Annotated in this window: 51 protein-coding genes; 24 read left to right on the top strand and 27 right to left on the bottom strand. The window is 75.4% G+C overall.

The annotated features are described in order from the left end of the window. Nucleotides 1-218 precede the first annotated feature (218 nt). The 3 genes from GYH36_RS09315 to GYH36_RS09305 form a co-directional block, all read right to left on the bottom strand. On the bottom strand, nucleotides 219-1,616 hold the full coding sequence (locus GYH36_RS09315; protein WP_162289710.1) for an extracellular solute-binding protein: 1,398 nt from the start codon (nucleotides 1,614-1,616) through the stop codon (nucleotides 219-221). Between the two features lie 88 nt (nucleotides 1,617-1,704). Further along, nucleotides 1,705-3,477 (bottom strand): glycoside hydrolase family 13 protein, encoded by a 1,773-nt coding sequence (locus GYH36_RS09310; protein WP_162289709.1) that lies wholly within the window; start codon nucleotides 3,475-3,477, stop codon nucleotides 1,705-1,707. Nucleotides 3,478-3,800: 323 nt separating this feature from the next. Continuing rightward, nucleotides 3,801-4,832 (bottom strand): LacI family DNA-binding transcriptional regulator, encoded by a 1,032-nt coding sequence (locus GYH36_RS09305; RefSeq protein ID WP_024839434.1) that lies wholly within the window; start codon nucleotides 4,830-4,832, stop codon nucleotides 3,801-3,803. Between the two features lie 108 nt (nucleotides 4,833-4,940). Between GYH36_RS09305 and GYH36_RS09300 the strand changes: the two genes are divergently transcribed. The 4 genes from GYH36_RS09300 to GYH36_RS09285 are packed head-to-tail and all read left to right on the top strand — an operon-like array spanning nucleotide 4,941 to nucleotide 10,204. Beyond that, entirely contained in the window at nucleotides 4,941-6,713 is a 1,773-nt protein-coding gene (locus GYH36_RS09300; protein WP_312028575.1) for a beta-N-acetylhexosaminidase, read from the top strand. Next, the gene (locus GYH36_RS09295; protein ID WP_162289708.1) at nucleotides 6,710-8,404 is read left to right on the top strand and encodes an N-acyl-D-amino-acid deacylase family protein; all 1,695 of its coding nucleotides are present in this window, start codon (nucleotides 6,710-6,712) and stop codon (nucleotides 8,402-8,404) included. Before GYH36_RS09300 ends, GYH36_RS09295 begins: the two co-directional genes overlap by 4 nt. Then, on the top strand, nucleotides 8,401-9,756 hold the full coding sequence (locus tag GYH36_RS09290) for an alanine racemase (protein WP_115943036.1): 1,356 nt from the start codon (nucleotides 8,401-8,403) through the stop codon (nucleotides 9,754-9,756). Before GYH36_RS09295 ends, GYH36_RS09290 begins: the two co-directional genes overlap by 4 nt. 40 nt (nucleotides 9,757-9,796) lie before the next feature. Beyond that, nucleotides 9,797-10,204 (top strand): RidA family protein, encoded by a 408-nt coding sequence (locus tag GYH36_RS09285; protein ID WP_162289707.1) that lies wholly within the window; start codon nucleotides 9,797-9,799, stop codon nucleotides 10,202-10,204. Between the two features lie 105 nt (nucleotides 10,205-10,309). Here GYH36_RS09285 and GYH36_RS09280 read toward each other — a convergent pair whose 3' ends face one another. The 3 genes from GYH36_RS09280 to GYH36_RS09270 all read right to left on the bottom strand — a co-directional run bounded on the left by GYH36_RS09280 (nucleotide 10,310) and on the right by GYH36_RS09270 (nucleotide 12,922). Beyond that, nucleotides 10,310-11,512, bottom strand: a complete 1,203-nt coding sequence (locus tag GYH36_RS09280; RefSeq protein WP_162289706.1) for a glycerate kinase — start codon at nucleotides 11,510-11,512, stop codon at nucleotides 10,310-10,312. A 79-nt stretch (nucleotides 11,513-11,591) separates the two neighbouring features. Further along, complete coding sequence (locus GYH36_RS09275) at nucleotides 11,592-12,104, bottom strand: MarR family winged helix-turn-helix transcriptional regulator (protein WP_162289705.1); 513 nt, start codon at nucleotides 12,102-12,104, stop codon at nucleotides 11,592-11,594. A 56-nt stretch (nucleotides 12,105-12,160) separates the two neighbouring features. Further along, a complete protein-coding gene (locus GYH36_RS09270) occupies nucleotides 12,161-12,922 on the bottom strand; it encodes an isoprenyl transferase (RefSeq protein WP_162289704.1) in 762 nt (253 codons plus the stop codon). A gap of 360 nt (nucleotides 12,923-13,282) precedes the next feature. Here GYH36_RS09270 and trhA point away from each other — a divergent pair, with 360 nt between their 5' ends. After that, the gene (trhA, locus tag GYH36_RS09265; protein WP_203231726.1) at nucleotides 13,283-13,972 is read left to right on the top strand and encodes a PAQR family membrane homeostasis protein TrhA; all 690 of its coding nucleotides are present in this window, start codon (nucleotides 13,283-13,285) and stop codon (nucleotides 13,970-13,972) included. 271 nt (nucleotides 13,973-14,243) lie between these two features. Here trhA and GYH36_RS09260 read toward each other — a convergent pair whose 3' ends face one another. Genes GYH36_RS09260 through mca form a run of 3 tightly spaced genes read right to left on the bottom strand, consistent with a single transcriptional unit; the run spans nucleotide 14,244 to nucleotide 16,329 of the window. After that, nucleotides 14,244-15,050, bottom strand: a complete 807-nt coding sequence (locus GYH36_RS09260; RefSeq protein WP_312028574.1) for a carbon-nitrogen hydrolase family protein — start codon at nucleotides 15,048-15,050, stop codon at nucleotides 14,244-14,246. Nucleotides 15,051-15,052: 2 nt separating this feature from the next. Then, entirely contained in the window at nucleotides 15,053-15,451 is a 399-nt protein-coding gene (locus tag GYH36_RS09255) for a hypothetical protein (RefSeq protein ID WP_115943041.1), read from the bottom strand. Then, nucleotides 15,448-16,329 (bottom strand): mycothiol conjugate amidase Mca, encoded by an 882-nt coding sequence (mca, locus tag GYH36_RS09250; protein WP_115943745.1) that lies wholly within the window; start codon nucleotides 16,327-16,329, stop codon nucleotides 15,448-15,450. The genes GYH36_RS09255 and mca overlap by 4 nt, the downstream gene beginning before the upstream one ends. A gap of 258 nt (nucleotides 16,330-16,587) precedes the next feature. Between mca and GYH36_RS09245 the strand changes: the two genes are divergently transcribed. Then, nucleotides 16,588-17,022 carry a DUF4307 domain-containing protein gene (locus GYH36_RS09245; protein ID WP_155099822.1) on the top strand — a complete coding sequence of 145 codons (435 nt, stop codon included), beginning with the start codon at nucleotides 16,588-16,590 and terminating at the stop codon, nucleotides 17,020-17,022. Nucleotides 17,023-17,329: 307 nt separating this feature from the next. Continuing rightward, the gene (greA, locus tag GYH36_RS09240; RefSeq protein ID WP_024839446.1) at nucleotides 17,330-17,812 is read left to right on the top strand and encodes a transcription elongation factor GreA; all 483 of its coding nucleotides are present in this window, start codon (nucleotides 17,330-17,332) and stop codon (nucleotides 17,810-17,812) included. A gap of 77 nt (nucleotides 17,813-17,889) precedes the next feature. Here greA and ilvA read toward each other — a convergent pair whose 3' ends face one another. The 3 genes from ilvA to GYH36_RS09225 all read right to left on the bottom strand — a co-directional run bounded on the left by ilvA (nucleotide 17,890) and on the right by GYH36_RS09225 (nucleotide 21,775). Then, nucleotides 17,890-19,155 carry a threonine ammonia-lyase gene (gene ilvA, locus GYH36_RS09235; RefSeq protein ID WP_162289703.1) on the bottom strand — a complete coding sequence of 422 codons (1,266 nt, stop codon included), beginning with the start codon at nucleotides 19,153-19,155 and terminating at the stop codon, nucleotides 17,890-17,892. Further along, nucleotides 19,152-20,453, bottom strand: coding sequence for an AI-2E family transporter (locus GYH36_RS09230; protein WP_376739818.1), 1,302 nt, complete (start codon nucleotides 20,451-20,453; stop codon nucleotides 19,152-19,154). Before GYH36_RS09230 ends, ilvA begins: the two co-directional genes overlap by 4 nt. Before the next feature lie 80 nt (nucleotides 20,454-20,533). Continuing rightward, nucleotides 20,534-21,775 carry a cystathionine gamma-synthase gene (locus GYH36_RS09225; protein WP_162289702.1) on the bottom strand — a complete coding sequence of 414 codons (1,242 nt, stop codon included), beginning with the start codon at nucleotides 21,773-21,775 and terminating at the stop codon, nucleotides 20,534-20,536. A 188-nt stretch (nucleotides 21,776-21,963) separates the two neighbouring features. Between GYH36_RS09225 and GYH36_RS09220 the strand changes: the two genes are divergently transcribed. Continuing rightward, nucleotides 21,964-22,758, top strand: a complete 795-nt coding sequence (locus GYH36_RS09220) for an SDR family NAD(P)-dependent oxidoreductase (protein WP_162289701.1) — start codon at nucleotides 21,964-21,966, stop codon at nucleotides 22,756-22,758. A gap of 125 nt (nucleotides 22,759-22,883) precedes the next feature. Continuing rightward, complete coding sequence (gene msrA, locus GYH36_RS09215) at nucleotides 22,884-23,558, top strand: peptide-methionine (S)-S-oxide reductase MsrA (protein ID WP_034603345.1); 675 nt, start codon at nucleotides 22,884-22,886, stop codon at nucleotides 23,556-23,558. Nucleotides 23,559-23,616: 58 nt separating this feature from the next. Here the strand turns inward: msrA and GYH36_RS09210 are convergent, their stop codons facing one another. Continuing rightward, the gene (locus tag GYH36_RS09210; protein WP_203231723.1) at nucleotides 23,617-24,852 is read right to left on the bottom strand and encodes an acyltransferase family protein; all 1,236 of its coding nucleotides are present in this window, start codon (nucleotides 24,850-24,852) and stop codon (nucleotides 23,617-23,619) included. A gap of 26 nt (nucleotides 24,853-24,878) precedes the next feature. On the opposite strand from GYH36_RS09210, the gene GYH36_RS09205 reads away from it, so the two are divergent. Beyond that, nucleotides 24,879-25,730, top strand: coding sequence for a CPBP family glutamic-type intramembrane protease (locus GYH36_RS09205; protein ID WP_376739817.1), 852 nt, complete (start codon nucleotides 24,879-24,881; stop codon nucleotides 25,728-25,730). Nucleotides 25,731-25,732: 2 nt separating this feature from the next. On the opposite strand, the gene GYH36_RS09200 is transcribed toward GYH36_RS09205, so the two are convergent. The 5 genes from GYH36_RS09200 to GYH36_RS09180 form a co-directional block, all read right to left on the bottom strand. Continuing rightward, complete coding sequence (locus GYH36_RS09200) at nucleotides 25,733-26,554, bottom strand: phosphatase PAP2 family protein (RefSeq protein WP_162289699.1); 822 nt, start codon at nucleotides 26,552-26,554, stop codon at nucleotides 25,733-25,735. Between the two features lie 109 nt (nucleotides 26,555-26,663). Continuing rightward, entirely contained in the window at nucleotides 26,664-27,320 is a 657-nt protein-coding gene (locus GYH36_RS09195; RefSeq protein ID WP_024839455.1) for an SRPBCC family protein, read from the bottom strand. After that, the gene (locus GYH36_RS09190) at nucleotides 27,317-27,709 is read right to left on the bottom strand and encodes an ArsR/SmtB family transcription factor (RefSeq protein ID WP_024839456.1); all 393 of its coding nucleotides are present in this window, start codon (nucleotides 27,707-27,709) and stop codon (nucleotides 27,317-27,319) included. Before GYH36_RS09190 ends, GYH36_RS09195 begins: the two co-directional genes overlap by 4 nt. A gap of 39 nt (nucleotides 27,710-27,748) precedes the next feature. After that, nucleotides 27,749-28,330, bottom strand: coding sequence for a hypothetical protein (locus GYH36_RS09185; RefSeq protein ID WP_162289698.1), 582 nt, complete (start codon nucleotides 28,328-28,330; stop codon nucleotides 27,749-27,751). Next, nucleotides 28,327-29,199 carry a LysR substrate-binding domain-containing protein gene (locus GYH36_RS09180; protein WP_162289697.1) on the bottom strand — a complete coding sequence of 291 codons (873 nt, stop codon included), beginning with the start codon at nucleotides 29,197-29,199 and terminating at the stop codon, nucleotides 28,327-28,329. Before GYH36_RS09180 ends, GYH36_RS09185 begins: the two co-directional genes overlap by 4 nt. Nucleotides 29,200-29,275: 76 nt before the next feature. Here GYH36_RS09180 and GYH36_RS09175 point away from each other — a divergent pair, with 76 nt between their 5' ends. After that, nucleotides 29,276-29,656 carry a DUF5997 family protein gene (locus GYH36_RS09175; RefSeq protein ID WP_024839459.1) on the top strand — a complete coding sequence of 127 codons (381 nt, stop codon included), beginning with the start codon at nucleotides 29,276-29,278 and terminating at the stop codon, nucleotides 29,654-29,656. A 44-nt stretch (nucleotides 29,657-29,700) separates the two neighbouring features. On the opposite strand, the gene GYH36_RS09170 is transcribed toward GYH36_RS09175, so the two are convergent. Both GYH36_RS09170 and GYH36_RS09165 read right to left on the bottom strand, forming a co-directional pair. Continuing rightward, nucleotides 29,701-30,096 (bottom strand): Rdx family protein, encoded by a 396-nt coding sequence (locus GYH36_RS09170; RefSeq protein ID WP_024839460.1) that lies wholly within the window; start codon nucleotides 30,094-30,096, stop codon nucleotides 29,701-29,703. A 32-nt stretch (nucleotides 30,097-30,128) separates the two neighbouring features. After that, nucleotides 30,129-31,523 (bottom strand): DUF2252 domain-containing protein, encoded by a 1,395-nt coding sequence (locus tag GYH36_RS09165; RefSeq protein ID WP_162289696.1) that lies wholly within the window; start codon nucleotides 31,521-31,523, stop codon nucleotides 30,129-30,131. Between the two features lie 124 nt (nucleotides 31,524-31,647). On the opposite strand from GYH36_RS09165, the gene GYH36_RS09160 reads away from it, so the two are divergent. After that, nucleotides 31,648-32,877, top strand: coding sequence for a class I SAM-dependent methyltransferase (locus GYH36_RS09160; RefSeq protein ID WP_312028573.1), 1,230 nt, complete (start codon nucleotides 31,648-31,650; stop codon nucleotides 32,875-32,877). A gap of 69 nt (nucleotides 32,878-32,946) precedes the next feature. Here the strand turns inward: GYH36_RS09160 and GYH36_RS09155 are convergent, their stop codons facing one another. Beyond that, nucleotides 32,947-33,357 carry an FKBP-type peptidyl-prolyl cis-trans isomerase gene (locus GYH36_RS09155; protein WP_024839463.1) on the bottom strand — a complete coding sequence of 137 codons (411 nt, stop codon included), beginning with the start codon at nucleotides 33,355-33,357 and terminating at the stop codon, nucleotides 32,947-32,949. A gap of 138 nt (nucleotides 33,358-33,495) precedes the next feature. On the opposite strand from GYH36_RS09155, the gene GYH36_RS09150 reads away from it, so the two are divergent. The 3 genes from GYH36_RS09150 to GYH36_RS09140 are packed head-to-tail and all read left to right on the top strand — an operon-like array spanning nucleotide 33,496 to nucleotide 35,671. Beyond that, on the top strand, nucleotides 33,496-34,380 hold the full coding sequence (locus tag GYH36_RS09150) for an alpha/beta fold hydrolase (protein ID WP_162289694.1): 885 nt from the start codon (nucleotides 33,496-33,498) through the stop codon (nucleotides 34,378-34,380). After that, the gene (locus GYH36_RS09145; RefSeq protein ID WP_115943055.1) at nucleotides 34,373-34,963 is read left to right on the top strand and encodes a TetR/AcrR family transcriptional regulator; all 591 of its coding nucleotides are present in this window, start codon (nucleotides 34,373-34,375) and stop codon (nucleotides 34,961-34,963) included. The genes GYH36_RS09150 and GYH36_RS09145 overlap by 8 nt, the downstream gene beginning before the upstream one ends. Nucleotides 34,964-34,984: 21 nt before the next feature. After that, the gene (locus GYH36_RS09140; RefSeq protein ID WP_155099831.1) at nucleotides 34,985-35,671 is read left to right on the top strand and encodes a hypothetical protein; all 687 of its coding nucleotides are present in this window, start codon (nucleotides 34,985-34,987) and stop codon (nucleotides 35,669-35,671) included. A gap of 117 nt (nucleotides 35,672-35,788) precedes the next feature. Here the strand turns inward: GYH36_RS09140 and GYH36_RS09135 are convergent, their stop codons facing one another. Beyond that, complete coding sequence (locus GYH36_RS09135; RefSeq protein ID WP_155099832.1) at nucleotides 35,789-37,198, bottom strand: cystathionine beta-synthase; 1,410 nt, start codon at nucleotides 37,196-37,198, stop codon at nucleotides 35,789-35,791. 135 nt (nucleotides 37,199-37,333) lie between these two features. On the opposite strand from GYH36_RS09135, the gene GYH36_RS09130 reads away from it, so the two are divergent. Then, nucleotides 37,334-38,062, top strand: coding sequence for a DUF5701 family protein (locus GYH36_RS09130; protein ID WP_024839468.1), 729 nt, complete (start codon nucleotides 37,334-37,336; stop codon nucleotides 38,060-38,062). A gap of 98 nt (nucleotides 38,063-38,160) precedes the next feature. On the opposite strand, the gene GYH36_RS09125 is transcribed toward GYH36_RS09130, so the two are convergent. Both GYH36_RS09125 and GYH36_RS09120 read right to left on the bottom strand, forming a co-directional pair. Beyond that, nucleotides 38,161-38,628: a hypothetical protein gene (locus tag GYH36_RS09125; protein WP_024839469.1), complete on the bottom strand. Its 468-nt coding sequence runs from the start codon at nucleotides 38,626-38,628 to the stop codon at nucleotides 38,161-38,163. A 53-nt stretch (nucleotides 38,629-38,681) separates the two neighbouring features. After that, nucleotides 38,682-39,566: a Bax inhibitor-1/YccA family protein gene (locus GYH36_RS09120; RefSeq protein ID WP_024839470.1), complete on the bottom strand. Its 885-nt coding sequence runs from the start codon at nucleotides 39,564-39,566 to the stop codon at nucleotides 38,682-38,684. A 376-nt stretch (nucleotides 39,567-39,942) separates the two neighbouring features. Here GYH36_RS09120 and GYH36_RS09115 point away from each other — a divergent pair, with 376 nt between their 5' ends. Genes GYH36_RS09115 through GYH36_RS09100 form a run of 4 tightly spaced genes read left to right on the top strand, consistent with a single transcriptional unit; the run spans nucleotide 39,943 to nucleotide 43,983 of the window. Beyond that, the gene (locus GYH36_RS09115) at nucleotides 39,943-40,929 is read left to right on the top strand and encodes an ABC transporter ATP-binding protein (protein WP_024839471.1); all 987 of its coding nucleotides are present in this window, start codon (nucleotides 39,943-39,945) and stop codon (nucleotides 40,927-40,929) included. After that, the gene (locus GYH36_RS09110) at nucleotides 40,926-41,798 is read left to right on the top strand and encodes an ABC transporter permease subunit (protein ID WP_115943058.1); all 873 of its coding nucleotides are present in this window, start codon (nucleotides 40,926-40,928) and stop codon (nucleotides 41,796-41,798) included. The genes GYH36_RS09115 and GYH36_RS09110 overlap by 4 nt, the downstream gene beginning before the upstream one ends. Beyond that, nucleotides 41,795-43,285 (top strand): sensor histidine kinase, encoded by a 1,491-nt coding sequence (locus GYH36_RS20045; RefSeq protein WP_115943059.1) that lies wholly within the window; start codon nucleotides 41,795-41,797, stop codon nucleotides 43,283-43,285. Before GYH36_RS09110 ends, GYH36_RS20045 begins: the two co-directional genes overlap by 4 nt. Further along, on the top strand, nucleotides 43,282-43,983 hold the full coding sequence (locus GYH36_RS09100; protein WP_034603348.1) for a response regulator: 702 nt from the start codon (nucleotides 43,282-43,284) through the stop codon (nucleotides 43,981-43,983). The genes GYH36_RS20045 and GYH36_RS09100 overlap by 4 nt, the downstream gene beginning before the upstream one ends. Nucleotides 43,984-44,066: 83 nt before the next feature. Here the strand turns inward: GYH36_RS09100 and GYH36_RS09095 are convergent, their stop codons facing one another. Together GYH36_RS09095 and GYH36_RS09090 are read right to left on the bottom strand one after the other, a co-directional pair. Beyond that, nucleotides 44,067-47,195 (bottom strand): efflux RND transporter permease subunit, encoded by a 3,129-nt coding sequence (locus GYH36_RS09095; protein ID WP_162289693.1) that lies wholly within the window; start codon nucleotides 47,193-47,195, stop codon nucleotides 44,067-44,069. 117 nt (nucleotides 47,196-47,312) lie between these two features. Then, nucleotides 47,313-48,545, bottom strand: coding sequence for an MFS transporter (locus GYH36_RS09090; RefSeq protein ID WP_162289692.1), 1,233 nt, complete (start codon nucleotides 48,543-48,545; stop codon nucleotides 47,313-47,315). Nucleotides 48,546-48,632: 87 nt separating this feature from the next. Here GYH36_RS09090 and GYH36_RS09085 point away from each other — a divergent pair, with 87 nt between their 5' ends. Beyond that, nucleotides 48,633-49,184: a MarR family winged helix-turn-helix transcriptional regulator gene (locus GYH36_RS09085; RefSeq protein ID WP_081772191.1), complete on the top strand. Its 552-nt coding sequence runs from the start codon at nucleotides 48,633-48,635 to the stop codon at nucleotides 49,182-49,184. Here GYH36_RS09085 and GYH36_RS09080 read toward each other — a convergent pair. After that, nucleotides 49,157-50,065 (bottom strand): oxygenase MpaB family protein, encoded by a 909-nt coding sequence (locus GYH36_RS09080; RefSeq protein ID WP_312028572.1) that lies wholly within the window; start codon nucleotides 50,063-50,065, stop codon nucleotides 49,157-49,159. The two genes, GYH36_RS09085 and GYH36_RS09080, sit on opposite strands and share 28 nt — an antisense overlap. Nucleotides 50,066-50,177: 112 nt before the next feature. Between GYH36_RS09080 and GYH36_RS09075 the strand changes: the two genes are divergently transcribed. From GYH36_RS09075 to GYH36_RS09065, 3 genes are all read left to right on the top strand, one after another. Then, the gene (locus GYH36_RS09075; protein WP_115943065.1) at nucleotides 50,178-50,795 is read left to right on the top strand and encodes an ArsR/SmtB family transcription factor; all 618 of its coding nucleotides are present in this window, start codon (nucleotides 50,178-50,180) and stop codon (nucleotides 50,793-50,795) included. Continuing rightward, nucleotides 50,792-51,052 carry a hypothetical protein gene (locus tag GYH36_RS09070; RefSeq protein ID WP_115943066.1) on the top strand — a complete coding sequence of 87 codons (261 nt, stop codon included), beginning with the start codon at nucleotides 50,792-50,794 and terminating at the stop codon, nucleotides 51,050-51,052. The genes GYH36_RS09075 and GYH36_RS09070 overlap by 4 nt, the downstream gene beginning before the upstream one ends. 228 nt (nucleotides 51,053-51,280) lie before the next feature. Next, nucleotides 51,281-54,293, top strand: a 3,013-nt coding sequence (locus GYH36_RS09065) for an Ig-like domain-containing protein (protein ID WP_312028571.1), incomplete at its 3' end; no start/stop codon positions are given.

The raw sequence follows: 54,293 nt of genomic DNA, 5'->3' as shown, positions 1-54,293 counted from the left end.
AGGACGCGCTTGCCGCGCAGGTCGCCCAGGGAGTCGATGGTCTTCATGCGGTCTCCTACGGTTCGGTCGCCGTCGTGGGGGGGGGGGGGGGGGGGGGGCGGGGGGCCCCCCGGGGGGGCGGCGGGGGCGCGGGGGGCGGCCCACCCGCGCGGGGGGGGGCGCCGGGGCGGCCCGGCGGGGGGCGCGCCGGGCCGGCCCGGGCTGCGGACCCGGCGGTGTCAGCCCTGGTCGAGCAGGGCCTGCGCCTCGGTGTTCGCCTGCTCCAGCAGCGCGTCCACGTCGGCGTTCTCGTCCGTGAGGACGGCCTGGACGACCGGGTCGAGCAGCGCGTAGATCTCCTGCGTCTTCTGCGACGGCTCACCCACGAGCGGCAGGTCGAACATCGTGTCCGTGTAGCTCGTCATCTGGTCGAGCGGCACGTTGATGTAGTCCGCGATCCACTCCTGGTTCTGCTCGTACTGCTCCTGGGAGAACATCGGCAGGACCGGGGTGCCCACGGGCTGGTCGTTCGCGACGAGGACCTCGGCGTCGGCGACGGCGCGCTTCTCGTCGACGAGCTTGCCGAGGTAGAAGAAGTCGATCCACTTGATCGCGGCCTCCTTCTTCGCCTCGTCCACGGTCGCCGGCATCGCGGCGAGCGTGCCGCCGGTGAGGACGCCCGCGTCGTCGCCCTCGAGCGGGAGCGCCGCGAGGCCGTAGGTGGACGGGTCGAGCGCGTTCGTCTGCACGAGCGACGTGAACACGTCGGAGCCCGACGTGTACATCGCGACCTGCCCGGCGGCGAAGGCCTGGTTCATCGTTCCCCAGTCGAGGAGGAAGTTGCTCCCGAGGGAGCCGTCCTCCCAGCGCATGGCCTGCAGCCACTCGAGCGCGGCCTTCGTGCCGTCGTTCGTGAGGGTCGACGTGGCCGTGCCGTCGTCCGCGACCTCCTGCGTGCGGCCGCCGCGCGCGAACGTGTTCACCGTGAGCTGCCAGCCGCCCGTGTTGTTCTGCGACATCTGCATGTAGCCCGCGACGCCGGGGTTCGCGTCCGCGATCTTCTTCGCGTACTCGCGGACCTCGTCCCACGTGGTCGGCGGCTGGTCGGGGTCGAGGCCGGCCGACTCGAACAGCGCCCGGTTGTAGTGCAGGCCCACGCCGTAGACGTTCTTGGCGGGGATCGCGTAGACGTGGCCGTCGGCGCCCGTGCCGGCCTCGAGGATGGCCGGGTTGAAGCGGTCGGCGTACGGCAGGGTGCGGAACTGCTCGTCGAGGTCCGCGAGCTGGCCGTTCTCCACGAGCGTCTTCGCGTCGGTGAACGGGATCTCGAAGACGTCGGGCAGCGTGCCGCCCGCGAGCTGGGGCGCGAACGTCGTCGCCTTCCACTCGTACTCCTCGGGCACGACGTCGATGTCCGGGTTCGCGGCCTCGAACTCCTCGACCTGGGCGTTGAAGGCGTCGATCGCCTCCTGCTCCGAGCCCGGGAGCAGGGACACCACCGAGAGGGTGACCTTCCCGTCGTCCGAGCCGCTGCTCTCGTCGTCGCTGCCCGAGCCGCCGCTCGAGCACGCGGCGAGCGTGCTGATCGCGAGGGCCCCCGCGAGGGTGAGGCCGATCGCCTGACGTGTGGACTTCATCGTCACTCCTGGGTTCCGGTGGTGCTGGGTGCTGGGTGGGGTGGGTGCGGGTCGCCGGCCCGCCCGGTGAGGCGCGCCGGTGTGGCGGTCAGGGGCGCGACGGGGTCGCGCGGAGCCAGACCGCGGTGTCGGTGGTCAGGGGCGCCGGTGGCTGCGGCGCGCCAGGACCGCCCGAGGCGTCGGCGGGGAGGTCGCTGCGCACGAGGACCACGGCGTCCGCCGGCAGCGGGACGTCCTCGACCCCGAGGTTGACGACGCACGTGACCGCGTCACGCCCGTCGCCCCGGGTGAAGGCGAGCACGTCGTCGCCGAGCGCGACGCCGTCGAGGGCGTCGAGCCAGCGGAACGCGCCGCCGTGCAGCGCGGGCTCGGCGCGCCGCGTCGCGAGGACGCGACGGTAGAGCGCGAGCATCGAGGCGTCGTCGTCCCACTGGGCCTCGACCGACACCTCTCCCCAGCCGGGCGGCTGGGGCAGCCAGGGCTCCGCCCCGCCGTCGGGCCCGAACCCGTGGCTCGTGCCGCCGCGCGTCCACGGCAGGGGCACGCGGCAGCCGTCGCGGCCGGGGTCGACGCCGCCGGAGCGGGCGTGCATGGGGTCCTGGATCGCGTCGGGCGGGAGGTCCTCGACCTCCGGGAGCCCGAGCTCGTCGCCCTGGTAGACGTAGAGCGACCCGGGCAGGGCGGCGGAGAGCAGCGCGGCGGCGCGGGCGCGGCGGCGACCCAGGTCGAGGTCGGTCGGCGTGCCGGCGCGCTTGGCCGCGAACGAGAACGAGCTGTCCTCGCGGCCGTAGCGGGTCACCGGACGCGTGACGTCGTGGTTCGACAGCACCCACGTCGCCGGCGCGGCGACGGGCGCGTGCGCGTCGAGCGTCGTCTGGACCGACTCTCGCAGGGCCTTCGCGTCCCAGGGGCGCGCCATGAAGTCGAAGTTGAACGCGGTGTGCATCTCGTCGGGGCGCAGGTACTGCGCGAACCGCGCGCGGTCGGCGAGCCACACCTCGCCCACGAGGACGCGGGGCTCCTCGTACGAGTCGGCGACGGCGCGCCAGCCGCGGTAGATGTCGTGCAGCTCGTCGCGGTCGACGTGCGGGTGCTCGCCCGGCCCCGGGTGCGCGGGCACCTCGGGCAGCGCGGGGTCCTTGACGAGCTGGGCCGCCGAGTCGATGCGGATGCCCGCGGCGCCGCGGTCGAACCAGAACCGCAGGATGTCCTCGTGCTCGCGGCGCACGTCGGGGTGGTTCCAGTTGAGGTCCGGCTGCTCCGGCGCGAACACGTGCAGGTACCACTCGCCGGGCGTGCCGTCGGGGTTCGTCGTGCGCGTCCACGTGCTGCCCTGGAACTCCGAGACCCAGCGCGTCGGGATCTGCGACCCGTCCTCGCCCTTGCCCGGGTGGAACCAGAAGCGCTCGCGCTCGGGCGACCCCGGCCCGGCGGCGAGCGCGGCCCGGAACCACGAGTGCTCGGACGACACGTGGTTCGGGACGACGTCGACGATCGTGCGGATGCCGAGCGCGCGGGCCTCCGCGATGAGCGCCTCCGCCTCGGCGAGCGTGCCGAACTGCGGGTCGATCGCGCGGTAGTCCGCGACGTCGTAGCCGCCGTCGGCGAGCGGGGACACGTACCACGGGGTGAACCAGATCGCGTCGACGCCGAGGTCGCGCAGGTACGGCAGGCGCCGGCGCACGCCGGCGAGGTCGCCCGTGCCGTCGCCGTTCCCGTCGGCGAAGCTGCGCACGTACACCTGGTAGATCACGGCGCTGCGCCACCAGTCGGTCGACGCCGCCCGCTCCGGTCCCGCCGGACCGGCGGTCGCCTCGGGGGTGGGTGCGCCGTCGGCGACTCGGGGGTGGTCGTTGCTCACCGTGTCCTCTTCCGTGAGTTCGGGAGCGAGGGCGTGCGGGGCACGTCTCGCCTGCTGCTGCACCGTGTGCGGTGCCGACCGGGGCGGGCCCCGGGGACGGCCGTCGTGCAGCGGGGTGTCGACCGCGCCGTCGAGACGACTGTAACTAGACGACAGGAAGCGCGCAAGAACCCGACAAGGCCGTTATCGAAACGCTATCTCTCGACGTCGAGAGAGTTGCGTCGCCGTGGGTCGGGCCGTCGTCGCCCCGGCGCACGACGACGAAGCCCCGGCCGGCGCGCGACGGCGCCGGGCCGGGGCCCGGGAGAAGAGGGGTGCGGGTGCTACGACCCGACGGCCTCGCGACCGGCGCCGCGGGCCGCGGCGGTCGACCCCCGCACGACGAGCTCCGGCTCGAACAGGAGCTCGTCGCGCGAGACGTCGGCGCCCGCGATCATGCTCGCGAGCAGGTCCACCGCCGCCCGGCCCATGGGCTCGATCGGCTGGCGCACGGTCGTCAGCGCCGGGTCCGTGGAGTTCATGAGGTTCGAGTCGTCGTAACCGACGACGGACACGTCCGCCGGGACGTCCAGGCCGGCCCGTCGCACGGCTCGGATCGCGCCCAGGGCGAGCGGGTCGCTCGCGCACACGATCGCGGTCGCGCCGGCCTCGAGGAGCCGGTTCGCGGCGGCCTGGCCGCTCTCGAGCGAGTACTGGCTGTGCACGACGAGCGCCGGGTCGAGCGCGTGCCCCTGCCGCTCGGCGAACGCCTGCGCCGCCGCGAGCTTGCGCTCCGACGGCACGTGGTCGGCCGGGCCGAGCAGGAGGCCGACCCTCTCGTGGCCGAGCGAGAGCACGTGGCCCAGCGCCTGGTTCATCGCGACGAGGTCGTCGCACGAGACGCGCGGGAAGTCGAGGTCCTCGATGGACGCGTTCATGAGCACGACGGGCAGACCGAGCTTCTCGAGCCGGTGGAAGTGCGCGTGGTCCGCCTGCCGCTCCGCGTAGAAGCCGCCCGCGAAGATCACGCCGGACACGTGCTGCCCGAGGAGCAGGTCGATGTACTCGGCCTCGGTGACGCCCCCGGCGGTACGCGTGCACAGCACGGGCGTGAAGCCCTGCTGCGCGAGCGCACCCCCGATGACCTCGGCGAACGCCGGGAAGATGGGGTTGACGAGCTCGGGGAGCACGAGGCCCACGAGGCGGCCGCGCTCGCCGCGCAGCTTGGTCGGCCGCTCGTATCCCAGGACGTCGAGCGCGGTGAGCACGGCGTCGCGCGTGGCCTGCGAGACCCCGGGCTTGCCGTTGAGCACGCGGCTCACGGTGGCCTCGCTGACACCGACCTTGGTGGCGACCTCCGCCAGACGTCTCGACATGCTGCCGACTATACGCGCGGTTGCAAGCCGCTTGCGTGATTCGAAGCCGTCCGACGAATCCTTGCGTCGGCGCTCCCCGACGTCGGGAGATGCGGCTAGGCTCGTTCGGTGTCCTTCCAAAAGGTGACCGCGTCGTCCCCCGAGCCCGCGACGGACCCCTTCGGGCTCGTCCCCGCCCCCGTGTCGGTGTCGCCGGGCGACGGCGTCGTCGCCCTCCCCGACGGGACCCGGGTCGCCACGGACCCCGCGCTGCGCCCGGCCGCACGGCGCTGGCGGCGCGCGACGGAGGACGCGTTCGGCCTCGACCTCGTGCCCGTGCGCGCCGACGCCTCGGACGCCGCGGACCGACCCGCCGTGACGTTCGCGCTCGACGCGGCACTCCCGGCGTCGGGCTACCGGCTCACGATCGACGACGCGGGCGTCCGCGTCGCCGCTGCCGACCTCGACGGCGCGCACGCCGCCGCGCACACGCTGCGCCAGCTCGCCGGCCCGGCCGCGTTCCGCCGCGCCCCCGGGCGACGGGCGCCCGGTACGACGACGCCCCCGCTGGTCCTCCCCCACGTCACCGTCACGGACCACCCGCGGTTCGCGTGGCGCGGCGTGCTGCTCGACGTCGCCCGCCACTTCCTCCCGCTCGCGGACGTGCTGCGGTTCGTCGACCTCGCCGCGGCCCACCGGCTCAACGTGCTCCAGCTCCACCTCACGGACGACCAGGGGTGGCGCGTCGAGATCGAGCGGTACCCGCGCCTCACGGAGGTCGGGGCGTGGCGGCACGAGTCGGGGGTCGGCACGTGGCGGGCCGGCGTCTTCGACGGCCGCCCGCACGGCGGCTACTACACGCAGGACGACCTGCGCGAGGTCGTCGCGTACGCGCGCGAGCGCGGCGTGACGGTCGTGCCGGAGATCGACGTGCCCGGCCATGTCGAGGCCGCGGTCGCGGCGTACCCGGAGCTCGGCACGCGCAAGCGGCCGCACGAGGTCCGCACCACGTGGGGCGTGAGCACGGAGGTGCTCGACCCGTCCGAGGAGTCCCTGGAGTTCTTCCGGAACGTGCTCGACGAGGTGCTGGAGGTCTTCGACGCGCCGTTCGTCGCGATCGGCGGCGACGAGGTGCCGACCACCCTGTGGCGCGAGAACCCGGCGATCGTCGAGCGCGCGCAGGCGCTCGGGCTCGACGACGTGGGCGGCCTGCACGGCTGGTTCCTCGCGCGCCTCGCGGAGCACGTCGCGTCCCGCGGCCGACGCGCCGTCGTCTGGGACGAGGCGTTCGGGCCCGCGCTCCCGCGCGACGCCGTCGTCACGTCGTGGCGCGGCTGGGCCGTGGGGGCCGACGCGCTCGCCGCGGGTCACGACGTCGTCATGGCCCCCGAGCAGGTCGTCTACCTCGACCACCGCGGCGGCGACGCCCCGGACGAGCCCGTGCCGGTCGGCTTCCTCACGACGCTCGAGGACGTGTACGCGTTCGAGCCGCTCCCGGCCGCGGTCGCGCCCTCCGGCGACGACGGCACGACGCCGGGGCGCCTCCTCGGCGGCCAGGCCGAGCTGTGGTCCGAGCACCTCGACTCCGCGCGCCGCGTCGACTACGCCGCGTTCCCGCGCCTCGCCGCGTTCGCCGAGGTCGTGTGGTCGCCCGAGGCCGACCGCTCCCCCGGGTCGCCCGCGTCGCGCGCGTTCCGCGAGCGCCTTGAGACCCACCACCTGCCGCGCCTCGACGCGGCCGGCGTGGAGTACCGCCCGCTCGACGGGCCGCACCCGTGGCAGACCCGCCCGGGCGTCGCGGGCTGGCCGCGCGACCGCGAGGCCGAGCTCGCCGCGGGCGGCCTGCGCGGAGTCGGCGGCTGGGTCGAGGGCCGCGACGAGGACGCGGGGGGCCCGGCGTGAGCACGCTCGTGATCCGCGGCGCCCGGCTCGTCGAGCCCGACGGCGCGGCCTCCCCGCCCGTCGACGTCACGGTCCGCGCGGGGCGGGTCGAGAGCGTCGCGCCCGCCGCGGCGGGCGCGCCCGACGCCGCCGCGGCGCTGGACGCGGGCGGGCGCCTCCTGCTGCCGGGGTTCGTCGACGCGCACGTGCACGGCGAGGCCGCGGTGCTCGACGAGGACGTGCAGCTCGCGATGCTGCGCCAGGGCGTGACGAGCGTCGTCGTGGGCCAGGACGGCGTCTCGTGGGCGCCGTCGCCCCGACCGGGCGAGTCGACCGCGGGGGGCGCGGGCACGGAGCTGGGCGGGAGCCTGCACGACGCGGCAGCCTGGGCGTCGGGCTACTTCGCCGCGATCAACGGCGAGCACCCCACGTTCCGCGGCGGACCGGTCGCCGACCTGCTCGCGACGTACGACGGCACGACGCGCGTCAACGTGGGCTACCTCGCCCCGCACGGCACGATCCGCTACGCGGTCCTCGGCCCGGCGGCGCGCTCGGCGGCGCGCGGCGAGGTCGACCGCATGGTGGCCCTGCTCGCCGGCGCGCTCGACGACGGCGCGCTCGGCATGTCGACGGGCCTCGAGTACGTCCCGGCGGCCTACGCCGACGAGGCGGAGCTCGTCGCGCTGACGAGCGTGCTCACCGCGCGCGGGCTCCCGCACGTGTCCCACATGCGCGGGTACGAGGACAGGGCGGGTCCGGCGTTCGCCGAGCTCGTGCGCGTCGCGCGCGCGTCCGGGGCCGCGACGCACGTGTCGCACTACCACGGGCCGGCGGCCGAGCTCCTGGGCTACGTCGACGACGCCCGCGACCAGGGCCTCGACGTCACGTTCGACTCCTACCCGTACCTGCGCGGGTGCTCGATCCTGTCGATGGTCTCGCTGCCGACGTGGCTCCCCGTGGCGGACGTCGACGCGACGGTGCGCGCGCTGCGCGACCCCGCGGTGCTCGACCGCCTCCACCGCGAGCACTTCCCGGCCCTGGCCGACCTGTGGCCGCGCGTGACGATGGCGGCGGTGCCCACCGGGCCGGCCGCCGGCGCGCCCGCGGACGAGCCCGCCGCGGACCTCGCGTGGACCGAGGGCGTGGCGCTGCCCGACGTCGCGGCGCGCCTCGGCCTGTCCCCCGCCGACGCGGCGGTGCACCTGCTCGTCGCGACGCGTCTGCGCGCGTCGTGCGTGTTCGCGCAGCCGCCCACCAACTCCCCGCTGTCGGTGCGCGCCCTCCTGCGCCACCCGGCGCACGTGGGCGGATCGGACGCGATCTACGCGCCCGTCGGGGGCGGCGGCCGCCCCCACCCGCGCGGCTGGGGGGCGTTCGCGCGCTTCCTCGCCGAGCACGTGCGTAGGCTCGGGGACTGGACGTGGCACGACGCGGTCACGCACCTGTCCACCCGGCCCGCGCAGCGCTTCGCGCTCGCCGGGCGCGGCGTCGTCGCCCCGGGCGCGGTCGCGGACCTCGCGCTCGTCGACCCGGACGGCGTGCGCGACGAGGCGACGTACGAGGACCCGCGCCGCCCGGCGTCGGGCGTCGACGACGTGCTCGTCGCGGGCGTGCCCGTCCTGCGCGACGGCCGCCTGACCGACGCGCTCCCGGGCCGCCCGCTGCGCCCGGCCCGACCCGCCCCGACCACCGACACCCGGAGGACCGCATGACCGGCTCCACGACCGGACCAGCCCAGCCCGACCGCCCGTGGGCGGGTGACGTCGTCGGGCCCCGGACGAAGGGACTGCGGCTCGCGGGCCTCGCGACCGTCGCGGACGTCGTCGCGGGCACGCCGCGCGTGACCGACGACCCGTTCTCCTGGCCGCTGCTCACGCTCGACGACGCGACGCTCGACCACAACGTCGGCGTCGTGGCGCGCGTGTGCGCCGAGCGGGGCGTCGAGCACGCGCCGCACGTGAAGACGACGATGTCGCGCGCGCTCTACGCGCGCCAGGCCGCCGCGGGCGCGTGGGGGGCGACCGTCGCGACGCCCGCGCAGCTGCGCACGGTGCGCGACTGGGGCGTGCCACGCGTCCTGCTCGCCAACGAGCTGCTCGACCCGCGCGAGATCGCGTGGCTGCGCGACGACCTCGCGCGCGTCGCGGCCGGCGCCGAGGACGAGGTCTGGCTGTGCGTCGACTCGACGCACGGTGTCGATCTGCTGGTGCGTGGGCTCGCGGGCGCGGACGACGCGACCCGCGCGCGCGTCGGCGTGCTCGTCGAGCTCGGCGTGCCGGGCGGGCGCACCGGCGTGCGGAGCACCGCGGCGGCGCTCGACCTCGCGCGCGCGGTCCGGGCCGCCGGGCTCCGGCTGCTCGGCGTCACGGGGTACGAGGGGTCGGTCGCGGGCGGCACGAGCGACGACGAGCTCGCCGCTGTCGCCGCGTGGTGCGACGACCTGCGGGACCTCGGCACGGCGTTCGCCCGGGAGGGCCTCGCGGGCGTCGACGAGCCGCTCGTGCTCTCGGCGGGCGGCAGCTCGTTCCTCGACGTCGTGCTCGCCGCGCTCCCCGGGCCGGTCCCGGGCCCCGACGGGCGTGAGGTCGCGACGCGCGTCGTCGTGCGCTCGGGCGCGTACGTGACGCACGACCACGGGTTCTACGGGCGCACCGACCCGTGGAGCCGCATCCCCGGCGCCGAGCCGCTGCGCGGCGCCGCGACCGTGTGGGGCCAGGTCCTCTCCGTGCCCGAGCCGGGTCTCGCGATCTGCGGCGTCGGGCGCCGCGACGTGTCGTTCGACATCGACCTGCCCGTCGCGCTGTGGCTGCGCTCGCAGTCCGACGACGGCTGGCTCGCCCCGCGCGAGCTCGCCGGGACGCGCGTCACCGCGCTCAACGACCAGCACCTCTACCTCGCGCTCGCCGCGGGCGAGGCGACCACGGGCCCGGCGACGGCCCAGGTGCGGCCCGGCGACGTCGTCGGGTTCGGCATCTCCCACCCGTGCACGACGTTCGACCGGTGGCGCGTGGCCGCCGTCGTGCGCGGCGACGAGGTCGTGGACCTCGCGACGATCGACCTGTGACCACCCCGACCCGACCCGGCACATCCCGAGAGGACACCGCATGACCAGCGAGAAGACCGCGATCTCGACCCCCGACGCCCCGGCGCCCGCGCACACGTTCCACCAGGGGGTGCGCAAGGGCCCGTTCGTCCAGGTCTCCGGCCAGGGCCCGGTGGACCCGGCGACGAACGAGTACCTCCACCCGGGGGACGTCGCGGCGCAGACCACGCGCACGCTCGAGAACGTCAAGGCCATCGTCGAGGCCGCGGGCGCGACGTTCGACGACGTCGTCATGCTGCGCGTCTACCTCACCAAGCGCGAGGACTTCCCGGTCATGAACGACGCGTACGGCGCGTTCGTCGCGCAGCACACCACGAAGGGCGTCCTGCCGAGCCGCACCACCGTGTTCACGGGTCTGCCGCGCGGGGAGATGCTCGTCGAGATCGACGCGTTCGCGATCACGGACTGACCCGGCCACGCCCGCGCAAGGCCCGGTCCCCGCGTGCGGGCCGGGCCCTGCGTCGTCGACGGCCGTGGCCGACCGCGGTGCCGCCGTCGAGGGTGTGGCCGCGGGTCAGCGCCGCGACGCGACGTGCAGGCTCGTGACCGTCGCGGCGAGGTCGGTGAGCCGCGACGCCGTGCGGTCGAGCAGCTCGTCGAGCTCGATCGGCCCGGGCGCGATGCTGAACGCCGCTGCGATCCCGGCGTCGCGCGCCTGGTGCGCGGGCAGGAGCACGCGCCCCGCGAGCACGACGACCGGCGGCCGGTGCGGCGCCTCGGCGGCGAGCGCGCCCATCGCGTCCGCGACCTTCCCGTTGACCGACTGCGAGTCGAACGACCCCTCGCCCGTGACGACCAGGTCGGCGCGGGAGATCTCCTGCGGCAGCCCGATCGCCTCCGCGACGAGGCGTGCGCCCGGCTCGAGCTCGGCGCCGAGGACCCCGACCATCGCCGCGGGCACCCCGCCCGCCGCACCGGCGCCCGCGAGCTCCGACACGTCGAAGCCCGCCTCCTCGACGAGCACGCCCGCCCAGCGCCGCAGCGCCGCGTCGAGGAACGCCACGTCGGCCTCCTGGGCGCCCTTCTGCGGGCCGAACACGTGCGCCGCGCCACGCTCGCCGTGCAGCGGGTTGGTCACGTCGACCGCGAGCCGCCACCGCACCTCGCGCGCCCGCGGGTGCAGGCCCGCGAGGTCGAGGCGCGCGACCCGCGCGAGCCCCTCTCCGCCGTCGGGCACCTGCTCGCCCTGCTCGTCGAGGAGCCGCGCGCCGAGCCCCGTAAGGATGCCTGCGCCGCCGTCGGTCGACGCCGACCCGCCGAGGCACACGACCACCTCGTCCACCCCGGCGTCGAGCACGGCCGCGGCCGCCGCGCCCGTGCCGCGCGTGTGGGCGTGCAGCGGCTGCAGCGCGACGTCGCTCACCTGCGGCAGTCCGCTCGCCTCCGCGAGCTCCACGACCCCGAGCCGGCCGTCGCGCGAGACGCCGTAGCGCGCCGTGCGGGGGCGGCCGATCGCGTCGACCGTCTCGACCTCGCGCGCGGGGACGCCCCAGACGGCGAGGAGCGCGTCGAGGGTGCCCTCGCCGCCGTCGGCCATGGGCAGCTCGACGACCTGGGCGTCGGGGACGACGCTGCGCACGCCCGCGGCGACGGCGTGCGCGACGTCGGCGGCACTCAGGCTGCCCTTGAAGGAGTCGGGCGCGACGACGACGCGCAGCGGGCCGTCGGGGCGACGCGGGACGACGGGGGTCGGGTGGGTGCTCGGCGTTGAGGACACGCTCGCATCCTAGGCAGCGGGGTCCGTCCCGGTCAGCGGAGGAACGGACGGACCGGACGTGTTCCCCGCCACACAGCGCTCACGCGCCCGAGGCGTCGCCACCGTCGTCGGACGCCGCGGGGGGCGCCACGTCGGGGATGGACGCCTGCGCCGCGCGCAGGCGTTCGAGCAGGTCCTGGAGGGTCGCGAGCTCGTCGTCGTCGAGCGCCCCGCCCACGTAGGTCGCGATCGCGCGCGCGTGCGCGCGTCCGACCGAGCGCTGCACCTGCGCGCCGGCCGGGGTGAGCCGCACGACGGTGCCGCGCGCGTCGTCGGGCGCGGACCGGCGCTCGACGAGCCCGCGCGACGCGAGCCGGTCGACCATGCGGCTCAGCGACGGCTGGCTGAGCAGGATGAGCTCGTTGAGGTCGCGCAGGCGCATCCCCTCGTCGGGGCCCTTGGTGAGCGAGAAGAGCACGTCGTACTCGCGCAGCGTCACGCCGTCCCACACCGGGTCGGACTGCAGCCGCCGCATGATCGTGACCTGCGCGCGGAACAGCGACTCCCAGGTCTGGACGGCCCGGCGGGCGCCGCCGTGGCCCTGCTCCCCCATGTGCGCCTCCGAGCGGTCGATGCGTTCGCATCGACCTTACCGGCGCGTGCCGGGTGTCAGCGCCCGAGGCGGCGCTCGCGCTGGGAGTACGAGCGCAGCGCGCGCAGGTAGTCGACCCGGCGGAAGTCGGGCCAATACGCCTCGCAGAAGTAGAACTCCGAGTGCGCGCTCTGCCAGAGCAGGAAGCCCCCGAGCCGCTGCTCCCCGGACGTGCGGATGACGAGCTCCGGGTCCGGCTGGCCCTTGGTGTACAGGTGCTCCTCGATGTGCTCGACGTCGAGGTTCTCCGCGAGGTCCTCCAGGCGCGCGCCCGCGTCGGCCTGCTCGCGCAGGTACGACCGCACGGCGTCGGCGATCTCGTGCCGCCCGCCGTAGCCGATCGCGACGTTGACCTGGAGACCGTCGACCGCGGCCGTGCGTTGCTGCGCGTCTCGCAACGCGCCCGCGAGCCGCTCGGGGAGCAGGTCCTGGCGTCCCATGACGCGCAGCCGCCAGCGGCCCGAGTCGGCGAGGTCGCGGACCGCGTCCTCGATGATGTCGAGCAGCGCGGAGAGCTCCTCCTGCGAGCGGGAGAGGTTGTCCGTCGAGAGCATCCACAGCGTCACGACCTCGACGCCGAGGTCCTCGCTCCAGCCGAGGAACTCCGCGATCTTGTCCGCGCCCCGGCGGTGGCCGGTCGCCGTGGACTCCCCGAACGAGCGCGCCCACCGGCGGTTGCCGTCGAGGATGACCCCCACGTGGCGAGGGACGGCCTCGTGCGAGAGGGTCGCGGCGAGGCGACGCTCGTAGAGTCCGTAGACGGGGCGGGGCAGACGCACGACGGTTCCTCGGGCATGGGCGGACGGGTGTGTCGCCCGGCGGGCTGGTCCCTGGTCGGGACGCGCGGGCCGAACGGGCACACGCTACCGCCCGGTCGGGCCTCGACCGCAGGCCGCCGAGCGCCGCGCACGCCCCTGCCCAGGATCTTCACACGGTGCGGAGGTCACCGGTCGCGAACCTACGATGCCGTAACTTACGATGGCGTAGGTTCGAGTGCGCGACGCCGTCGCGCATCGTGACCCGCCCCGCCGCCCGCCGGCCCGTCACGAGGAGACGCCGTGGACCGACCGACCGACCCCGACCGCACGCCGCGTCCGACCGACGACGGCGAGCGGTCACGCGTGCCGGGCGCCCAGGCGCTGGGAGGCGTCCGCGAGAGCGTGGGCGACGCGGTCGAGAAGGTCGCCGAGGCCGTCAAGCCGCGTCTGCGCGGTTGGATCCACGCCGGGACGTTCCCGTTCGCCCTCGTCGCGAGCATCGTGCTCGTCGTGGTCGCCCCGCCCGTGGCCGGCAAGGTCGCGTGCGCCGTGTTCGGGCTCAGCGCGTGCCTGCTGTTCGGCACGAGCGCCGTCTACCACCGGGGCACGTGGTCGCCCCGCGTCGCGGGCATCCTGCGGCGGGCCGACCACTCGAACATCTTCCTCATCATCGCGGGCACCTACACCCCCCTCGCGGTGCTCCTCCTCCCCCAGCGCACCGCGACGATCCTGCTGTGCATCGTGTGGGGCGGCGCCGTGCTCGGGCTGCTCGCCCGCATCCTGTGGCTCGACGCCCCGCGCTGGGTGTACGTCCCGATCTACGTCGCGCTCGGCTGGGTCGCCGTGGGATACATGCCGCAGTTCTGGACGACGACGAACGGCCCCGCCGTCGTCTGGCTCGTCGCCGTGGGCGGCCTCGCCTACACGCTCGGCGCCGTCGTCTACGGCATCAAGCGCCCGAACCCGAGCCCCCGCTGGTTCGGCTTCCACGAGATCTTCCACGTGCTCACCGTCATCGGCTTCACGTGCCACTTCGCCGCCATCATGATCGCGGCCGTCGCCGCTCGCTGACCCCGCCCGAGGCGAGCCGCACGCCGACCCACCCGACCGGCGCGCGCCCGACGACCCCGGCGCGCCGCACGCGGAAGCCCCACGGCCTCGACCGGCGCGCGCCACGGATCCGGGGCGAGCCGTACGACGCGGGGCGGTGCCGGACGAGGGGCGGCGGCGGGTCGTGGTGGGTCTGGCGGGAGCCCGCGAGGGACGAGCGGGCGGATGGTAGACCCGCCGCCGCCCCTCGGGAGGCACCGCCCGGGGGAGGCACCGCCCGGAGCAGTGCGCCTCAGCCCCGCGGCACCACCGCGTAGCGCCGGTTCGCGAGCGACGGGTTCCGCTCCCGCACGCTCGCCAACGCCCCCGGGTCGAGGTCCGCGCTGCGCAGCTCCGCCCGCTCGCCGAGCTCCAGCCCCACCTGCCCGTCGGGCCCGACGAGCAGCGAGCGTCCGATGACGCCCTTGCCGGCCTGGCCCACGGCGAGCACGACGGCGGTGTTCTCGATGGCACGGGCCCGGGCGAGGGTGCGCCACTGGTCCGCCTTGAGGTCGCCCGCGGCCCAGGCGGCGGGAACGACGAGCACGTCGGCGCCCGCGTCGACGAGGCGCCGCGCGCTCTCGGGGAAGCGCAGGTCGTAGCAGGTCATGACCCCGCACGTGAGGTCGCCGACGCGCAGGACGAGCGGGGGTGCGGCGGGGTCGCCGGCGTCGAGCAGGTCGGACTCGCGGTGCCCGAAGGCGTCGTAGAGGTGGACCTTGCGGTAGGTGCCGACGATCTCGCCGTGCGCGTCGGCGGCGACGACGACGTTGACGGCGCGCCCGGGCGCGCTGCCGGGCACGAGGGTGCCGGCGATCGCGGCGACGCGGTGCTCGCGCGCGAGGCGGCGCAGCGTGGTGACGAACGGCCCGTCGAGCGGCTCGGCGTGCTCGGCGCCGGTGCCGCGGGGCTCGAAGGCGGCGGCGTACTCGGGCAGCACGAGCAGGTCGGCGTCGACGCGCGCCGCCTCGCGGAACGCGGCCGCGACGGTCACGAGGTTGGCGGCGTGGTCGGCCGAGACCTCGATCTGGCCGATCGTGACGCGCGCGCCGGCGCCCACGCTCAGTCCCGCCCGCCGGGTCCTGCGCCGGGCGCCCCGTCGCCGGGCGCGCCGTCACGGGCTGCACCGTCGCCGGCGTCCGGCGCCGAGCCGGTCGCGTCGTCGGTCCCGCTCTCGTCGAGCGGGCCGTCGGCGCCGATCCCTTGCACCTCGGCGTTGTGCCGCATGCGGCGGAGCTGGCGGGAGAGACCGAAGAACAGGCCGACGGCGGCCAGCGCGACGGCGAAGATCGCGAGGAAGCCGACGAGTCCCGGGGAGACGTCGGTGGGCTCGAGGTCCTCGCGCAGCGGGTCGTCGGACGGGCTCGGCGTGGCCGTCTCGGCGACGACGTCGGCGGCCCAGCCCGGGCCGCCGGCCCCGGTGAGCGTCAGGGTGTCCGGGAGGGACGTCGTCGGGCTCACCGGGCGGCCTCCTCGGCGGCGACGAGCTCGCGGACGCCGGCGAACAGGTCGTCCTCCGGCAGGTCGGTGGGGACGCGCGACTCGGCGAGCTCGAACTCCTCGTAGGGCCACACGTCGACCTCGAGGTCGCGCGGGATGGCGAAGAAGAAGCCCTCGGGGTCGATCTGGGAGGCGTGCGCGATGAGCGCGGCGTCGCGCTGCGCGTAGTACCGGGCGACGTGGACGCGCGTGGTGACCTCGCGCTCGGGGATCTCGCGCGCGGACCGGGACTCGACCCAGTCGCCGAACGGGGACTCCAGGCCGGCGCCCTGCATCGCCTCGTGGAGCGTGCGGATGCGGTTCATCGAGAAGTCGTGGTTGTAGTAGAGCTTGAGCGGCGACCAGGGTGCCGCGCCGCCCTCGCGCCGGTAGCGGTCAGGTTCGCCCGCGGCGTGGAACGCCTCGAACGCGACGCGGTGGCACATCACGTGGTCGGGGTGCGGGTACCCGCCCGTGGGGTCGTACGTCGTCATGACGTGCGGGCGGAACTCGCGCACGAGCTCGACGAGCGGCGCGGCGGCCTCCTCGAGGGGCACGAGGCCGAACGAGCCCTCGGGGAGCGGGGGCAGCGGGTCGCCCTCCGGGAGCCCCGAGTCGACGAACCCGAGCCAGTGCTGCCGGACGCCGAGCGCGCGGGCCGCGGCCGCCATCTCGACGCGCCGCAGGGCGCGCATGCCCTCGATGCCCTCGGGCCCCTCGCCGAAGCCGGGGTTGAGGATGTCGCCGCGCTCGCCGCCGGTGCACGTCGCGACGAGCACGTCGACGCCCTCGGCCGCGTAGCGCGCGGTGGTCGCGGCGCCCTTGCTCGACTCGTCGTCGGGATGGGCGTGCACGGCCAGGAGGCGGAGCCTCTCCGGCTGCTCGCGATGGGTGGTCGATCCGGCCGCGGGTTCGGCCACTGGTCCTCCCGGGTGCGTCGTGCGTCTCCTCGCACGGCCGCGGACGTCGTGGGTGCACGACGAGCGCCGGGGCTCTGCGAAGATGGGTCGAGGACATGATCCCCCACCGCGCCCACACCTGACGAACCGCCGGTCACCGCCGGCACGCCGCCGGGCCAGCGACCGGGCGCGGCGGCACCGACCACGGGACCCGCAGCCATGACGAACGAGACCACCGCCCCGCAGCCGAGCCCGGGCGCGCCCCTGCGACCGCCGGCGGGCCGGTACGGGCCCGAGCCGACGGAGCGGCGCCGACGCCTCGCGGTCGTCGGCATCGTCCTCGTGGCGGTCGTGGGCCTCGCCGTGACCTTCGTCATCGGGCTGCGGTACGCGAACGAGCCGGTCCGCTACAAGGACTTCGGGTTCACCGTCGTGGGCCCGGAGCGCGTGGACGTGACGTTCGAGGTCTACATGGACCCGGGCACGACGGCGACGTGCACGCTGGACGCGCTCGCGGAGAGCTACGCGCAGGTCGGGACGGTCGACGTGACGGTCGGGCCGGTCGAGTCCGCCCAGTCCCGCTACACCGTGAGCGTCGCGACGTCCGAGCTCGCGACGACGGGCGTGGTGCAGTCGTGCCGCGTCGTGCCCTGACCGGGCCCACGACCGGTCCGGCGCGCCCGCGCCGACCTGCGCCGGCGCCGTCGGTACCTCGTGCTTTGCTATCCTGAGGGATTCCCGCACCCACCGCGTGGAGCCCGTGGCAGGTGCCCGTGACAGGCACACGTCCACCGGGCACCCACGGAGGACCGGCGGGAGACCAGTCCTACGCGCTGCCACCCGGTCAGCGTCACCGACCCGGGCAGGCAGGCGCACCGCGAACGCACGCGCCCCGGCTGCCCGCACCCGTACGGCCGTGCGACCGACCCGGCCGTCGACCATGGAAAGGAAGGAGCGAACCGTGACCGACACCACCGTCACCTGGCTGACCCAGGAGGCGCACGACAGGCTGCAGGCCGAGCTCGCCCACCTGTCCGGCGAGGGCCGCACGCAGATCGCGGAGCGCATCGCCGCTGCCCGTGACGAGGGCGACCTCAAGGAGAACGGCGGCTACCACGCCGCGCGCGAGGAGCAGGCCAAGAACGAGGCCCGCATCCGTGAGCTCACCGAGAAGCTGCGCAACGTGCGGATCGGCACGCCGCCGGACGACGGCAAGGTCGAGCCCGGCATGGTCGTCACCGCCGTCGTCGCGGGTGACGAGATGACGTTCCTGCTCGGCTCGCGCGAGATCGCCGGCACGACCGACCTCGACGTGTACTCGCCGACGTCGCCGCTCGGTGCCGCGATCGACGGCAAGACCGTGGGCGACGAGACGAGCTACACCGCCCCCAACGGCAACGAGATCGCCGTGAGGATCACGGCCGCGAAGCCCTTCGAGGGCTGACGCACCTCGCCCGCACGGACGCTCCGACGGCCCGGCCCTCCCCCGGAGGTGCCGGGCCGCGGCGCGTCCGGGCCCGGTCAGACCCGGGGCGTGCCGCCGTCGCTCCGCTCGACGCGGTAGCCCTCGGAGCGCAGGTGCGCGACGAGCTCGTCGCAGTGCTCGGGGCCCTTCGTCTCGACCTGCATGCGCACCCACGCCTCGCCGATCGCGAGGCCGACGTCGGTGCGGTCGTGGTCGATGTGCATGATGTTGCCGCGCTTGGCCGCGACGGCCTCGAGCATGCGCGCGAGGGCGCCGGGGCGGTCGTCGAGCAGCACCTGGAGCTGGATGTACCGGCCCGCGGCGGCGAGGCCGTGCCGCACGACGCGCAGCAGCACGAGCGGGTCGATGTTCCCGCCCGACAGCACGACGACGACCGGGCCCTCCACGGGGTCGGCGGCGCCCGCGTCGACGGCGGCGGTCCCGGACAGCAGGGCGGCGACGCCGGTGGCCCCGGCGGGCTCGACGAGCAGCTTCGCGCGCTCGGCGACCATGAGCAGCGACCGGGAGATCTCCTCCTCGGTCACGGTGCGGACCTCGACGCCGTGCCGCGCCAGGATGCCGAACGGCACCGCGCCGGGCGTGCCGACCGCGATGCCGTCGGCCATCGTCGCGGCGATGCGGGCCGTCGTCGGCTCGCCCGCGGTGAGCGACGCGGGGTACGCCGCGGCACGCTCGGCCTGCACCCCGACCACGCGCACGTGCGGCGCGGCCTGCGCGAACGCCGCGGCGAGGCCCGCGACGAGGCCGCCGCCGCCGAGCGGCGCGACGACGGTCCGGACGTCGGGCACCTGCTCGAGGATCTCGAGCGCGATCGTGGCCTGGCCCGCGACGACGTCGGGATGGTCGAACGGGTGGATGAACACCGCGCCCGTGCGCTCGGCCTCGGCGCGCGCGGCCGCGAGGGTCTCGTCGACGTCGGCGCCGACGAGCCGGACCTCGGCGCCGTACTGGCGGGTCGCCGCGACCTTGGGCAGCGCCGCGTCGACCGGCATGTACACGACGGCGCGGATGCCGAGCAGGCCGGCGGCGAACGCGACGCCCTGCGCGTGGTTGCCCGCGCTGGCGGCGACGACGCCGCGCGCCTTCTCCTCGTCGCTCAGGCGCGCCATGCGCACGTACGCGCCGCGCACCTTGAACGACCCCGCGCGCTGCAGGTTCTCGCACTTGAGCAGCACGCGGACGCCGGCCGCCTCGCTGATCGCGCGGGTCGTCTGGACCGGGGTGCGGTACGCGACGCCGTCGAGCAGGCGGGCGGCGTCGCGGACGTCGTCGAGCGTGACCCGCGCGACCTCCTGGGTCACCGCGCGCCGCCCGGCGCGTCGTCGGCCGCGCCCGCGTCCTCGGGCCCGGCGACGGGCGAGTCCTCGACGGCCGGCCGCTCGCGGCGGGGCCGGCGGCGCCGCACGCCGGCGACCTGCAGGTCGGCCTCGGCGCGCGCGACCACCGGGGGTTGCGGGCTCCCCCGCACGACGATCCGGTCCTCCGTGCCGAGCTCGGGGAACTTGTCGTGCCCGTGCAGGTACAGCACGACGGTGTTGAGGACGGCCGCGAGCGGCACCGCGAACAGCGCGCCGACGATCCCCGCCGCGAAGCTCCCCGCGGCGACGACGAGCAGCACGGCCACCGGGTGCAGCGAGACCGCGTGGCCCATGAGGAACGGCTGGAGGATGTGCCCCTCGATCTGCTGCACGAGCAGCACGATCCCGAGCATGACGAGCGCCTGGACCCAGCCCTGCGCGACGAGCACGACGAGCACCGCGATCGAGCCGGTGACGATGGCACCGACGATCGGGATGAACGAGCCGACGAACACGAGGATGCCGAGCGGGACCGCGAGGCCCGGCACGAAGAACGCCGCGCCGATCCCGATGCCGACCGCGTCCACGGCGGCGACGAGGATCTGCGTGCGCGTGTACGCGGCGAGCGTGACGATGCCGCGGCGGCCGGCCTGGTGCGCGCGGTCCCGGGCGCGCAGCGGGAGGAGCCCGACGACCCACGACCAGATCGCCCGCCCGTCGAGCAGGAAGAAGAACGTGCAGAACAGCGCGATGAGCGCGCCCGCGACGACGTGGCCGAGGGTCGTCGCGGCGCCCAGCGCGCCGGACACGATCGAGTCCTGGTTCTCGGAGACGGCGCTGCCGGCCTGGTCGAGCCAGTGCGAGATGGTGATGGAGTCGAGCCCGAGCGGGCCCTCGGCGAGCCAGTCGGTGAACTGCTCGAACCCGTCAACGGCCTGGTCGCGCAGGTCCTGGAAGCCGCCGACGATCTGCTGCCCGGCGACGGTCACGAGCCCCGCGAGCACCACGAGCAGGCTGATGAGCGCGGCGCCGGACGCGAGCCCGCGCGACATGCGCAGGTTCCGCGCGTAGAAGCGCTGGACCGGCGTGAGCAGGACCGTCAGCAGCAGCGCGACCGCGATGGGCACGACGATCACCTTGAGCTGCGTGACGAGCCACAGGCCCGCGGCGATCGCCGCGCCGATGAGCAGCAGGCGCCACGACCACGCCGCGGCCGAGCGCACCGAGTCGGGGACGGGCGTCGTGCCGGGGCGCCCCGGCGGCAGCGGGTCGGGGGTGCGGTGGTCGGTCTGCGCGGTCACGGTCAAACCCTAGGTGAGCGGGGCGTCGCCGGGGGCGGAGCGGCGCGCGCGATTCGCGCGGTGTGCGCAGGATCTCGCCGTCAGGCGAGCGCGCGCTCGAGGTCGGCGACGAGGTCCTCGACGTCCTCGATGCCGACCGAGAGGCGCACGAGGTCGTCGGGCACCTCGAGCGCCGTGCCCGCGACCGAGCCGTGCGTCATGCGTCCCGGGTGCTCGATGAGCGACTCGACGCCGCCGAGGGACTCCGCGAGCGTGAAGACCTGGGTGCGGGCGCACACGTCGAGGGCCTTCGCCTCGCTGCCGACGCGGAACGAGACCATGCCGCCGAAGCCTCGCATCTGCCGCGCCGCGAGCTCGTGCCCCGGGTGCGTCGCGAGGCCCGGGTAGATCACCTCGGTCACGGCGGGGTGCGACGCGAGGAACTCCGCGACCGCGGCGGCGTTCGCCTGGTGGCGGTCCATGCGCACGGCGAGCGTCTTGAGCCCGCGCAGCGTGAGCCACGCGTCGAACGGCCCCGCGACGGCGCCCGACGCGTTCTGGTGGAATCCGACCGCGCCCGCGACGTCCGTCCCGCCCGCCGGCGACGCCAGGCCGCCCGGGAGCTGCGCGCCCGTCGCGACGACGAGCGCGCCCCCCACGACGTCGCTGTGCCCGCCGACGTACTTGGTCGTCGAGTGCACGACGACGTCCGCGCCCAGGGCGAGCGGCTGCTGCAGGTAGGGGGTCGCGAAGGTGTTGTCGACGACGAGCAGCGCCCCGGCCTCGTGCGCGACGCCCGCGAGCGCCGCGACGTCGCTCACGCCGAGCAGCGGGTTCGTCGGGGTCTCGACCCACACGACCTTCGTCTCGGGCCGCACGGCCGCGCGGACGGCGTCGACGTCGGTGAGGTCGACGGGCGTGTGCTCGACGCCCCACGGGCCGAAGACCCGGGCGATCAGGCGGTACGTGCCGCCGTACGCGTCGTCGGGCACGATCACGTGGTCGCCGGGGCGCAGCACCGCGCGCAGGAGCGTGTCCTCCGCGGCGAGGCCCGACGCGAACGCGTACCCGCGCGCGGCGGGCGACCCGTCCGGCGTCGACGGCAGCCCGCCGGACTCCGCGGCCGCGAGCGCCTCCTCGAGCGCGGTGCGCGTCGGGTTGGCGGAGCGCGAGTACTCGTAGCCGCCGCGCAGGCCGCCGACGCCGTCCTGCTTGTACGTCGAGACCTGGTGGATGGGCGGCACGACGGCGCCGGTCGTCGCGTCCGGGTCCTGCCCCGCGTGGATCGCGCGCGTGGAGAAGCCGGTGGTGGTCCAGTCGGGGTGCTCGCTCGGGGTGGTCACCCGACCACCCTACGGCGCGCCCCGTGCGCCGAGCATGTGGTTCTGGCTCGTCCCGTTGCCTGGACGGGCCAGGACCGCATGCTCGGGCCGGGACGGCCGGCGGGGTGACGGTGGCGGCGGTGACGGTCGCGCGGCACGGTAGGAGGCGGGCGGCGACCGTCGTCCGGCGACCCGGAAGGAGCCCCTGGATGAGGATCGACCTGGACGGCAGGAGAGCGCTCGTCACCGGCTCGGCGCAGGGCATCGGCCTGGCGATCGCGCGCACGCTCGCGGGGTGCGGGGCGGCGGTCGTCGTCAACGGGCGCTCCGAGGAGACGGCGCAGCGGGCCGCCGCCGACGTGCGCGAGCACGTGCCGGGCGCGGACGTGCTCGGCGTGGCCGCGGACCTCGCGACCGACGAGGGCACCGCGACCGTGCTCGACGCCGTCCCCCACGTGGACGTGCTCGTGAACAACCTCGGCATCTTCTCGAGCGAGGACCCGCTCGCGATCGACGACGCCACCTGGCGCCGCTACTTCGAGGTGAACGTCCTCGCAGGCGTGCGTCTGACGCGCGCCTACCTGCCCGGGATGGTCGACCGCGGCTGGGGACGCGTGCAGTTCGTCGGGAGCGACTCGGCCGTGGTGATCCCGGCCGAGATGATCCACTACGGCGTGACGAAGACGGCGCTGCTGGGCGTCTCGCGCGGGTTCGCCAAGGCGGCGGCCGGCACGGGCGTCACGGTGAACAGCGTGCTCGCCGGGCCCACGCACACGGGCGGGGTCGAGGCGTTCGCGCGCGAGCTCGTGGGCGACGACCTGCCGTGGGACGAGGCGCAGCGCGTGTTCATGCGCCAGCACCGCCCGCAGTCGCTGCTCCAGCGCCTCATCGAGCCGGAGGAGATCGCGCACATGGTCGCCTACCTCGCGTCGCCCCTCGCCTCGGCGACGACGGGCGCCGCGGTGCGCGTGGACGGCGGCTACATCGACTCGATCGTGCCGTGAGAGCCTGCGGCGAGCACGCGACGCGGGCCGGAACACCGGGCACCCCTGCTGCGTTCTACCCCGTGCCAGGACGATGCGTCGTGGGCCAGCGCCCCGGTCGTCCCGGCCCCTTCAGGAGGTAAGCGATGAACTCGATCTTCGACGCGATCTTCGGCTCGTCCGGCAAGACGACGATGGTCGCCCCCGAGGACACCCTCCCCGGGCGCCAGTCCCCGGTCCTGCAGAACCCGCGCCCGCACACCGTGCTCGGCACGTCCATCACGGGCCCGTGGCCCGAGGGCACGCGCGTGCTCTACCTCGCGATGGGCTGTTTCTGGGGCGCCGAGGAGATCTTCTGGCAGGTCCCCGGTGTGGTGAGCACCGCCGTCGGCTACATGGGCGGCACGACGCCGAACCCCACCTACGAGGAGGCGTGCACCGCGCGCACCGGCCACACCGAGACGGCGCTCGTCGCGTACGACCCCACGAAGGTCTCCGAGGAGGAGCTCCTCAAGATCTTCTGGGAGCGCCACGACCCGACGCAGGGCTTCCGCCAGGGCAACGACGTCGGCACGCAGTACCGGTCGGCCGTGTACTGGACGACGCCGGAGCAGGAGCGGGCGGTCCGGGAGACCGCCGAGCGCTACGGCGCGGTGCTCGAGGCCAAGGGATACGACCCGATCACGACCGAGATGCGGCCCGCCGCCGAGGCCGGCCCGTTCTACTACGCCGAGGACTACCACCAGCAGTACCTCGACAAGAACCCGAACGGCTACCGCTGCCACGCGACCACGGGCGTCCCCTTCCCGAGCGCCGCGTAGCGCCGGGCCGGACGTGACCAGCGGCCCCCGACCCGCCCGGGCCGGGGGTCGTCGCGCGTCAGGCGCGCATCCCCAGGAGCACGCGGGTCACGCGCGTGCGCCGCACGAGGAGGTCGTGCACGGCGACGAGCACGACGCACGAGAGCACGACGATCGCCGCGTACTTCACGGGCGCGGGGAGGTCCCACCGCACGACCGGGTGGGCGACGGCGACGACGACCGGCTGGTGCAGCACGTAGAGCGGGAGCACCGCCGCCCCGAGGTACGCCCACGCCCGGCGCCGCCACGCGCGCTCCGGCACGGGGTCGGTGCCGTGGGACGCCCCGCCGGCCGTCGCCGCGCGACGGCGCGCGCCCCAGCGGTCCAGGTACCCGAGCAGCGCGACGACCCAGCACCACCCCGCGACGCCGTAGAGGAACCGGAACGCGAGCTGCGCCGCGCCGTCGCCGGTGAACGCGCCGACCTCCTGGGCGGGCCCGAGGAACAGCGCCATCCCGGCCGCGAACGCGACGAGCCCGGCGAGCCCCGCGAGCCCGGCGTCGCGACGCACCGCCGCGCGGAACCGCTCGTCGGACGCGAGGACGACGCCGCCGAGGAAGAACAGCAGGTAGGCCCACCGGCTCCACGCCGCGAACCCCTCCTCGAGCTCGTGCGCCGCGCACACGGCCCCGACCGCCACGGCGGGCACGAGCACGGCGCCCCGCCCTCCGGCGGCCGACCCGAGGCGCTCGCGCACGCGGTGCGCGACGTCACCGGGCACGAGCCGCACGAGCCGCACGAGCGCGGCGAGCGTGAACGCCCACGTGAGCAGGAGCACGAGGAACCACAGGTGCCCGGTCTCGAAGTGCTCGCCGTCGAGGACGAACGGGAAGTCCCCGGGCTCGAGCCGCACGGCGAAGAACCGCGGCCAGAACGCGAGGTACGAGCCGGTCCACGTGCCGTCGGCGCGCGCCCGCAGCCACGGCGGGAACGGCAGGAGCACGACGAGCGCGACCACAAGCGGCACGCCGAGCCGCAGCATGCGCTCGCGCACGTACCCGGCAGGTCCGCGCCGCCGCACCGAGCCCCACGCCCCGACGCCCGCGACGGCGAAGAGCAGGGGCATCGCGCACACGACGACCGGCGCGACGACGTACGTCGTGAGCTCGGTGGTCTCGGCGTTCTTCACGTAGAAGTCGTCGCGCGCGTCGAACACGAGCGCGGCGTGGAAGAGCACGAGTCCCGCGACGACCGCCGCCCGGACCGCGTCGAGCTCGCCGCGCCGCCCCGGTTGCCGCGTGGGCCGTCGCTCCACGCCTCGCATCATGGCACCGTGTGCGGGTGACGTCACCCGCCCCCGCCCCCGTGCCCGACGCCGTGCGCTCGCCGTGGGCGACCGGCTCGCCCGCGCGGCTGCTCGCCGCGGTCCTCGTCTCGGGCGCCGCCGTACTGCTGTTCGCGGTCCACGTGCGCCCGCTCGGGTACGTGCCGCTCGTGCTCGGCGTCGGGCTGGGGCTGCTCGTCGACCGCCGGCTCGGGCGCGACCTCGCGCTCGTGGCCGTGGGGATGGCGATCATCTCGACGATCTCGCTCGAGGCGGACCTGTCGGACGCGGGGATGCTCCGGTTCGCCGTCGTGCTCTCGCTCGCGGTGCTCGTGCCCTGGGCGCTGTCCCGGTTCGCGTTCCGCGAGGACGCGGTCCGGTTCCCCGTGGCGACCGGCCGGCGATGGTCGCGCGGGCAGGTCGTCTACCTCGTCGTGGTGGTCGTGGCGGGGTACCTGATCCTGCCGTTCTACTTCATCGGGTCGGGCGCGTACCGCAACTGGCCCGAGATCACAGGCGGGCAGGAGATCGCGCGCCTGTTCGTCGGGGTCAACGCGGTGGGGATCTGGGACGAGCTGTTCTTCGTGTGCGTCGTGTTCGCGCTCTACCGCGAGCACTTCGGGCTGTGGACGGCGAACCTGCTGCAGGCGACGGTGTTCGTGTCGTTCCTGTGGGAGCTCGGGTACCGCGAGTGGGGCCCGTTGCTCACGGTCCCGTTCGCGCTCGTCCAGGGCTGGATCTTCTCCTGGAGCAAGTCCCTCACCTACGTCGTCGCGGTGCACCTGCTTTTCGACGTGGTGGTGTTCATGGTGCTCGTGCACGCCCACCACCCCGAGCTGTTCGACGTCTTCGTCACCGTCCCGCGCTGACCTCAGCTCGCGGCGAGGAGCACGCGCCGCACGCCGTCGACCCGGCACGCCGCGGTCACCGCGGTCGTCGCGGGACCCGCGAGGAGCGTCACGGTCGCCACGACGACGGCCACCCCGACCGCCGCGCCCGCCACGACGTCGTGCGGGAAGTGGACGCCCTCGACGACGCGCGCCGCCGCGACCGCGACCGCGAGCACGACCGGCAGGACCACCCACGTCAGCACCGCGTGCCACGGCGCCCGGTACCCGTGCCGGGCGGGCACGGCGCCCGGCGCGCGGACGGCCGGCGCGCCCGCGAGGACCACCGCCGTCGCGAGCGCGGCGGCGATCGCGGTGTGGTTGCTCGGGAACGACCAGTCGCCCACGACCGGGCAGTGCGCGACCTCGACGAGCTCCCAGCACCCGCGCGGCTGGCGGACGAGCGACTTGACCGCCTCGCTCGCGGCGTACGCGACCACGGCCCCGGCCCCGGCGGCGAGCGTCGTCGCGACGGCCGCGGGCCCGCCACGGCGCGACCGCCACGCGACCGCCGCGCACAGCCCGAGGAGCACGAGCACGCCGCCCTCGGCGACGAGGCCCGAGCCGGGCAGGTCGGCCGTGCGGGCCGTGAGCGCGAGGTAGAGGGCCTCGCTCGGGCCTCGCAGCAGCCGCGCGACGAGCACGACGAGCGCCGCCCCCGCGAGCCACGAGAGCGCCGCGAGCGCCTGCCCCGCGAGCCCGGGCGACGCGTCCGGTCCAGCGACCGGCGGGGCCTCGTGCGCGAGGCCGGGGTCGGTGCGGGGTGGGGTGAGGGTCGCGGTTCGGGACGAGTCGGGCACAGTCACCGGACGAGGGTATGCCGGGTGAACCGCGGGTGAACATCCGCCCCACGGCGGACTCCGGCGCCGGCGCCTCCGCCCGGGGCGGGACACCCGGGCCACGGGACGGGCCGCGTCAGCCCTGGGCGGAGGTGTCCTCCGCGGGGACGTAGAACGCCGTCGTCGCGGCCACGCGGGCTGCGACCTCGTCCTCGCCGAGGCCGTCGGCCGCGGCGAGCGCCGAGCCCCACGCGGCGCTGCTCGCGACGTTGAACGCGCGCAGCTCGGGGCTCTCGAGGACGGCGGCCGGGTCGAGCGCCTCGCCGCTGTCGAGATGGAGCCCGAGCCCCAGCAGCGCACCGTCCCAGCCGACCCCGACGGCCCCGGGGCCGAACTGGTCCCACATCTCGGGCGGCACGACGGCGGTGTGCTCGAGCGTGAGCGTCGTCCCGCCGCCGTCCGCGGGCGCGAGCCGCACCTCGACGACCGAGGAGTCCTCCGGCGTCGGCGGGCCCATGACCCACGTGAGGCGCAGGAGCCGCGGCGCGTCGCACGCGCGGATCTCGCCGCCGGCGTTGCCCTCGACCTGGAACGCGCCGCCCACGCGGAAGTCGCCCGTGACGGGCAGGAACCAGCGCGGGATGCGCTCGGGGTCGGTGACGGCGTCCCACACGTCCTCGACGTCCACCGGGTACGTGCGCTCGATCGTGATGACGCGGGCCTCGCCCGCCGGGAGCGAGCCCGTCCCGACGCTGCGGCGCGCCGCCTCGAGCTCCGCGATGAAGTCCTTCATGCCGTCCTCCTGGTGGTGTCGGTCGGGTGCTCGTCGTCCTCGGCGGCGCGCGCGGCCCCCGCCCTGCGGCGTCCGCGCGCGCCGCGGGCCAGCTCGGTCCCGAGCGCGTCGAGCCGCTGCTCCCAGAACCGGCGCAGCCCCGCGGCCCAGTCCTCGACCGCGTCGAGGGCGTCGGGATCGAGCGCGTAGAGACGGCGCGTCCCCTCGGGGCGCACCGTCGCGAACCCGCTGGTCCGCAGGACCCGCAGGTGCTGGGACACCGCGGGCTGGCTGATCCCGAACTCCGCGCCGACGAGGTCGGCGATCTCCCCCGCGGGGCGCTCGCCGCGCGCGAGGTGCTCGACGATCCGCCGCCGCACGGGGTCGCCGAGGACGTCGAACGCTTCCATGCCCACCATGCTTCACCCGTTGCTTATATAAGTCAAGACCTATGGAACGCGAAGGTCACGCGCCATGACTCGCTGCGGCCCGGCGCTCCCGCCGAGGTAGGCCCCGCAGTCCGTGAGCCCGGCGCGCGCGTAGGCGCGACGACCCGCCGCGTTGCGGTCGTTCACCGTGAGCACGAGCACGGCGAACGGCGTGGCCCGGCCCCGCACGCGCGCGAGGTCCCCCACGACGCCCGGCAGCAGGCTCACCACGCGCGAGCCCACTCCCCCGCCCTGCGACGCGACGTCGACGAGGAAGCCGCGGAAGAGCACGACGTCGTCGGCACCGACCCCGCCGAGGAGCGCGACCACCTCGGCGGGCGCGCCGCCCGGGTGCAGGACACCGAGCGCGACCGGGTCGCCGCCGGGCGGGCGGGCGACCACGAGGTGGCGGTCGGGATCGGCCTGCGCCGCGGCCACGACGTCGGCGGCGGGCGGCACGAACGTCTCCTGCCCGGGCCCGAGGCGCAGCCGCAGCGCACCGGCCAGGAGCGTGGCGCGCTCCGCCGGCGGCCGGGCGTCGAGCAGGACGAGCCCGACCGGGGCGGCGTCCCGCGCGGGCGGGGCACCGGCCCGCTCGGTCACCGGCGCTTCCCGCCGCGGCCGCGCGAGCCCCGGCCCGTGCGCGCACCGCGGCCGGACGACCCCGCACCCTTCTGGCCCCTGCCCGATCCCCCGCGTCCGCCGCCGCGTGCGCCCTGCCCGCCCGGAGCGCCCCGGCCCGCACCCTGCGCGCGCGGCGCGGGCTGCTCGGCGACCGCCTCGGCGCGGCGCCCGCGCGAGCTGTTCGCGGTGCGGCCCCGCACGATGCCGACCATCTCCTCGACGAGGTCGTCGTCGCGCTCGGCCACCCACGCGAGCGCGACCGGGCACGACGGCGCGCCCTCCAGCCGGCGGTACGTCACGTCCTTGCGGTGGTGCAGCCGCGCGAGCGACTGCGGCACCACCGCGACACCCACGCCCGCCGCGACGAGCACGACCGCGTCGGCCGTCGTGGCCGGGCGCTCCACCGCGGGCCGCCCCGGCGGGTGCGGGGCGTCGTCGTCCGCACCGGGCTCGCCGGCCCACGGCACGACGTCGTCGAGCGGACGCAGGAGCACGTCGTCGTCGAGGTCCGCGAGCGCGACCGGCTCGTCCGGCTCGAGCGCCGCGAGCAGGTGGTCGCGCGAGACGAGCACGACCGGCGTCTCCTCGTAGAGCCGGATCGCGGCGAGCACGTCGCGGTCGACCGGGAGGCGCAGGAGCGCGGCGTCCGCCTCGTCGTCGCGCAGCGCACGCTCGGCGTCGTCCGCCGCGACCGCGACGAGGTCGAGCGGCACGTCCGAGAGGCGCTCGCGCCACGTGCGCACCCACTTCGCGGGCGTCGCCCCGGGCACGTACGCGAGCCGGAACCGTCGCCCGCCCTCGGCGTCGTCGGTCGTTCCCTCCGGGGCTGCACCCGCGTCGTCGTCCACCCGACCAGCCTAGGGGCGCGCACGTGCCCGCTCCCGCCGACGCCCGGGGCCGACGCGGCCGACTACCCTGGAGCCCATGACCCCCAAGCAGTCCGCGCAGACCATGAAGCCCGCCACCGCGGCGAAGAAGCTCGGGGTGTACCTGCCCGCCACGCCCCCGGAGTTCCAGGAGGGCACGATCACGCGCGCGCAGCTCGAGGAGCTCGAGAAGAACCCGCCCGAGTGGCTGAGCGAGCTGCGCCGCAACGGCCCGCACCCGCGCCCCGTCGTCGCCGGCCGCCTCGGCGTGTCGATCTCGGGCCTCGCGCGCGGCGGGCTCACCGAGCCGCTGACGACGGCCGAGATCGACGCGCTGCGCGAGGACCCGCCCGCGTGGCTCGAGGCCGAGCGCGAGGTGCAGAAGAAGGTCCGCGCCGAGGAGGAGCGGCTCGCGGCCGAGCGCGCCAAGAAGGGCTGAGCCCTCACCTCGAGCCCCGGCCGGGGCAGGTGCTCCGGCCCGGGTCAGCCCTCCGCCGGGCCCCCGGCCTCGCCGTCCGCCGCCCGTGCGGCGGCCCGGTCCGTGTGACCGAGCGCGAGGTCCGGCGCGACGGCGTCGCGCACGCGCCGCTTGAGGTCCGGGACCTCCGGGAACCCGCCGTCCACCCGGCGGTCCCACAGGAGCACCGGCCCGTCCCCGGCGTCGAGCGTCACGCGGAACACGCCGTCGGTCCCCGGCACGAGCGCGACCTCGCCGAGCCGCGTGCGGAACGTCTGCAGCAGCTCCTGCGCGACCCACGCCGCCCGCAGGAGCCACCGGCACTGGGTGCAGTACTCGATCGCGACTCGGGCGGTCCCGCGCCCGGCGACGGTCGGGACGAAGGTCTCGGCGGGGGCGGGCAGCGCGGCGTCGTCCGTCATGGCGCCCAGCCTACGGTCGGCGTCGCGCCGCCTCAGGTCCCCCGCTCGGCCGGGAGCCGCCCGCTCGCGACCGCCGCCTCGAGCGCGGCGTAGTCCCGTTCGACGACGTCCGCGTAGGCCCGCGCCCAGCGCGCGACCGCGAGGTCGAACGCGTCGGAGCGCCCCAGGTACCCGTGGGCCACGCGAGCGCCGGGCGACTGGCTGTGGGCGCGCGCGAGCACCCGCCCGCACAGCTCCCCGTACCGCGTGAGCTGGACCGTGGTGAGCCGGTCGAGCTCGACGGAGCCCTTCATGTCGCGGAACTGGCGCCAGAAGAAGTCGACGCGCGGACGGCCCGTGCGCTCGGGCATCTCGATGTCGATCCAGCCGAGGAACGGGTCGGAGTGCGCCTGGAGGATGCGCTGCGCGGCCACGACCCGCCGGCCCTGCGCGTACACGGGCCCGGCGGGCACGAGGCCGGCCGGCAGGGCGTCGGGCATGCCGCCGTAGGTCGACAGGACGGACCGCGTCGCCTCCTTGACCTGCAGCACGAGCGGCTCGCCCGCGGGTCCCTCGAGCAGGAGGATGTAGCAGCGCGTGCCGACGCTGCCCACGCCCACGACCCGCAGCACGAAGTCCACGAGCTCGAACTGGCTCAGGAGCAGGCGCACGTCGGCGCGCAGCGGCTCGCGGTAGGCCTCGACGAGGGGCACGAGCTCCTCGACGGTCGCCGTGTCGACGTGCTGCGTGACCGGCGGCTGGTCCACGATGCGCGTCCGGCCGTCCTGGGCCCGCGTGGTGATCCTGCGGACCACCTGCTCCGACGTGCGCCGGCGCGCCTTGCGCACCGTCCGGTGCAGCTCCTTGCGGCCCTCCTTGCGCAGGAGCGGCTCGATCGTCTCGGTGTCGATCTCGAACGCGAACCGCTCGAGGGCGCTGTGCGCGAAGGCCGCGGCGAGGCCCTCGCGGTAGCCGAGGGCGGCGAGGCGCGCGGCCTCGAAGCACTCCGACTCCGTCATGCCCTTGTCCCGGCCGCCGACGTACATGCTCGTCGCGAGCCGCTTGACGTCCCACTCCCACGGCGCGTCGGCGGCCTCGTCGAAGTCGTTGAGGTCGAACACGACCCGGCGCTCCGGCGACGCGAACAGCCCGAAGTTCGAGACGTGCGCGTCACCGCACGCGACGAGGTGCACGCCGGTCCGCGGGCCGTGCCCGAGGTCGTGCGCCATGGTCGCGGCGGTGCCGCGGTAGAAGGCGAACGGCGACTCGAGCATGCGCCCGATGCGCAGCGGCACGAGGTGCTGCAGCCGCTCGCGGTTCTGGTCCTCGATGATCGCGACGGGGTCGCGGTCGGGGAACACGAGCTCGTCGTGCGCGCGACGGGGCGTGCGGTCGCGCAGGGCGCGGCCGGCGGCGCGCGACGCGTCCAGGGTTCGCGGGACGTCCACCGGTACCTCCTCAGCCGACGATCCGCACACTAGCGCCGGGGAGTCCGGTCGGCGCGGGCGGGCCGGAGTCAGCGCGGGAGAGGGTGGGGTCGGGTCGCGGGCGCGCGTCGGGGAGACTGGGGCGGTGACGACCTGGGACCTCGCCGACCTGCTCGCGCGTCTGCGGACCGACGACCCGGGCCCGGCCCGCGAGGACGCGCCCGTCGCCGTCGACGCGGCGGACCGCCTGCTGCTCGACGAGGCGGCGCCGTGGCTGCGCGGTGTGGGCCCGGGCGCGGTGTCCGTGGTCGACGACCGGTACGGCGCCCTCACGCTCGGGGCGGCGCTCCTCGCGGGCGCGGCGGCGGACGGCGCCACGCGTGCGCCGGCGGGCGCGCAGAAGGACGGCGCCCCGGGCGCGCAGCGGGCGCCGGTACGCGTCCATCAGGACGCGTGCACCGCGGAGGCGGCTCTCGACGCCAACGCCGCGGCGCTCGGCATGACGGGCGCGTACGCGCGCCACGGCCTCGACGGGGCGCTCCTCGCGGGCGCGCGCGTCGTGCTGCTGCGCCTGCCCCGGGGTCTCGCGGCGCTGCGCGACGTCGCCGAGCACGTCGCGCGCGAGGCCGGGCCGGACGTCGTGCTCCTCGCGGGCGGCCGGGTCAAGCACATGACGCACGCGATGAACGACGTCCTCGCCGAGTCGTTCGGCGACGTGAGCGCGAGCCTCGCGCGGGGCAAGTCGCGCGTGCTCGTCGCGTCGTCCCCCCGCCCCGTGCGCGGCGACCTCACGTATCCCGTGACGAGCGACCTGCCCGACGTCGCGCTGCGGGTCGTGGCGTTCGGGGCGGCGTTCGCGGGCGCGGGACTCGACCTCGGCACGCGGTTCCTCCTCGAGCAGCTCGACGCCCCGGACGGCCGGCTGCCCGGGACCGAGCCGCGCGACGTCGTCGACCTCGGGTGCGGCACCGGTCTGCTCGCGGCGTGGGCCGCACGTCGATGGCCGGGCGCACGCGTCGTCGCGGCGGACCGCTCGGACGCGGCCGTCCGCTCCGCGGCGCTCACCGCGACGGCGAACGGCGTGGGCGACCGCGTGCGCACGGTGCGTGACGACGCGGGTGCGACGCTCGCCGACGCGAGCGCCGACGTCGTGCTGCTCAACCCGCCGTTCCACGACGGCGCGGCGCTGCGCACGGACGCGGCGCACCGCATGTTCGCGACGGCGGGGCGCGTGCTGCGGCCGGGCGGGGCGCTGTGGTGCGTGTGGAACTCGCACCTGCGCTACCGCCCGGCTCTCGAGCGGGCGGTCGGCCCCACCACGCAGGTCGCGCGCGGGCCACGGTTCACCGTGACGCGCTCGCTGCGGCGGCCCTGACGCAGCGGCGCCCGGCACCGCGAGGGTGCCGGGCGCCGTCGGGCGCGGGCCGTCGCCCGTCGCCGCGGACTACTGGACGTCGACGACGTCCACCACGAAGACGAGCGTGTCCGTGCCCCCGATGCCGGCCTGCGGCACGCCGCGCTGGCCGTAGCCGTGCTCCGGCGGGATCGACAGCAGCACGCGCGAGCCGACGTTCTGGCCCACGAGGCCCTTGTCCCAGCCGCCGATCACGGCGCCGACGCCGATCGGGAAGGCGATGGTGTCGCCGCGGTCGTAGGAGTTGTCGAACACGTGCCCGCCCCAGGTCTGGCCGAGGTAGTGCACGACGATGTTGCGGCCCGACGTGACGGCGGGGCCGTCCCCCTCGGACAGCACGACGACCTGCAGTCCGCTGGGCGCGCCCGTCTCGGGGAAGGTGAGCGTCGGCTTCTCGCCGAACGCTCCCGAGGCGGTGGGAAGGGTGGGCTGGTCGGTCACGAGGATGCCTCTCGTCGGGTGCAGGAACGCCGCGCGGGCGCGGGTCTTCCCACCCTACGCGCGTCCCCCTCGGCCGGTCGCGGCGTCTGCCCGACGAGACCCTTGCGGGACCTGGCTAATGGTGTTAGCTTCTTGGCTATGGACACGAGCCAGAACCACACCGTGCACCACCTCGCCCGGGCGGAGGGCCGCCTCGCCTACACCGTCGAGGGCTCCGGCCCGCTCGTCGTCGCCGCGCCCGGCATGGGCGACCTGCGCGCCACCTACGACGACGTCGTCCCCCACCTCGTCGCCGCCGGGTACCGCGTCGCCGTCATGGACCTGCGCGGCCACGGCGACAGCGACACGACCTTCAGCACCCACGGCGACGAGGCCACCGCGTCCGACTACGTCGCGCTCGTCGAGCACCTCGCCTCCGGGCCCGCAGTGCTGCTCGGCAGCTCGATGGCGGCGTCGGCGGCCGTGGTCGCGGCCGCCGAGCGGCCCGACCTCGTGCGCGGGCTCGTCCTCCTCGACGGGTTCCTGCGCGAGCCGTCCTCCCCGGCGAAGCTGCGCGCGATGCGCGTGCTCTACCGCCTCGTGCTCGCCCGGCCGTGGGGTGCGGCGCTCTGGGCCTCGTTCTACGGGTCCCTGAACAAGGGCCGCCGACCCGCACGGCTCGCCGCCCACCAGGCCGCGATCCGCGCCAACCTCTCCGAGCCGGGCCGCCTGCGCTCGTTCCGGGACCTCGCCGTCGCGCTCGACCACCGCGTCGTCGAGCCGCGCGTCGCCCGGGTGCAGGCCCCGGCGCTCGCCGTCTACGGCGCGCTCGACCCCGACTACGCCGACCCCGCCGCGGAGGCGGCGTGGGCGCAGGAGTCGCTCGGCGCGACGACCCTGCTCCTGCCCGAGGTCGGCCACTACCCGCAGCTCCAGGCGCCCGAGGAGGTCGTGACCGCGACGCTCGCATTCCTCGCCGACCTGCCCGGTACCGCCGGTACCGCCGGCGCGCCCGCCGCACGGGCGGAGGGCACCCGTGGCTAGGGCCGGTCTCTCGCGCGAGGCGGTCGTGCGCATCGCGGTCGACCTCGTCGACGCGGGCGGGCCGGGCGGGTTCGCCGACCTCACGCTCGCCAAGGTCGCCGCGCAGGCGGGCGTCGCGACGCCGAGCCTGTACAAGCACGTCGGGTCGCTCGCCGCGCTGCGGCGCGAGGTCTGCGTCGTGGCGGTCGAGGACTACACGCGCGCCCTCACCGACGCGACCGTCGGGCTCGCCGGGCCCGACGCCGTCGCGGCGCTCGCCCACGCGACCCGCCGCTACGCCCGCGCGCACCCGGGCCGGTACGCGGCCGTGCAGGTCGCGCCCGACCCGGACGACCCCGCCGACGCCGCGCTGTCGGCCGCGGCGAGCCGCAGCGTGCAGGTCGTCGCGGCCGTCCTGCGCGGGTTCGACCTCCCCGAGGACCGCACGATCGACGCGATCCGCTCCGTGCGGGCCAGCCTGCACGGGTTCGTCGCGCTCGAGGTCGGCGGGGGCTACCGCCTCCACGACGACCTCGACCGCAGCTTCGACCTCCACGTCCGCGCCGTCCTCGCGGGCCTGGGGTCGCTCTCCCAGCCGGACTGACCAGCGCTCCCGGAGGCCCCCATGAGCACCACCACCACCCGCCCGCCCACGACGTCGGCCACCTCGGCCCGGCGCGCGACCGCCGCCGCGTTCGTCGCGGCGGGCGCGGGCTTCGTCCTGTTCCCCGTGCTGCGCCCGTGGGCCGACGAGACCCGCGCGACGGCCGAGCTCGCCGCCGCCTTCGCGTCGGACCGCTGGGTCGTGGCGCACCTGTGCGGGATCGTCGCGATCGGCCTGCTCGCGCCCGCGCTCTGGGGCCTGCGCTCGGTGCTCGCCCCCACCGCCCCGCGGCGCGCCCTCGACCTGCTCGCGTCCGCGACCGGGCTCGTCGGGGCGGGCGGCTTCCTCGCCGCGCTCTTCTTCGGCGCCGAGATGTTCGGCATCCAGGCGGTCGCGCGCGCCGCGACCGCCGCGCCCGACGCCGCCACGACCGGGTTCCTCGACGTCGTCACCGACCTGCGCACGGGCCCGCTCGCCGTCACGCTCTTCGGCGCGGGGCTGGTCCTGCTCGCCGCGGGCGGCCTGGTGACCGCGGTCGCGCTCCGGCGGGTCGCGGGCTGGTGGCTCGTCGCGCCCTTCGCGCTCGGCCTCGTCCTGCTGCTGCCCCAGTTCTGGGGCGGACCGGGCCTGCGCGTCGCGCACGGGGCCCTGCTCGGGGCCGGGTGCGTGCTCCTCGCGGTCGTCGCCCTGCGCCGCCCGTCCCGCTGACCGGAGCCACCCCGCACCCCGACCGACGCCCTCCGCGCGCACGGCCGGCCGCCGCGCCGCACGCCACTGGCGCCGCACCCGCCCCGGGTGCGGCGCCCGCGTCGTGCTCGGCAGCCGTCAGCGCGCCGCGACGAACCCCAGGAGGTCGTGCCGCGTGAGGACGCCGACGGGGTCGCCGTCCTCGACGACGAGCAGCGCGTCGGCGTCGTGCAGGGCCGCGCGCACGGCCTCGACGCCCTCGCCCGCGCCGATGAGCGGGAAGCGCGCCTCCATGTGCTGGTCCACGCGGTCGGCGAGCGACGCGCGACCCGAGAACACGGCGTCGAGGAGCTCGCGCTCGCTCACCGAGCCCGCGACCTCGCCGATCTTCACCGGCGGCTCGGCCCCCACGACGGGCATCTGCGACACGCCGTACTCGCGCAGGATCTCGATCGCGTCGCGCACGGTCTCGCTCGGGTGCGTGTGCACGAGGTCGGGCAGGCGCCCGTCCTTCGCGCGCAGCACGTCGCCCGCGGTCACGCCCTCCTCGTCGGGCAGGAACCCGTACGACCGCATCCACGCGTCGTTGAAGATCTTCGACAGGTAGCCCCGGCCGCTGTCGGGCAGCAGGACGACGATCACGGCCTTCGCGGCGGCGACCGGGTCCTCCTCCTCGAGCCGGCGCGCGAGGCGCAGCGTCGCCTCGACCGCCATGCCGCACGACCCGCCGACGAGCAGGCCCTCCTCGCGCGCGAGGCGTCGCGTCATCGCGAACGAGTCCGCGTCGGTGACGGCGATGACCTCGTCGGGGACGGCCGGGTCGTAGGCGGCCGGCCAAAAGTCCTCGCCCACGCCCTCGACGAGGTAGGGGCGGCCGTCGCCGCCGGAGTACACCGAGCCCGCGGGGTCCGCGCCGACGACGCGCACGCGCCCGCCGTCGGACTCCGCACGGTCCGCCGAGACCTCCTTGAGGTAGCGGCCGGTCCCCGTGATGGTGCCGCCCGTGCCGACGCCCGCGACGAAGTGCGTCACGCGACCGTCGGTGTCGGCCCAGACCTCGGGGCCGGTCGACTCGTAGTGCGACGCCGGGCCGTTCGGGTTCGCGTACTGGTTCGGCTTCCAGGCGCCCGGGATCTCCTGGACGAGGCGGTCCGAGACCGAGTAGTAGGAGTCGGGGTGGTCGGGCGCGACCGCCGTCGGCGTGACGACGACGCGCGCCCCGTACGCACGCAGCACGTCGCGCTTGTCCTGGCTCACCTTGTCCGGGCAGACGAACACGCAGTCGTACCCCTTGCGCTGCGCGACGAGCGCGAGCCCCACCCCGGTGTTGCCGGACGTGGGCTCGACGATCGTGCCGCCCGGGCGCAGCTCGCCCGACGCCTCCGCGGCCTCGACCATCTTCAGCGCGATGCGGTCCTTCACGGACCCACCGGGGTTCACGTACTCGACCTTGGCGAGGATCGTCGCGCTGAGGCCTTCGGTGACACGGGACAGCCGGACGAGCGGGGTTCCGCCGACGAGCTCGGACACGTGCTCTGCGTATCTCATGCCCCGATCATCCCCGATCCGGCGCGGCGCGCGTCACCGCGCCGGCGGCCCGTCACACGCCGCGCGCCGCGCGGGAATTCCCGTACGGTGTAGAGCGTTGGACCTCGCGACCGACCCCCGACCGAGAGGTGACCCGTGCCCCGGACGACGACGACCGCCACCACGCCGACCGCACCCACGACCTCCGCGCCCACGACCTCCCCGGCGCCCGCCGTGCCCGACCTCCCGGACCTCGCCGCACAGGCGGAGCGCCTCGTCGCGCTCGGCGTCCCCGGGATCGCGGGTCTCGCGCCGGACGACGTCCGCGCCGCCGCCGCACGGCTCGCGGCGACCGCACCCGTCGGGGCGCTGCTCGTCGTCGACCCCCGGCTCGCGCCGCCGTCGGCCCTCGCGCCGCTCCTGCGGCTCCCCGCCCGCGACGGCGAGAAGGAGGGCTTCGTCGTCGTCGACATGCCGGACGTGGACCGCTTCGCGCCGATCGAGGGCGTCACGCTCCCCGACGGCCCGCTCTCGCTCGTCGTCGGGCTCGACCGGGGCGACGACATGGCGAGCTGGTCGCCCGACGAGGCCCTCCCGGAGATCACGGGGCGCGGCCGCACCCCGCTCCTGCTGCACGAGGGCATCCACTGGGCGCTCCAGGTGCCCGAGGTCGTCGCGCGCAACCACTGCTACATGACGATCGGGTCGCGGCTGCGCAAGCCCGACGGCCGTCTCGACACGCGCACGCCCGCGATCTGGATCTCGAACGGCACGGGTCGCGACGGCCGCGAGCGCCGCGGCGCGCCGAAGGTCGGCTGGTGCTGGGCGGGCAACCGCCACACGTGGCTCGGGTTCGCCTCGGCCGCGGGCCGCCTCCCCGCCTGACGCCCGCCCGACGGCGCGAGAGCCGCGCCCGAGGTGCTCGGGCGCGGCTCTCACGCGTCTCGTCGAGGCGACCGGGCGGTGTGGCCCGGGTGGCGGTGTCAGCCGACGAGGCCCAGGAGCGCGACGAGGACCACCGCGACGCCGAGCACGACGACGAGGAGCGGCCGGTCCGACGCCTCGCGCGCGGCGAGCCGGCCGAGGCCCGCCCCGACCGCGGCGGTCACGCCGACGACGGCGGCCGCGCCCGCGACGAGCGCTCCCCCGCCGCTCGCGCCCGCGTCGGCGAGCTGCCGCGCGAGCCCGCCGGCGAGCAGCGAGCCCCACAGCGCGCCCGCGACGAGGCCGAGCCCGGCGAAGACGAGCGCGGCGCGCCGGTCGGACGCGTCGCGCGTGACGCGCGTGCCCAGCCACGCGACCGCGGCTCCTGCCGTCGGCACGCTGACGAGGACGAGGAGCGCCGCGAACGCGAGCCACGCGGGCGGCGCGCCCGAGACGACCATGTACAGGACCTGGACGCCGAGCATCGCCGCCGCGGCGACGACGAGGCCGGCGAGAAAGACCGGCACCCGCGGCGGGAGGTCCGCCGCGGGTGCCGGTTCACGGGTGCTGCGCGCCACCGTCAGTCGCTGCTCTGCAGGATCGCGAACAGGCGCAGGAACTCGAGGTACAGCCAGACCAGCGTCACGAGGAGGCCGAACGCGGCCGACCACGCGAACTTGGCGGGCACGCCGCCCTCGACGCCGCGCTTGATCGAGTCGAAGTCGACGATGAGCGAGGCGGCCGCGAGGCCGACGGCGACGAGGCTGATCACGATGCCGAGCGTCCCGCCGCGCAGGCCCCAGCCGTCGAGGACGCCGAAGAGGATCAGGCCGACGTTGACGAGGGAGAATGCGAGGTAGCCGACCATCGCGATGAGCAGCCAGCGCGTGAACTTCGGCGTGACGCGCACCTTGCCCGACTTGAACAGGAACAGCGCCGCGGCGAACGTCGCGACGGTCGCGACGACCGCGGACGGGACGACGCCGTCGTAGAAGCTCTCGTAGAACGCGCTGATGCCGCCGAGGAACACGCCCTGCGCGACGGTGTACAGCGTGATGAGGAGCGGGCTCGGGTTGCGCTTGAACGCGTTGACGAGGCCGAGGACGAGGCCGACGACCGCGCCGATCGGCCAGATGCCGGGCGCGACGACCCACGTCGCGGCGCCGACCACCACGAGCAGCGCGAGCAGCCCGCCGGTCTTCATGATGACGTCGTCGTACGTGAGGCGCTTGGTGTCCGCCGTCGTGGCCGACGGAGCGTCGTACATCTGGTTCAGCGTCGCGGCGTCGGCGGCCTGCGCGCCGTACGCGCCCCACTGGGCGCCCTGCGGGGGCGTGCCGTACGCGGGTCCCTGGCCCTGCGGGGGCGGGGTCCCGTAGGCGGGTCCGGCCTGCGTGGCCGCCCCACCGCGCCGGTTCTTCGGCTCGCCGAAGACCGCGCTGTTGTTGAAGACGGGGTTGCTCATGAGCTCCTCCTGGTCGCGGCGTCCACTACCTCTCAGCGGGCCTCGTCATGGCTTCTCGCCTCGAGTCGGGTGTCGCTGGCCTGTGTTCATCCTAGGGAACGTGCGAGCCGCAGCCACTGTTCCCGCCGATTTCCCCCGCTCGGAGACCGAGGTGACGACCAGCGGACCACCCGACGACGCACCGCGTACGCCGCGCGGCGTACGCCGCCCGGCCGACGCACGGGGCAAGATACGTCGCGCGGTGGCTGCCCGGCGCCGGGCCCGTCCCTAGGCTCGAGCCGTACCTCGCGGTGAGGCCCCCGGCCCGTCCGGCGCGACCCCCGCCCGCGAGCACCACGGACCATCACGGACGAACGACCCTCGGAGGGGCGAAGTCATGATCGAAGCACGCGGCCTGACCAAGCGGTACGGGCCCAAGACGGCGGTGGACGGCGTCTCGTTCACCGTGCGTCCCGGGACCGTCACCGGGTTCCTCGGCCCCAACGGCGCCGGCAAGTCCACCACCATGCGCATGATCATGGGGCTGGACCGCCCGACCGCCGGGACCGTCACCGTCAACGGACGTCCCTACGCCGAGCACCGCTCGCCCCTCACCGAGGTGGGCGCGCTGCTCGACGCGAAGGCCGTCCACACCGGGCGATCCGCCTACAACCACCTCCTCGCGATGGCGGCGACGCACGGCATCCCGACGAAGCGCGTGGACGAGGTCATCGAGATGACCGGCCTGCAGTCCGTCGCGAAGAAGCGCGTCGGCGGCTTCTCGCTCGGCATGGGACAGCGCCTCGGCATCGCGTCGGCGCTGCTCGGCGACCCGAAGACGCTCATCCTCGACGAGCCCGTCAACGGCCTCGACCCGGAGGGCGTGCTGTGGGTGCGCAACCTCGCGCGCTACCTCGCGTCGGAGGGCCGCACGGTCTTCCTGTCGAGCCACCTCATGAGCGAGGTCGCGCTGACGGCCGACCACATCGTCGTCATCGGCAAGGGCCGCATCATCGCGGACGCCCCGGTGGGCGACATCGTCGACGGCGCCCAGCAGCGCACCGTCCGCGTGCGCACGCCGCACGCGACGCAGCTCGCCGAGCTCCTCACGAGCGACGGCGCGACCGTCACGAGCGACGAGCCGAGCCTGCTCGTCGTGACGGGCCGCGACGCCGCCGGGATCGGGGAGCTCGCCGCCGCGCAGGGCTTCGTCCTGCACGAGCTCACGCCCGTCACGTCCACGCTCGAGGACGCCTACATGGCCCTCACCGCGGACTCCGTCGAGTACCAGACCGAGTCCGCCCAGCAGCACGTCGGCCACGGCGCGGCGGGCGCGACCGCCGCCCCGGCCCCCACCGACTCCCTCGAAGGAGCGCAGCGATGAGCGCCACGACCCTCGCCCCCGGCGCCACCAGCCCGACGGCGTCCCGCACCTCCCCCTACCGCCTGTCCTTCGCCCACGTGCTGCGCTCGGAGTGGATCAAGTTCCGCTCGCTGCGCTCGACGTGGTGGACGCTCGGCATCACGGTCGTCGTCATGGTGGGCTTCTCGCTCATGTTCGCGGCCGTCGTCACCTCCGTGAGCGGTCAGGGCGGCTCGCCCGAGGACATGGGGATGGGATCGACCGACGGCATCGGCGTCATGGTCATCACGGTCGGGTACTCGTTCGCCCAGCTCGCGGTCGCCGTGCTCGGCGCGCTCACCGTCACGGGCGAGTACTCGACCGGCATGATCCGCTCCACGCTGTCCGCCGTCCCGCGCCGGCTGCCCGCGCTCGCGGCGAAGATGATCGTCGTCGGGGCCGTCACGGCGGTCACGACCGCCGTCGCGGTCGGGCTCTCCTACCTGGTGACCTACCCCATCCTGTCCGGCGACGGCCTCACGGCCGACTTCTCCTCGGCGGAGGACCAGCGCGCCCTGGTCGGCGCCGTGCTGTACCTCACGGCCGTCGCGCTGTTCTCCGTCGCGGTCGGCGTCCTCCTGCGCAGCTCGGCCGGCGCGATCTTCACGCTCGTCGCCGTGTTCTTCGTCCTGTCGATGGTCCTCGGCATCGTCCAGGGCGTCACGGGCGCCGACTGGGTCCAGACGCTCATGAACTCCCTGCCCGCGTCGGCCGGCGAGCAGGTCGTGCTCGGCGGCGGGATGTCCTCCCCCGACGCGATCGGCCCGTGGCAGGGCTTCGCGGTGCTCGTCGGCTGGACCGCCGCGCTCACCGCCGCGGCCGCCGTCGTGCTCAAGCGCCGGGACGCGTGACCTCCCGGCCCACCACCCCGCCGACGCCGGACGAGCAGACCGCTCGCCCGGCGTCGGCGTCGGCGCGCCCGGGCACCGGCCCGGGGGCGCCGGCGCCCCTGGCGATGCGGGCCGCGCCCGAGCCGTTCACCGAGCTCGACGCGCGGCGGCTCGGTCCCGTCCGCCGGTACTTCGCGCGACACCCCGTCGTCATGGACTGGGTCGTCGTCGCGATCTTCGTCGTCCCCGGCGTCCTGTACGCGCTGTCCGCGGAGCAGCCGCGGGGCGCGTCGCGCCTCGGGCTCCTGTTCTTCCTCGCGGGCGGCGCGCTGCTCTACTGGCGTCGTCGGCGCCCCGTGACGGTCGCGCTCTGCCTCGCCGCGGTCGGCGTCGTCGCGGTCGCCGTCACGGGGGACACCGCCGGCTTCGAGGTCGCGGCGATGTTCGCCGTCTACGCCGTCGCCGCGTCGCGACCGTCGCGCATCGCGTGGCCCGTCCTCGCGATCGTCGTGCTCGCCCTGTCCGGCGCGACCCTCCTGTGGTACGACGTCGTCACCACGGACGACGGCGAGATCCTGCGGCAGAGCGTCGAGCCGGGCCGCGCGACCGTCGACCGTGTGGTCGGCATCCTCGTCACGACGATCCTGTGCCTCGTGGCGCTCGCGATCGGCACCAACGTGCGCGCGCGGCGCCAGCACGTGTCCGACCTCGTCGAGCGCGCGAACTCGATCGCGCGCGACCGCGACCAGCAGGCCCAGCTCGCCGCCGCCGCCGAGCGCACGCGCATCGCGCGCGAGATGCACGACGTCGTCGCGCACTCCCTCACCGTCATGGTCGCCCTCGCGGACGGGGCCAAGGCGTCGGGCGCGAAGGACCCCGAGCTCGCCGCGCACGCGCTCGACGAGCTCACGTCGACGGGCCGCGCCGCGCTCGCCGACATGCGCCGCGTGCTCGGCGTCCTGCGCGAGCCCGGGGGCGAGCAGACCGTGCCGCTCGCGCCGGCGCACGAGACGCCCGAGCTCGAGGAGACGGTCGAGCGCTTCCGGACCGCAGGGCTGCCGGTGCGGCTCGTGCGGTCGGGGCCGCAGCCGACGCCCGGGCCCGCGCTGCGCCAGACGGCGCACCGCATCGTCCAGGAGTCGCTGACGAACGTGCTGCGCTACGCGCCCCTGTCGCCGATGGTGCTCGTCGAGGTGTCGCGCCGTACGGAGCCGGGCGCGGACTGGCTCGAGCTGCGCGTCGTCAACCAGGCCGGCCGGCGCCCGGGCGACGGTGCGACGGCCGACGAGCGCGCGCTCCCGCCGTCGGTCGCCGAGCAGCACCCGCCCGGCGTCCCGGTCGGGACCGGCCGCGGGATCATCGGGATGCGGGAGAGGGCCGCGGTGTACGGCGGTACCGTGTCCGCGGGGCCGAGCGGGAGCGGCTGGGAGGTGCGGGCGAGCCTGCGCCTCGACCTCGACCCGGGCCGCCAGGCCGGTGCACGCGACGACGGACGGGAACGCACATGACGGGAACGGGGGCACCGATCCGGGTGCTGCTCGTCGACGACCAGGCCCTGCTGCGCATGGGCTTCCGCATGATCCTCGCAGCCGAGGACGACATCGAGGTCGTCGGCGAGGCGGGCGACGGGGAGACGGGCGTCGCGCAGGCGAGCGCGCTGCGCCCCGACGTCGTGCTCATGGACGTGCGCATGCCCGGGACCAACGGCATCGAGGCGACCGAGCGCATCGTCGCGGCGCACCCCGGCTCGCGCGTCATCATCCTCACGACGTTCGACCTCGACGAGTACGCGTTCGCCGCGCTGCGGGCCGGGGCGAGCGGGTTCCTGCTCAAGGACGCGAAGCCCGGCGAGCTCGTCGGCGCGATCCGCGCCGTCGCGAGCGGTGACGCCGCCGTCTCCCCGCGCGTCACGCGCCTCATGCTCGAGATGTTCGCGAACCAGCTCCCCCGGGACGGCGCCGCCGCCCCGGCGCAGGCCCGGACGGGCCGTGACGACCCCCGCCTCGCCGAGCTCACCGCGCGCGAGCTGGAGGTGTTCGAGGCCCTCGGCGAGGGTCTGACGAACGCCGAGATCGCCGAGCGATTCGTCCTCTCGGAGGCGACGGTGAAGACCCACGTGGGCCGCGTGCTCGGCAAGCTCGGCCTGCGCGACCGCGTCCAGGCGGTCGTCCTCGCCTACGAGACGGGCGTCGCCCGCCCCTCCTGACACCCTTCCCGGCGCCGAACATGTGGTTCTGGAGCGTCCCGATCCCCTGACGCTCCAGAACCACATGTTCGGCCCCGGCGGGTTCAGGCCTGGGCGGCGGCCTCCTCCTTCGCCGCCTGGCGGGCCGCCCGCTTCTCGCCGCGGCGCTCCGCGAGCGTGTACAGCACCGGGACGACGACGAGGGTCAGCAGCGTCGAGCTCAGCAGGCCGCCGATGACGACGAGCGCGAGCGGCTGGGAGATGAACGCGCCGCCGCCCGTGATCCCGACGGCCATGGGCGTGAGCGCGAAGATCGTCGCCGCGGCGGTCATGACGATGGGGCGCAGGCGCTTGCGCGACCCCTCCAGGACGGCCTCGTCGAGCGACCGGCCGCGCTCGCGGTACTGGTTGATGAGGTCGATGAGCACGATCGCGTTCGACACCACGATGCCGACGAGCATGAGCAGGCCGATGAGCGCCGGCACGCCGAGCGGCGTCGCGGTCGCGAGCAGCAGGAGCAGCGCGCCCGTCGCGGCGAACGGGACCGACACCAGGAGGATGAACGGCTGCAGGAGGCTGCGGAACGTCGCGACCATGACGAGGTAGACGATGAGGATCGCGACGAGCAGCGCGAGGCCCAGGTCGGCGAACGCGTCGGCCTGGTCGGACGCGACGCCGCCGATCTCGACCGTCGCCCCGCCCTCCAGGTCGAGACCGTCGACGGCCGTCGTCAGCGTGGCGGTGAGCGCGCCCAGGTCCTGGCCCGCGGGCGTCACGGCCACGGTCGCGCTGCGCTCGCCGTCGACCCGGGTGATCGAGGTGGGCACCTCGACCTCGGCGACCTCGGCGACCTGCGTGAGCGGCACGGGGCCCGCGCCCGTCGGCAGCACGACCTGCTCGAGCTCGGCCACCGTCGCGGGCGCCTCGCCGGCGAGCACGCGCACCTGGACGGGGCCGTCGCCGAGGTTCACCGTGCCGACCGGGGCCGGGGACATGATCCCGGAGACCGTCCCGGCCACCTGCGTCTCCGTGAGCCCGACGGCGGCCGCGGCCTCGCGGTCGACGGTCACCTGGACCGTCGACTGCGCGGCGGCGAGGTTGTTCGTCACCTGCGCGGCGCCGTCGACACCCTCCGCGAGCTCCTGCACCTCCGTCGCGGCCGCGGCGAGCGTGTCGGTGTCGGGGGCGCGCACGACGAGATCGACCGTCGAGCTGCCGAACGCGGCGTCCGCGCCGGCGACCTCGATGCCCTCGCTCGACTCCCCGACCAGCCCGGAGACGGCGTCGCGCACGTCCTCCTGGGCCGCGACGGCGTCGGCGTCCGCGTCGAGCGTGACGGCGAACGTCGCCGTCGGGGACCCGCCGCCGCCGAAGAACGCGGCCTCCGGGCCGCCCGCGGTGCCGACGGTCGTCTGGACGGTCGCGACGCCGTCGAGGTCGAGGAGCGCCTGCTCGACGTCGCGCGCGGCGGCGTCCTGCGCGTCGAGCGACGTGCCCGGCGCGAACGTCTCGGTGACCGTGAGCGTGTCCTGGCCCGTGTCGCCGAGGAAGTTGGTCTCGAGCCGCGGCGCGAGCGCGAGCGTGCCGGCGAGGATCGCGACGGACACGCCGAGCGTGATCGCGGGGTGGCGCAGCGCGGCGCGCAGCGTCGGGAGATACCCGCGCTGCCACAGCCCGCGGCGCTCCTTCGCCTCGGCCGTGGCGCGGGCCCGCTCGCCCGCGAGGCGCGCGGCCTCCGGGTCGGCCGGGACGGGCGGCGCCTTGATGAACCAGTACGCGAGGACCGGCACGATCGTCAGCGCCACGAAGAGCGACGCGAGCATGGCGATGGCGACGGTGAGCGCGAACGGCCGGAACAGCTCGCCGACCATGCCGCCCACGAGCGCGATCGGCAGGAACACGGCGACGGTCGCGACGGTCGAGGCGGTGATCGCTCCCGCGACCTCCTTGACCGCCCCGATGATGGCCCCCGTCTTCTCCTCGCCGTACGACAGGTGGCGCTCGATGTTCTCGATGACGACGATCGAGTCGTCGACGACGCGCCCGATCGCGACCGTCATCGCGCCGAGCGTGAGGATGTTGAGCGTGTAGCCCGTGGCGTTCATGACGACGAACGTCACGAGCAGCGACAGCGGGATCGACACGGCCGAGACGAGCGTCGAGCGCAGCGACGCGAGGAACAGCAGGATCACGACGACGGCGAACAGCAGGCCGAGGAGCCCCTCGGTCGCGAGGCCCTCGATGGACTCCTCGATGAACGGCGCCTGGTCGAACACGACCTCGACGCGCACGTCCTGGGCGTCGAGCACGCCGGCGAGGTCGTCCACCGCGTCCTGCACGGCGTGCGACACCTCGACGGTGTTGCCCGCGGGCGTCTTGGTGATCGCGACGGCGAGCGCGGCGTCGCCGTCGAGGCGCGAGTACGACGTCGCGGGCTCGGGACCGGCGGTGACGGTCCCGACGTCGCCCAGCGTGACGGGCGCGGAGGCGCCCGGGACGACGAGCGGCAGCGCGGCGAGGTCGTCGACGGTCGTGATCGCGGTGCCGACCTGCACGCTCAGCGTCCGGTCGCCGTCGGCGACCGTGCCCGCCGGGAGCACGACGCCGTTGTCCTGGAGGATCGTGGAGACCTGCGCGGGGCTCAGGCCCGCGGCGGCCAGCGCGGCGGGGTCGAGGTCGATCGTCACCTGCTGGTCGGCGACACCGCTCACGGCGACGCTGCGGACGCCGTCGACGTCCTCGAGCGCGGGCACGAGGCTCGACGTGACGGTGTCCGCGAGCCCTGCCTCGTCCGCGCCGCCGGACACGGCGAGCTGGATGACCGGGAGGTCGTCGACCGACCCCGTCACGACCTGCGGCTCGACGTCCTCGGGCAGCTGCGACTGCAGCCGGGTGACCGCCGTCTGGAGCTGCGAGGACGCCGCGTCCATGTCGGTGCCGTACGCGAACTGCACGGTCGTCACGGACAGGCCGGTCGACGACGTCGACGTGACCTCCTCGACGCCCTTGACGGCGCGTGCGGCCGTCTCGACGGGGACCGTGACCTGCTGCTCGACGATCGCCGGCGCCGACCCGGGGTACGCGCCGACGACGGCGGCCGTCGGGATCTGCAGGCTCGGGATGAGCTCCTGCTTGAGCGACCCCATGCTGATGACGCCGAAGACCGCGATCGCCACGGTGGCGAGGGCGACGAGGGCGCGGTTGGCCAGCGACAGCCGGGCGAGACGGGACACGGAGCCTCCAGGGGTTCCAGGTCGGCGGGGAACGACGGCGGCGTCGCGATGTCGTGGGCCTAACGCGAGGAGCCCCGAGATGGTTCCCACGCGCTCCGACCGCGCCGGGCGTGCGGCTCAGGCCTCGCCCAGGGCCTCCTCCGGCGTGCCCTCGACGGCGCGCGCCCGCCAGTTCCAGCGCGACCACAGGACGCGCTCGCCGAGCTCAGCGGCCATCCGGTGACCGGCCACGACGAAGGCGACCACGCCGAGCGCGAGCACGCCGACGCCGAGCCAGAAGGGCGCCGTCGCCGAGACGGGGTGCAGCAGGCCGGCGATGACGGGCGCCGGGGCGGCGAAGCCCCAGCGGACGAGGTTGAACGCCCCGGTCGTGACGCGACGGTCGCTGTCGCCGAGCGCGAGCGACAGGTCGGTGAGGTTGGCGTTCGCGATCCCCATGAACACGCCCGCGCCGACGAGCACGACGACGGACCAGGTGGTCCCGAGGTCGAGCGCGAGCAGCACGAGCGCCGCCAGGACGCCGACGACCGCGATCCCGAGGGTCTGGACGGCGCCGACGCGGTGGGCGAGCCGGTGCCCCACGACGAGGATGCCGACGGCGAGGCCGACGCCCCACGCGGTGAAGACGAGGCCGAGGGGCACGACGTCGAGGCCGAGGAAGACCGGCGTGTACCCGAGGATGACGAAGAAGCAGAAGTTGTACGCGGCGGTGACACCGGCGAGGGCGAGGAAGCCGGGCTTGCGGAACAGGCCGAACACCCGCCCGAGACGCAGGGGCGCGGGCTTCTGCGCCGGGTCCTGGAGCCGCGTCACGGACACGAGCAGCGCGACGAGCATGAAGACGCCGCACACGAAGAACGGCACGCGCCACGAGATGCCGCCCAGCAGGCCGCCGAGCAGCGGTCCGACCGCGAAGCCCAGCCCCACGCACGTCTCGAAGAGCTCGACGACCCACTCGCGGTCGTTCGCGAGGGAGACGAGCAGGACCATGGCCGTCGCGAAGAACATCGCGTTGCCGAGCCCCCACAGGCCGCGGAGGGCGGCGAGCTGCCCGATGCTCGTGCTCAACGCCGCGAGCACGGCGGCGACCGCGACGAGGCTCACGCCCGTGACGAGGATCTTCTTGTAGCCGAAGCGCCCCGTCGCCATGACGGCGGGGATCATGCCGAGCGCCATGACCGCGATGTAGGCGGTGAAGAGGAGCTCGATCTGCCAGGTCGACGCCCCGATCTCCTCGCCGATGACGGGCAGGATCGGGTCGACGACGGCGATGCCGGCGATCGCGAAGAACGCCGTGAGGGCGGTCGCGTAGATGGCGGTGCGGTTCGGTTCGTCGCGCGTGGAGGCCACTCGGTCGCACTTCCTGGGTGGAGGGTCGGGCCCGCTCGGCGGGTCAGATACCTGTATCTGACAGATAACTACCTGTAGACTACACCCATGTCCGTTGCCTCAGGAAACAACCGCTCGCCCGTCCCCTCCCCCGGCGGCGCGACGGGCAGCGCGAGTGAGCGCGAGGAGGCGACGGCGCACGACGTGCTGGGGGCGATCGAGCTCGAGCTCGCGCAGCTCCTGCGGCGCGCCGAGCGCACGCGGGCCTCGGGGGCGCCCGGGACCTCGCGGCGCGACGGCACGCTCGACCGGTCCGGGTACCTGCTGCTCCACACGCTCGGGACGCACGGCCCCCTGCACGTCACCGCGCTCGCCGAGCGGCTCGGCCTCGACGGCTCCACGGTGACCCGGCAGGTGGCCGCGCTCGAGCACGCGGGCCACGTGCGCCGGGCGCGCGACCCGCGCGACGGGCGCGCCGTCGTCGTCGAGCCCACGACGTCGGGCCTGGACGAGCTCGCCGCCCACCGGGCAGCACGCACCGCGGTCTACGCCGACGTCCTCGGCGGCTGGTCGCGCCTCGACCGCGCGCTCCTCGCCGAGCTCCTGACGCGCCTCAACGACGACCTCGACGCCTACCGCCACCGCCGCGACGCCCCCTGATCCGGCGCGGGTCCGCGCTCATCTCGCCGGGAGCGCCCACCGCAGCAGCCGCGTGACCGCGACCCCCGCGTGACGGCGACCCCCGCGGGGCGCGACCAGCGCGCCGGCACGCCGCGCACGCGCGGCATCCCGGCCCGGGCCCACGCCGGGAGCGGCTGGCGAGCGGCGATCGCGAGGCCCGCGTACGCCGGCCGCACCGCCCGCGGCAGGGGCGCCTCCACGAGCAGGAACCGCGCGGCGTCGAGCGCCGCGGGCGTGAGGGCGAGCGCCGGCCGGTAGCCCTCGATCGCCTCGTCCAGCTCGCGGACCGTGCGCGGCGCGTCCGTCACGCCGAGCGCGCGCCCGACGACGGCCGCCTGGGCGACGTACTCGTCGCACCCCCGCGCGTCGAGAGGGTCGCGCCCGAACGTCTGGTGCGCCGCGAGGAAGCTCTGGGTCTCGGCGACGTGCACCCAGCGCAGCAGGTCGGGGTCGCCGGCACGGTAGGGACGCCCGTCGGGTGCCACCCCGCGCACGCGCTCGTGGACGGCGCGCACCGCCCCGACCGCCCGCTCGGCGTCGTCGGCCGTCCCGAACGTCGTGACCGCGATGAAGGTCGAGGTGCACTGGAGGCGCCCCCACGGGTCTCCCCGGTAGCCCGAGTGCGCGGCGACGCCCGCCATCGCGAGCGGGTGCAGGCTCTGGAGCAGCAGTGCACGCAGCCCGCCGACGAACATCGACGCGTCGCCGTGGACGCGCTGCACGGGGCTGCCCGGGTCGAACCACCGCGGGCCCGGCGTCTCGTGGATGCGCGCCCGCGTCGCGGTCGCGTCCGGCCCGGCGACGCGCAGGAAGATCGCGCGCTCGGCGGCACCCCTCACCCGTTCCACCACGGCAGTCACGGGTCGATGCTCGCACCGGTTCCCACCCCTCGCCACGGGCTCGCCCGGGGACGAGGTCCAAACATGCAAAGAAACTCTTGCAAAGAGAACTTTGCACTTGTAGCCTCGTGCCATGAGCACCGACGACGCCACCGCAGCCACGCCGCCCGAGGGACGGACACCCCTCGGCCCGGCGCAGCTCAAGGCGCTCGCGCACCCGCTGCGGATCCAGATCCTCGACCTCCTCTCGACGCACGGCTCGCTCACCGCGAGCGGGCTCGCCGAGCTCGTCGGCGAGTCGAGCGGGTCGACGAGCTACCACCTGCGCCAGCTCGCCCGCCACGACTTCGTCCGCGAGGTCGCCGGGAAGGGCACGGCGCGCGAGCGGTGGTGGGAGCGGGTGCCCGGCGGCTTCACCGTGAGCCTTCCCGACGAGGGCACCGACACGGCGTCGTCGCTCGCGGGCACCATGATCAGCCGCGAGTTCGAGGCCGCCCGGGCCCGCAAGATCCAGACGTTCCTGGACCGCGCGCCGTCCGAGCTGTCCCAGCGCTGGCTCGAGGGCGCGCGCCTGGCGACCGCGAGCATGTGGCTCACGGCCGAGCAGATGACCGAGGTCGCCGACGCGTGGGACGCGTTCGACGCGACCCTGCGCCGGTTCGAGGGGCAGGAGAGCCTCCCGGGCGCCCGCCCCGTCCAGATCCACTTCAACGTCTTCCCCACGATCGACGGCAAGGAGAACCCCTCGTGAGCGCGTACTCCCCCACGCTTCCCCGCACCGCCGAGCCGCACGGCACGGACCGCCTGCTCGTCCTCGTCGGCTCGGCCCTCGCCGACCTCGGTCGCCGCCGCGCTACGCAGCGCGCCGCGGCCGCACGAGGCCGGGCTGCCGCGACGCGCCCCCCGACGACGGACCGCACGACGGACCGCACGACGGACGCGCTCCGCGCCGTCGAGGACCGCACGCTCGACCGCGCGTCCACGTGGCGCGCGTCCCTCCTGCCCTGACGCCGCCCGCCGATCCCACCCGGCATGGGGACCCCTCCCCATGCCCGACGACAGGGCGGTTCGGTTACCCTCGACTGGGCGTTCTGCGGGCACGGACGCGCGTCTCCCCCTCTCTCGCCATCCCGGCTCGACAGGATGACGTGGTCCCGCGTGCCCCGACCAGGGACTGAGGGAGCATCGGTGGGCCTACTGACGAGCATCCGCGAGCATCGTCGAACCGTGGCGTCGGTGAGCACCGTGTCGGTGTTCTCGACGGCGCTGGTGGGCATGGCTCTCTTCTACGAGGGTGAGGCGACGGCGGACGTCGACCTGAACGACTCGGGTGTGTGGGTGACGAAGACGTCGGCCGGCCTGCTGGGACGGTTCAACTACGAGTCGCAGGCGTTGGACGGGACCCTGAACGCGGGTAGTGCGTCGTTCGACGTGCAGCAGGACGCGGGTCGGGTGCTGCTGGACGACGCGGGCACGGGGTCGGCGTCGCCGGTGGACGTGGCGCACCTGAAGCTGTCGGGTCAGGTGCGGTTGCCGGCGGGTGCGCAGGTGGCCTCGGGGGGTGCGACGACGGCGGTCCTGGACGGCGAGGAGGGGCTGTTGTGGGTCCTGCCGTTCGAGGGGGCGACGTCGTTCGACGCCGAGGAGCTCGAGCCGACCGCCGAGGTCGGCGGGGCCGGTGCGCTGACGGTCTCGCGCGAGGGCACGGTCTTCGTCGCGGTCCCGGGGACGGGCACGCTGTGGACGGTCGAGACCTCGTCGCGCGGCGTCGTCGACGGCGAGCCGACCGAGTCCGCGCTGCCGGTGGGCAAGGGCGCGGAGGTCGAGGTGACCGCGGTCGGCGAGAAGCCGGTGGTGCTGGACCGGTCGGCGTCCCAGCTCGTGCTGCCGGGCGGCACTACCGTCGCGCTCGACGGCGGTGACCAGGCCCGCCTGCAGCAGCCGTCCGCGGCCTCGCGCGCGGTCGTCGTCGCGACGGCCGACGCCCTGGTGACCCAGCCCCTCGCGGGCGGGGACGCCCAGCGTCGCGCCGCCCAGGGCGTGCCCGCCGCGCCGGTGCAGCTCGGGTCGTGCACGTACGGCGCGTGGGGCTCCACGGGCCAGGTGATCCGCGACTGCGAGGGGACGGACCGCGACGTCGACGAGCGTCTCGAGGGACTGGACCCGCGCACGCGCCTGGCCTACCGGGTCAACCGTCAGGTGATCGTGCTCAACGACCTGTCGGCGGGGACGTTGTGGATGGCGGCGGACGAGTACCAGAAGGTCGACGACTGGGACGTGCAGATCCCGGAGGAGGCCGAGGGCGAGGAGTCGGACGCGGAGCTGACGAACCCGGAGCAGGTGGACCAGTTCATCGCGGACCGGTCGCAGCCGAACCGGCCGCCGCAGCCGAAGGACGACAGCTTCGGGGTGCGTCCGGGGCGCACGACGATCCTGCCGGTGCTGGGCAACGACGTGGACCCGGACGGGGACGTGATGACGGCGTCGCTCGCGGGGGACTCGCCGTCGAACGCGACGGTGCAGGCGATCATGGGCGGCGCCGCGCTGCAGGCCGTCGTGCCCGAGGACGCGACCGGCACCGGCTCCTTCCGCTACTCCGTCTCGGACGGACGCGGCGGCGTGGCGGAGGCCGGCGTGACCCTCAAGGTGTCCCCGTGGGGCGAGAACGCGCCGCCCGAGCAGACCGGTGACCCGGTCCTGCGCGTCGCGCAGGGCGGGACCTCCACGATCAAGGTGCTCCCCTACTTCAAGGACCCGGACGGCGACGACCTCTACCTCGCGTCCGCGGCCGCGACCGTCGCGGGCGACGACGTGCGCTCACGCCCCGACGGGACGGTCGACTTCCGCGACGGCGGCGGCTCGACGGGTCGCAAGATCGTCACGCTCCTCGTCTCCGACGGGGAGATGTCGTTCGAGGGCAAGCTCCTCGTCGACGTGGTCCCGGGGCCGCAGCCGCCGGTCGCGGTGAGCGACCACGTGGTGGTGCCCGCGGGGCAGCCGGTGACGGTCGAGCCGTTGCGCAACGACACGGACCCGAACGGCGACGAGCTGCGCCTGGCGTCGGTGTCGGAGTCGGCACCGGCCGAGATCACGCCGAACTACGACGCGGGCACGTTCACGTTCGTGTCGATGGAGCCGCGCTCGTACGACCTGACGTACCAGGTGACCGACGGCCCGGACGCGACGACGGGTCTGGTGCGCGTGGACGTGCTGCCGCCGTCGGCGGCCGAGGGCGCGCCGATCGTGGTGACCGACACCGCGCTGCTGCCCGCAGGCGGCAAGACCCTCGTGGACGTCCTGGCCAACGACACCGACCCCGCCGGCGGCGTCCTCGTCGTCCAGTCCGTGCGCGTCCCCGACGACGCGGGCGTCTCCGTCGCGATCCTGGCCCACCAGATGCTGCGGGTGACCGAGATCCGGCGCCTGGACGAGCCGGTGACGGTCGAGTACACGGCCTCGAACGGGACCGAGACCGCGACCGGCCAGGTGCGGGTCATCCCGGTGCCGGCGCCCACGCGCCTGCAGCCGCCGAACGCGGCGGCCGACGAGGTGACCGTGCACGCCGGGGACGTGGTGACGATCCCGGTGCTGCGGAACGACACCCACCCCGACGGTCTCGAGCTGTTCCTGCAGACCGAGCTGGAGCAGGACGTCGACCCCGCGCTGGGGGAGGCGTTCGTCTCGGAGGACACGCTGCGGTTCAAGGCCGGCCCCGAGGCCGGCACCGCGTACGCGATCTACCGGGTGCGCGACGTCAACGGGCAGGAGGACTCGGCCCAGGTCACGATCCGCATCCGCGACGGCGAGGACAACGCGCCCCCGCAGCCCCGCGAGATCGAGGCCCGCGTCCTGTCCGGCGCGAGCGTGCGGATCGCGGTCCCCCTCGACGGGATCGACCCCGACGGCGACTCGGTCCAGGTCACGGGCATCGCGAGCCCCGCGTCCCAGGGCACCGCCCAGGTCGTCGACGGCATGATCGAGTACACCGCGTCGAAGAACGCGAGCGGGCACGACACGTTCACCTACGCCGTGCTCGACGCACGCGGCGCGACCGCCACGGGGACGGTCCAGGTCGGCATCGCCCGGCCCGCGGAGACGAACCAGCCGCCGGTCGCCGTCGACGACGAGGTCACCGTGCGGCCCGGTCGTACGGTCTCGGTCGCGGCGCTGGCGAACGACACCGACCCCGACGGCGACCAGGTGGGCCTCGTGCCCGGCGGCATCGAGGACACCCACGACCTCGACGCCG

The sequence above is a fragment of the Cellulosimicrobium composti genome (assembly GCF_010287905.1).
In the GTDB taxonomy this organism is placed as follows: Bacteria; Actinomycetota; Actinomycetes; order Actinomycetales; family Cellulomonadaceae; genus Cellulosimicrobium; species Cellulosimicrobium composti.
The sequence above is the reverse complement of the archived record's forward strand: the minus strand, read 5'-3'. Positions and strand labels throughout refer to the sequence as shown.

What these genes read in the sequence shown, in the direction of transcription:
- GYH36_RS09315 (WP_162289710.1), bottom strand. Translation starts at nt 1,616, where the DNA reads ATGAAGTCCACACGTCAGGCGATCGGCCTCACCCTCGCGGGGGCCCTC.
- GYH36_RS09305 (WP_024839434.1), bottom strand. Translation starts at nt 4,832, where the DNA reads ATGTCGAGACGTCTGGCGGAGGTCGCCACCAAGGTCGGTGTCAGCGAG.
- GYH36_RS09290 (WP_115943036.1), top strand. Translation starts at nt 8,401, where the DNA reads ATGACCGGCTCCACGACCGGACCAGCCCAGCCCGACCGCCCGTGGGCG.
- GYH36_RS09285 (WP_162289707.1), top strand. Translation starts at nt 9,797, where the DNA reads ATGACCAGCGAGAAGACCGCGATCTCGACCCCCGACGCCCCGGCGCCC.
- GYH36_RS09275 (WP_162289705.1), bottom strand. Translation starts at nt 12,104, where the DNA reads ATGGGGGAGCAGGGCCACGGCGGCGCCCGCCGGGCCGTCCAGACCTGG.
- GYH36_RS09245 (WP_155099822.1), top strand. Translation starts at nt 16,588, where the DNA reads ATGACGAACGAGACCACCGCCCCGCAGCCGAGCCCGGGCGCGCCCCTG.
- GYH36_RS09220 (WP_162289701.1), top strand. Translation starts at nt 21,964, where the DNA reads ATGAGGATCGACCTGGACGGCAGGAGAGCGCTCGTCACCGGCTCGGCG.
- msrA (WP_034603345.1), top strand. Translation starts at nt 22,884, where the DNA reads ATGAACTCGATCTTCGACGCGATCTTCGGCTCGTCCGGCAAGACGACG.
- GYH36_RS09195 (WP_024839455.1), bottom strand. Translation starts at nt 27,320, where the DNA reads ATGAAGGACTTCATCGCGGAGCTCGAGGCGGCGCGCCGCAGCGTCGGG.
- GYH36_RS09190 (WP_024839456.1), bottom strand. Translation starts at nt 27,709, where the DNA reads ATGGAAGCGTTCGACGTCCTCGGCGACCCCGTGCGGCGGCGGATCGTC.
- GYH36_RS09175 (WP_024839459.1), top strand. Translation starts at nt 29,276, where the DNA reads ATGACCCCCAAGCAGTCCGCGCAGACCATGAAGCCCGCCACCGCGGCG.
- GYH36_RS09170 (WP_024839460.1), bottom strand. Translation starts at nt 30,096, where the DNA reads ATGACGGACGACGCCGCGCTGCCCGCCCCCGCCGAGACCTTCGTCCCG.
- GYH36_RS09150 (WP_162289694.1), top strand. Translation starts at nt 33,496, where the DNA reads ATGGACACGAGCCAGAACCACACCGTGCACCACCTCGCCCGGGCGGAG.
- GYH36_RS09140 (WP_155099831.1), top strand. Translation starts at nt 34,985, where the DNA reads ATGAGCACCACCACCACCCGCCCGCCCACGACGTCGGCCACCTCGGCC.
- GYH36_RS09135 (WP_155099832.1), bottom strand. Translation starts at nt 37,198, where the DNA reads ATGAGATACGCAGAGCACGTGTCCGAGCTCGTCGGCGGAACCCCGCTC.
- GYH36_RS09120 (WP_024839470.1), bottom strand. Translation starts at nt 39,566, where the DNA reads ATGAGCAACCCCGTCTTCAACAACAGCGCGGTCTTCGGCGAGCCGAAG.
- GYH36_RS09115 (WP_024839471.1), top strand. Translation starts at nt 39,943, where the DNA reads ATGATCGAAGCACGCGGCCTGACCAAGCGGTACGGGCCCAAGACGGCG.
- GYH36_RS09110 (WP_115943058.1), top strand. Translation starts at nt 40,926, where the DNA reads ATGAGCGCCACGACCCTCGCCCCCGGCGCCACCAGCCCGACGGCGTCC.
- GYH36_RS09100 (WP_034603348.1), top strand. Translation starts at nt 43,282, where the DNA reads ATGACGGGAACGGGGGCACCGATCCGGGTGCTGCTCGTCGACGACCAG.
- GYH36_RS09085 (WP_081772191.1), top strand. Translation starts at nt 48,633, where the DNA reads ATGTCCGTTGCCTCAGGAAACAACCGCTCGCCCGTCCCCTCCCCCGGC.
- GYH36_RS09075 (WP_115943065.1), top strand. Translation starts at nt 50,178, where the DNA reads ATGAGCACCGACGACGCCACCGCAGCCACGCCGCCCGAGGGACGGACA.